This window comes from Janibacter indicus, assembly GCF_900176385.1.
GTDB classification, from domain to species: domain Bacteria; phylum Actinomycetota; class Actinomycetes; order Actinomycetales; family Dermatophilaceae; genus Janibacter; species Janibacter indicus.
Window position 1 is genome coordinate 1 of the sequence record NZ_FWXN01000014.1, and the last position, 57054, is coordinate 57054.

The window sequence follows — 57054 nt, forward strand, 5'->3', positions numbered from 1 at the left end:
CGACTTCCTCCACACCTACAATCACGACCGCGGCCACACCGCACTCAAAGGCGCCTCACCCGCACACCGCGTACCCAACCTGGCGGGTCAGTACAACTAGCCGTCGTTCGCCTGTAGAAAGGTCAAGGGCTTCGGAGTCGACGTCGGACTGTGCGTCCTCGTCGAGTTCGGGGTGCTCAGAGGCAATCACTTCGTCAGGCACGGCATTTTTCCTCTTGATCTCCGTCGACGGGGGTTTGGCGATTCTAGGGTAGAGACTCCGCAGATTCACGCTCCGTGGCTAGGACGGATTCAGCCCTCACACCCCCACCCGCTACACTTGACGAAGCAGCCGTTCAGTTCTGCAGCGAGCTGCTTCCCCTTTTGCAACGATGCCATCGCGCCGCGAGCGTCCCCTGCACAGCAGCAGGCATGACCCGCGCCGGGCAGAACCGAAGCATCATGACTCCGTCTGGAGCACCCTTTTTCGTGACGACCACGACCTTCGCTGACCTCGGCGTGCCCACCTCCCTGACCTCCGTCCTGGAGCAGCAGGGCATCACCACCCCGACCCCGATCCAGGCGGCGACGCTGCCGGACTCCCTCGCCGGCCGTGACGTGCTCGGCCGCGGGCGCACGGGCTCGGGCAAGACCTACGCCTTCCTCCTGCCGCTCGTCGCCCGCCTCGTCGAGTCGGGCACGCGCCGCCAGGCCAAGCGACCCCGCGCGCTGATCCTCGCCCCGACTCGCGAGCTCGCCACCCAGATCGAGGACTCCCTCACCCCGCTCGCGCAGGCCGTCGGCCTGCGCAGCCGCACCGTCTTCGGCGGCGTCGGCCAGAACCCCCAGGTCAAGGCCATCGCCGCCGGCGTCGACGTCGTCGTCGCCTGCCCGGGCCGCCTCGAGGACCTCATGGGCCAGGGGCACGTCGACCTGTCGGCCATCGAGGTGACGATCCTCGACGAAGCCGACCACATGGCCGACCTCGGCTTCCTCCCCGGCGTCAAGCGGATCCTCGACAAGACCCCGCGCGGCAGCCAGCGGATGCTCTTCTCCGCGACCCTCGACGGCGCGATCAACCAGATCGTCAAGCGCTACCTCGAGCAGCCCGTGACCCACGAGGCCGACTCGGCCCAGTCGCCGGTCGCCAAGATGACCCACCACGTCCTGCACATCAACAGCAGCGACCACCTGCCGGTCCTCACCGACCTCGTCGCGGCCCCTGGCCGCAAGGTCGTCTTCACCCGCACCAAGCACCGCGCCAAGAAGATGGCCCGCCAGCTCAACGCCGCTGGCGTGCCCGCGGTCGAGCTGCACGGCAACCTCAGCCAGAATGCGCGCACCCGGACCATGGAGGCCTTCCACTCCGGCACCGCGCAGACCCTCGTCGCCACCGACATCGCCGCCCGCGGCATCCACGTCGACGACGTCTCGCTCGTCATCCACGCCGACCCGCCGGTCGAGCACAAGGCCTACCTCCACCGCTCCGGTCGCACCGCGCGCGCCGGCGCCGAGGGCACGGTCGTCACGCTCATGACCGACGAGCAGGTCCGCGACGTCCGCGACCTCACCCGCAAGGCCGGCATCAAGCCGACGACGACCCGCGTGGGCGTCGGCCACGAGCTGCTCACCGAGCTCGCCCCCGGCGAGCGCACCTACCCCGGTCCCTTCGTCGTCGAGGCTCCTGCCCAGCAGGGCAACGGCCGGGCGAAGGGAGGCAACCGCGGCGGTGGTCGAGGTGGCCAGGGTCAGGGCGGCCGCAGCTCCCAGGGCCGCGGCGGCTCGGGCGGTCAGGGCTCCGCGCGCGGTGAGCGTGGCGGTGCCGGGCGCTCCCGCAACGGTGGCGGTCAGGGCGGCTCCGGCCGCGGCCGTAACGGCGGCGGCCAGGGCGGTCAGTCCCGAGGCGGCAGCCAGGGCAGCGGCGGCGGTCAGCGTCGCGGCGGCCAGGGCGGCAACCGCCAGGGCGCCTCGCGCGGCGGCAGCGTCGTCGCCTTCTCCTCGAGCAGCACCGGTCGCAGCGGCCGCCGCTGATCCACCCCCACTGAATGAAATACGACCCGCGCGTCTGGACGCGCGGGTCGTATTTCATCCGCCGAGGGGGCCGACAGAGGGGGCAGCTCGTCGCCGGGCTGCTCGCCGAACCACCCCGGCCTAGCCGAAGACCGCGACCGTCTGCCGGCTGATCGCGACGAGCCGCCCGTCCGGGTGCCACACCCGAGCATCGGTGTGCGCGTAGCCGCCCTCGGCGGTGTCCGTGCGCACCGAGTAGGCCCAGTGCGTGTCGGGCTCGGCCGTGACGTCGTCGACGATCTCGAGGGTCCATGTCATGCTGCTGCCCGGCTTGAGCTCCGAGAGCATCTGCACCACGGCCGGCGGCCAGCAGTCGACGAGCGTGACGAAGTGCCGGATGTCGAAGGTCGGCGGCGCCTGCCGGAAGCGCATCCACCCGTCCATGTGCGAGGTCGAGGCCCCGGAGTAGGGGAAGCCGCCGTCGGCCAGCCGCATCTCGAGGTGCTGGAAGAAGTCGGGGGTCATCCCGGCGATGTAGGGGAAGGGCTCGATCGTCTCCGGGGCCGCCAGCTGCGGCGCCTCGGCGGTCGCAGCCACGCTGATCGCCGACTCGCGCGGCGCGCCGAAGGCCCCGAGCGCGACCGCCACCGGCGCGCCCTCCTGTCGCAGGGTCGCGAGGACCTGGGTGGCGCTCTTGCCCGAGCGCAGCACGTCGACCTCGGCCTGCGCAGCACCGGGCGCCACCGGCGCGACGAAGTTGACCGTCAGGCTCCGCAGCGACGCCGCCTCGGGCACGCGGGGCAGCATCGCCGAGACGAGCAGCCCGCCGACGAGCCCGCCGAAGGTGGCCCGGCCCTGGCCCCAGCCCTCTTCGACGTGGACGTCACCAGTCGCGGCCTGGTCGAGCATCTCCTGCAGATCCATGTCGTCAGCATATTTCGGCCCGGAGAAGGCCGCGGTCACCCCTCGGCGCGCAGCATCTCCCGGTAGCCCTCGCGATAGGTCGGGTAGCGCAGCTCGACCCCCGCGGCCCGCAGGCGCGCGTTGCGCATCCGCCGTCCCGTCGGCGTCTGCACGCCGGTCGGCGCCGGTCGCGCGATGCCCAGCTCGTCGGCGACGAAGCCCCGCACGTCGCCCGCAGACGCCGGCTCGTCATCCGTGCCCACGTAGAGCTCGGCCGGCATCTCGGGCATCGTCAGCAGGTGGGTGATCGCGGTGGCGGCGTCCTCGCGGTGGATCCGGTTGGTCCAGCGCCCGGGGTCGTGGTTTTCCCCGTCGCGCACCCGCTGGACGAGTCGCCCGCCCGGCCGGCCGTAGAGCCCGCTCAGCCGCAGCACCGTGCCGTGGGGCAGTGCCTCGTGGAAGAGCGCCTCCGACTCCAGCAGGATCCGCGGCCGATCCGACTGCGGCGCAACGTCGGTGGTCTCGTCGAGATCGCCCTCGAGCCCCTCGTAGACGCTCGTCGACGACACGAGCACCGCCCGCCGGGGAGTGCCCGCGCGCAGCACCGCCTCGAGCCCGTGCCGCACCGCGTCGACATAGGTCGTGCGGTAGCCGCCGGGGTCGCGCCGGTCCGGGGTCATCGTGATGACGAGCAGGTCGGCGGGCAGGTCGGGCACGGGCCCGGCCGCCAGGTCCGCGGACACCCCCCGGATGTGCGGCGGCAGGGCCGTGACCGTGCGACGCACCCCGGTGACGTCCACCCCCTTCGCATGGAGGGCGGTGCCGACCCGGGTGCCGAGGTCACCGCACCCCAGCAGCACGGCGCGAAGGGGGGAGCTGTCCGGTCGGTCCGTGGTCACGGCACGATCCTCCCACCCCTAGGGTGAGCCCATGACGCGACTCGAGCCGCTCGACCTGTGGGAGCAGGCATCCCAGGATCTCCTCGCCGTCCTGCGGGACCTCGGCGACGACGACTGGGAGCGCCCGGCGCTGCCGGGCTGGACCGTCCAGGACGTCCTCGCCCACCTCGCGCACCTCGAGTCCGAGGCGGCCGGCCTGCCCCAGCCCGACGGGGGTGCGATCGACGTCGAGTCCAGAGCCAACCAGCCGATGCCGACCGACCTCACGCACATCGGGGTCGAGGCGCGCCGGGGGCGTTCTGCCGCAGCGCTGCTCGACGAGTTCGAGACGGCGTGCGCCCGCCGCCGCGAGGTCTTCGCGGGGCTCGACCTCTCCGACCCTTCGCAGCCGGCTCCCGGCATCGTCGGTGCACTCGGCTGGGACCTGGCGACCCTGCTGCGCAACCGCCCCATCGACCTGTGGGTCCACGAGCAGGACATCCGCTCCGCCACCGGTCGCCCCCTGACGACCACCGGTGTCGGGGCCGCGCACGTCGCCGGCCTCATGACGAAGATCTTCCCGATGAGCCTGCGCCGGCTACCGGCCGGCACCGCGGTCGTCGCCGACATCTCCGGGCCGCAGGGCCGGGTGCTCGCCGCCCGGGTGGGCGACGACGGGAGGGCTGCCCCCTTCGACCCGAGCGAAGGGAGTGACGTCACCCTCGAGATGGACGACGTCACGTGGCTGCGGCTCACCGGCGGTCGGGTCGACCCGGCGGACGCCGACGTCACGGTCGCCGGCGACGAGGGGACGGCGGCCGTCGTCCTCGGCCGGCTCAACGTCACCCCATGATCCGCCACGGCCCCTGAGGAGCGAGGCCGCCCGCGGCCGAGCGTCTCGAAGGGTCGTGACCTCCCCCGGATCGCGAGGCGTAGCGTGAGCCTCATGGAGTACCGATACCTCGGCAACAGCGGTCTGAAGATCAGCGAGATCGCCTACGGCAACTGGCTCACCCACGGCTCGCAGGTCGAGGCCGACGCCGCGACCGCCTGCGTGCGGGCGGCGCTCGACCACGGCATCTCGACCTTCGACACCGCCGACGTCTACGCCAACACCGCGGCGGAGACGGTCCTCGGCGAAGCCCTCAAGGGGCAGCGGCGCGAGTCGCTCGAGATCCTCACCAAGGTCTACTGGCCCACCGGCCCCGGCGGGCACAACGACTCCGGCCTGTCCGCCAAGCACATCCGTGAGTCGATCGACGGGTCGCTGCGCCGCCTGCAGACCGACTACGTCGACCTCTACCAGGCGCACCGCTTCGACACCGAGACGCCGCTCGAGGAGACGATGCAGGCCTTCGCCGACGTCGTCCGCTCGGGCAAGGCGCTCTACATCGGCGTCAGCGAGTGGACCGCCGAGCAGATCCGCGAGGGGCACCGGCTCGCGAGCGAGCTCGGCATCCGGCTCATCTCCAGCCAGCCGCAGTACTCGATGATCTGGCGGATCATCGAGGACGAGGTCGTCCCCACCTGCGAGGAGCTGGGCCTGTCACAGATCGTCTGGAGCCCCGTGGCCCAGGGGATCCTCACCGGCAAGTACCAGCCGGGTCAGCCTCTGCCCGAAGGGAGCCGCGCCGCCCACGAGGAGGTCGGCGGCTCGATCTCCGGGCGGGTCGGCAACGACGCCCTGCTCACCGCGGTCCAAGGGCTGCGGCCGATCGCCGACGAGGTGGGCCTGTCGATGGCCCAGCTCGCCGTCGCGTGGGTGCTGCAGAACCGCAACGTCGCCGCGGCCATCATCGGTGCGTCCCGCCCGGAGCAGGTGGAGGAAAACGTCGCCGCGTCCGGCGTGACGCTCGAGCCGCAGGTCCTGGCGCAGATCGATGCCGTCCTCGGCGAGCACGTCGAGCGCGACGCCGGCCTGACCGAGGCCAACGCGCCCAAGCGTCGCCCGAGCTGACCGCGGGGGCGGCCGGGCTCACCCCTGCCCGGCCGCCCACTCCCGCACCCGCGCCGCCGACTCCTCGTCGGACAGGTCCTCGACGCGGGTCATGACGGCCCAGCGCAGCCCGTGCGGGTCGCGGATCGAGGCGAAGCGGTCGCCGGAGACGAAGTCGGCGAGCGACTCCCGGATCGTCGCGCCCGCGGCCTGCGCCTCGGCGACCACGGCGTCGACGTCGGGCACGTAGAGCGCGATCGAGGAGCAGACGACGTCGTCCTCGTGGGGTGCGACGAGACCGAAGTCCGGCATCGGGTCGGAGATCTGCAGCCGGCCCCGCCCGAAGTCGAGCGTCGCGTGCGCGACGAGCGTCCCTCCCTTCCCGTCCGGCATCTGCGTCACGTCGACCGTGCGCGCGCCGAAGACCCGCTCGTACCACGCGATCGCGCCCTGCGCGTCCTGCACGGTGTGGAAGGGGGTCAGGCTGGTGAACCCGTGCGGCACGCCGTGGTCGGTGTGCTGGCCGGTCGCTGCGGTGGTGGTGTCCATGGGCACGACGCTAGGCAGCCCGAGGGCGGGACGCTTGAAGATCTGCGCCAACCTCGTGGGTGCCCCTACGCTCGGCCCGTGAGCGAGGCGATCCCGCGCAAGGGCCAGCTGCGTCCGGACGCCCGGGCGCCGGTCTCCCGGATCCTCCCGACGGCGGAGGGAGAGCCCCTCGCGCGGTGGTTCTGGGTGCCGGAGTGGGACCTGCCGGAGGGGACGGTGCACGAGGCGCTGACGCTGCCCTTCCCTGCGTGCCAGCTCGTCGTCGAGGCCGATGCGGTGCGGGTGTACGGCCCGGTCTCCCGGGCCTGGCGGCGCGACCTCACCGGGCGCGGCTGGGCCGTGGGCGCCCTGCTGCGTCCAGGGGCGGCCCATGCGGTCGTCGGCGACGTGGGCACGCTGCGGGACCGCGACACCGAGACGAAGGGGGCGACCCGCCTCCACGCGGACGTCACCCGGGTCATGGACGGCCCGGGCGACGCGGACGAACGGCACACCGCCGCAGCGCGGCTGCTCGAGGTCTGGCTCGCCACGCAGGTGGGGGCGGCGGTGGCCGCGGATCCCGACGCGGTCCCGGCCCGGCGTCTCGTCGAGCTGGCCGACAGCGACCCCTCCCTGCTGCGGGTCGACGACCTCGCCGCGCGACTGGGTGCGTCCGTGCGCACCCTGCAGCGATTGGCGAGCACGCACGTCGGGATGAGCCCGGGGGAGATCATCCGTCGCCGCCGGCTGCAGGAGGCGGCCGAGCGCGTCCGTGAGGAGCCGGGAGCCGACCTGTCGACGATCGCCGCGGACCTCGGCTACGCCGACCACGCCCACCTCACACGCGAGTTCGGCAGGATGCTCGGCTTCACCCCGACCGGGTACCGCGCCGGGGGCACTGAGTCACACTGACTCAGTGTCCGGACCGCTGGGTCGCGGCACAGCCCGGCCCTGGAATGGCCAGTCGAAGAAGGAGCGCGACATCCAGGTCGCGGATCTTCTTCGACTCGCGGAGGGGGTGAGGTCCTCGTCATCATCGGGGCCTGTCCACGGAGGGCCGACGCGACTACCGTTGGTGCATGGAGCCCCTCTCGATCCTGCGCTCGCCACCCGTCGTCGGGCTGGCCTCGCTCGCGGCGCAACGCCTGCTGAGCCGGGGGTCGTCCACGTCACCTGCCACGTCGCTCCTCGGAGCGGCGGTCGCGGTGGCCGGCCTGGGGGTCGCCGCCGCCGGCATCCGCGAGATCCGCGCCGCGGGCACGACCCTCGACCCGACCCGCCCGGCCGACGCGAGCAAGGTCGTGCGCCAGGGCATCTATCGCTACTCCCGCAACCCGATCTACCTCGGTGACGCCCTGCTGCTCGCCGGCTACGCGATCCACCGCCGCGACCTGCTCGCCATCCTGCCGGTGGCCGGGTTCGTCGGGGTCATCGACACCTTCCAGGTCTCGGCCGAGGAGGAGGCGCTGCGCGACCGATTCGGCTCGACCTACGGCGACTACGTGGCGAGCGTGCGGCGCTGGTTGTGACCCGCGCGGGACCGGCCCGCGCCCGTGCAGGACCGCGCCCAGGCCGGCTCACGCCAGTTGCTCACGCCAGCTGCTGCCCGGAGGTCGCACGGGTGACCCGGTCGTGCAGGTCGACGAGCACGGACGCGTCTCCGTCCGGGGCGGGGCCGGTCACCGACAGCAGCTCGCACACGGCACGGCGGGCGCACGCCCGCTCGTAGTCCCTGAGCCACCTCTCCGCGGTCCGCTCGGCGCCACCGAGGTACGGCCAGCCCACGTGGATCCTCGGCATGCCGACCCGGTGGGGCTTCGGCGTCAGCCGGGCCCGGGAGGTCTGGTGCAGTCCGCACAGCCGCACGTAGAGGTCGTCCGAGCCGAGGTCGACGAGGGTCGCCAGGTCGGGAGGCCCGCTCGCCAGGCCGGTGATGATGACCCGCAGGCTGGCTGCGGTCCGATAGGTGCGCACCCCGAGGTCGGGGTGCCCCGTCGCCCACCGGGCGATGCGCTCGAGCGCGGGCCCGGGGTCGGGCTGCACGGTGCGAAACAGCTTGCGCTGCGGAGCCGGCAGGTCGACGTCGGCCACGAGCAGCACATCGGTGTTGAGCACCTCGACGCCCATCCGGTTGCGCGTCACGGCCCCGATCAGTGCACCGTCGGCGCCGCGCACCTTGTGGAGGACCTCCTCGCGCAGGGGCGTGCGGGGGTAGTAGTCAAGGCCGGCCCGCCCGCGGGTCAGCTGGTCGACGGCCGCGGCGAGCCGGTGCTGCGCGCGCATGGCCGCGTCGGCGGCCGACTCCGCCGACCACCCCCAGATGCGCAGGGGGAAGCGCCGCCCCTCGTGCTCGACCTCGGCGCTCGCGAACTGCCAGTGCTGGGGGAGGGGTCGCATGCGCCCGAGTCTGCCGGAGGTCAGTCCGACTGGTCGGCCAAGCCGGCCCGGCCGAGCCACGGGCCGGTGAGCTCGGCGACCGACTGGGTGAGCGCCTTTTGCAGCAGCGGGCCGAAGGTCACCCGGCGCACCCCCGCGTCGCGCAGCTCCTGCAGGGACCCCGAGGGGGCGCCGTCGACGGGGTGGGCGGTGACGTTGAGCGGCAGCGAGGTCGCCTCCATGAGGGTGGCGAGGGTGGCCGCGTCGGGGATCTTCACCGGGTAGACGCAGCGGGCCCCGGCCTCCTCGCACGCCCGGATGCGGGTGATCGCCTCGGCGACCGGGTCGGGGAAACGGTCGGTGCTGTGGAGCAGCGCGTCGGTGCGTGCATTGATGACGAGCTCGACGCCGGCATCGTCGGCGGCCTGGCGCAGCGCCCCGATGTAGTCGGCGTGCTCCGCGACCTCGCGCACCCGGCCCTGTGAGTGCACGGTGTCCTCGACGTTGATGCCCACCGCGCCCGCGTCGAGGACGCGCTCGACGAGCTGGGCGGCCGGGGTGTCGTAGCCGGACTCGACGTCCGCACTCACCGGCACGCGCACGGCCGAGCAGATCCGACGGATGCCGTCGAGCGCGTCGTCCAGGGTCATCCCCTCGCCGTCCTGCTGACCGCGGGAGTCGGCGAGCGGGTGGCTGCCGATCGTCACCGCGGGGAAGCCTGCGTCGACGACCGCACGCGCGGACCACACGTCCCAGACGGTGGGCAGCACGAGGGTCTCGTCGGTGTGGTGCAGGCGGAGGAGGTCGCTGGCCAGGCTCTTGAGATCGCTCATGGCTCCACCCTCCCAACTGGCGAAGGGGGGCGACAAGGCCTCAGCCGATCAGGCCGGCGTCCCGGGCGAGCGAGACGGCCTCGCCGCGCGTCGCGGCGCCCAGCTTGGCGAGGATGTTGGAGACGTGGACGCTCGCGGTCTTGCGGGAGATGAAGAGCTCGGCGGCGATCTGGCCATTGGTCCGGCCGCGCTCGAGCAGGGCGAGCACCTCGCTCTCGCGCGGGGTGAGCGGCGTGGTGCGGGGGGAGTCGGCGCGCGGGGAGTCGACGCTCGCGGTGTGCGGGGAGTCGGCGCCGGCCGCGCGGGCCGCAGGGGCGTCGAGGACCGCCAGGGCCTCGAGCACCGGCCGGGCACCCAGGCGGGTCGCCAGGGCGCGACTGGCCGCCGTGGCGACGCGGGCCTCGTCCGCTCGACCCGCGGCGGTCAGGGCCTGAGCCAGGCGCAGCAGCGACCGGGCGTGCTCGGGCACCTGGGGCAGGTCGGCGAAGGCGGCCACGGAGCGTTGCCACGCGTCGACGACCTCGTCGGAGGAGGCGGTGGCGTCGAGCCGCAGCAGCTCCGCCTCGAGCCGCCGGGCCCAGGCCCTGCTCTCGGGGCCGACCGGCTCACGTTCGCCGCCCGCAGATGCCGGGTCGCTCCCTTCGTCCACGGGCGCCACCGCGGGGACCGCGCCGATGCCGTCGGGTCCCGGAGGGATGCGCAGGTCCGGGACGATCTCGCCGACCTGCCCGGCGAGCCGGTGCGTCGTCTGCCGCAGGGCGGTGAGCAGGTTCTCGGGCACGCGGCCGTCGGCGGCGAGGTCGGCGCTCTGGCCGGCGAGGAGGGCGGTGATGCGCACGATGGCCTGGGTCCGTGGACCCCAGGCGCGCTGGAGGGACTCCACCCCCGTCACGACCCACTCGAGCAACCGGGTGGCCTCACCGGCCCGGCCGAGGACGTCGATCATGCCGCCGAGGCAGCCGACGACGAGCAGCGCGTCGACGTCCCACCAGTCGCGGGTGCCGTCGAGCCGGTGCTCGAGGCCGCTTTCCCCGCGGGCGACGAGCAGCTCGACGAGCGCGCTCTCCATGAATCCGCGGGGAGGCTGGGGCAGGTCGTCCGGCGACGTGAGCAGCCGCTCGGCCTCGTCCCAGCGCCCCAGCTCGTAGGCGGCGCGGCCGGCCTGCAGCCGGCACTCCATCCCGTAGGGGCCCCAGGTCCGCTTCTCACGCTCGGCGACGGCGACCCCACGGGTGTAGTGCGCGTGGGCGGACTCCAGCCGGCCCGCGTTGCGGTCGAGGTTGCCCAGCCGCAGCAGGGTGGGCAGCAGCACGTCGGGTGCGCTCTCGTCGGCGGCCGCGGTCATGAGCCCCTGGTAGGCGAGGTCGGGGTCCGTGGCGGCGAGCAGCCGGGCCTGCTGCATGCGCACCCGGGAGACCACGCGCGACATCCCCAGGTGCTCGGCCCGGAGGAGCAGGTCGTCGGCGACCGCGCCGGCGTCGACGTGCCTGCTGTTGACGAGCACGTCGAGGTGGTCGAGGGCGACGGTGAGGCATTCCTCGTCGTACTCCTGCGGCAGCAGGGCCACCGCCTCGCTCGACATCGCGACCGGGTCGCTCGGCAGGTCGAGCGTCGTGTACTTGGCGGCGGCCCGTGCGAGCAGCCGGGCTCGCAGCACGGGCTGCTCGGCCGGGTCGAGGTCGCGGACGGCCTCCTCGAGCAGGTCGATGGCGCGCACCGAGTCACCGGCCCGGTCGGCCGCGCGAGAGGCGACGAGGGCGATCCGCCCGCGTCGCTCCGCGTCGTCGTCCAGCCAACCGAGGGCCGCCTCGTACAGCCGCTGGGCGTCTCGCGCCCCACCGACGCGCAGGGCCTCGTCGCCGGCGGCCACGGCCGCGGTCACGGCTGTCTCGGTGTCGCCGGTCGCGGCCGCGTGCCGGGCGAGGTCGACGGCCGAGCCGAGGTCGGGTCGGGCCTGCAGGGCCTCGATCCAGGCGCGGTGCCAGCGCCGACGCGCTCCTGGCAGCAGCTCCTCGGCCAGGGTCTCACCGAGCAGCGAGTGGCGAAATCGCAGCGCCCCGCCCGCCGTCTCGAGGATGTGGTGGTCGATGGCCGCGTGCAGCGCCGCGTCGAGGTCGTCGGGGTCCATGTCGACGACGGCGGCGAGCAGCTCGGGCTCGAGCGCTCCTCCCGCGAGGGACGCGGCCCGCACGACCGTCCGGGCCGCGTCGTCGAGGCGGTCGAGCCGCAGCCGGAGGAGGCGGGCCAGGTCGACGCTCGTCGTGTCCCCGCTCGCGACGAGCTCCTCGGCGAAGAAGGGGTTGCCCTCGGACCGGTCGACCACCTGCGACAGGTCGGTGCCCTCGGTGGCCGGTCCGAGGGAGCGCACCAGTCGACGCATCTGGGCGTCCGGGAGCGGGCCGAGGTCGATGCGTCCGACGAGCGGCAGCCGCGTCCACACGGTGAGTACCTCGTGGAGCGGGTGGCGGCGGTGGACGTCGTCGCTGCGGTAGGTGACGACGAGCGTGACGGGGGTGCTGAACCCCCTCGTGAGCAGCAGCGTCAGCAGGTCGCGTGAGCTGTGGTCGGCCCAGTGGACGTCCTCGACGACGACGAGGAGCGGGCGCTCGCGGGCCGCCTCGGTGAGCAGCGCGTGGACGGCGTGCGCGACCCGTCCGGGTTCCTCGCCGGTCACCGCGCCCTCGCCCGGGCGCAGCGCGTGCAGGGCGGGGTGGGTCGCCAGGGTGCTGCGGACGATGTCCGGGACGAGCTCGTCGAGGCCGGCGACGACCTCGACGAAGGGGAGCCAGGCGAGCGTCGACCCGCCGACCCCGACGCAGTGCCCGACGACGACCCGGTGGTCGGCGGTGGTCGCCTGCTGCCCGATCTCGGCGACGAGCCGAGACTTGCCGATACCGGCGTCCCCGCTCACGAGCACGCCGGCCAACCCCGTGTCCGGGTCTGTGGTGAGCCCCGCGGCCGCGCGCAGCCGGGCGAGCTCGGCGTCTCTCCCGACGAGGGCGTGCGGGCGCGGGGCGAGGGGCATGCCGCCGATCATCCCAGTGGCGGTCCCCGAGTGCGGACTCACTGGTCCACGGTGCTCGCGCGGGCGTCTCCGTGGCGGTGGTGCAGGTGGGTCACCCGGTGCCACAGCCCCGGGAGGTGGTGGCGTCCGGTCCGCGGGCGCGCGACGGTGGTGACGTGGTCCCGCTCGAAGCGGTAGGCGACCTCGGCGGCGACGAAGGTCGGGTCGGTGGCCATGTTCATCAGGTGCTCCTTCTCTCGGTGGTGAGGTCCACCCTTCGCCCCTGAGGTAGGCCCCGACATCGGTCAGGTGCCCTATCCGGTGCCTCAGATCCGCCGGTCCCCGTGCGTCGACACGAGCGGAGCGGGTAGTCAGCCGGCGAAGACCGCCCCGAGAGCACAAGGAGCGCACGATGAGCGAGACCGAGATCGAGACCGTCGCCAAGATCATGCGGGAGACGAGGATCGCCGTCCTCACCCACGTCGAGGACGGACGCCTGGTGTCGGTGCCGATGGGCACCCAGGACCTCGACGACCCGGGCACCATCCACTTCATCACTGAGGCCGACACCGACAAGGTGCGGGCGATCGCGGCCCACCCCGAGGTCAACATCGCGTATGCCACGGACGACGGCTGGGTGAGCGTCAGCGGCACGGCCCGTCGCAACGACGACCGGGAGTTGCTCGGGCGGCTGTGGGACGCGTCGGCCGGTGCCTTCATGGAGGGCGGCCCTGATGACCCGAACAGCACCCTGATCACGGTCACGGCCGACACCGCGCGCTACTGGACCTCGCCCGGCACCGTGGCGACGGTCGTCCAGATGGCCAAGGGACTCGTCAGCGACGGGCGGCCCGACCTCGGCGACACCGGCACCGTCAGCCTCTGAGCGACGCCGCGTCCCCGGCGTGTCGCGCCGCCCCCACGCGGGGCCACGACGCGCGCTCGTCGGGGGATGCGTGTAGCGTCGAACCCGTCCGAAGCTCCACTTCCCCGGTGCCCGACGGTGGTCGTCAACCTCCGTCGCATGGAGGACAGCATGACCACGACCTCTCCCCGACCAGACCTCGCCGCATTGACCGAGCGGTTCCTCGCCGTCAGGGCACGGACCGACCGGCTCACCCGGGACCTCGGTCCCGAGGACCAGACGCCGCAGTCGATGACCGAGGCCAGCCCGGTGAAGTGGCACCGGGCCCACACCACGTGGTTCTTCGAGGAGTTCGTCCTCGGTGCCGACCCTGCCTACCGACCGCGCGACCCCGCCTTCCGCTATCTCTTCAACAGCTACTACGAGGCCGTGGGGGAGCGTCACCCCCGCGCCGCGCGCGGACACGTGACCCGTCCGGGCGTCGCCGAGGTCGCGGCCTACCGCCAGGACGTCGAGGAGCAGCTCGTCGCCCGGCTCGAGGACGGGACCCTCGACGAGGCGCTGCTCGACCTCGTCGAGCTCGGCTGCCACCACGAGGAGCAGCACCAGGAGCTGCTCCTCATGGACGTCAAGCACCTCCTCTCGGGCAATGTCCTCCAGCCGGTCTACGTTGAGCGGGCGCCCGACCCCGACCCCGCGGCCGACCCGGTCCCGCAGCGCTGGACGCACGTGCCCGGTGGGGTCACGCACATCGGAGACGACGGCAGCGGCTTCGCCTTCGACAACGAGCGCCCGCGTCACCGGGTGTGGCTCGACGACGTCGAGGTCGGCACCCGCCAGGTGACCAACGCCGAGTGGGTCCGGTTCATCGACGACGGCGGCTACGCCCGCCCCGACCTGTGGCTCTCCGACGGGTGGGCGACCCTGCAGGCCACGGGGTGGGACGCGCCCGGCTACTGGCGCCGGGACGACGACCACGGCTGGACGACCTTCACCCTGTCGGGACGCCGTCCGGTGGTGGCCGCCGAGCCGGTGTGCCACATCTCCTTCTTCGAGGCCGATGCCTTCGCCCGGTGGGCGGGCCACCGCCTGCCCACCGAGCAGGAGTGGGAGGCCCGCGCCGTGAGCGGTCACCAGACGCACGGCGGTCTGCTCGACCCCGAGCGCTGCCACCCCGGGCCGGCGGCCGAGGTCACCTTCGGCGACGTCTGGGAGTGGACGGCGAGCGCGTACCTGCCGTACCCGGGATTCGAGACGGCCCCGGGCGCCGTGGGCGAGTACAACGGCAAGTTCATGAACGACCAGCACGTCCTGCGGGGCGCGTCGGCCATCACCCCGCCCCATCACTCTCGAGTGACCTACCGCAACTTCTTCCCCGCCGGTGCCCGCTGGGCCTTCTCCGGTCTGAGGCTCGCCCGATGAGCGCTGCCGAGCTTGAGGTGTCCAACCGCACCGAGCTGGAGGCGGACCTGCGGGCCGGCCTCTGGTCCGACCCCGCGACGCTCCCACCGCGCTGGTTCTACGACGAGCGGGGCAGCCGCCTCTTCGACGAGATCACCGCTCTGCCCGAGTACTACCCGACCCGCGCGGAGCACGAGATCCTCGCCCGGCGCAGCCACGAGATCGTCCGACTCACGGGAGCGCGGAGCCTGCATGAGCTGGGCGCGGGCACGGCGACCAAGACGCGCGAGCTGCTCGACGCTCTGACCGCCGGTGGCCGCAGCGCGCTGTACGTGCCGCTCGACATCAGCGAGGAGGTGCTGCTCGAGGCCGCGGACCAGTTGCGGGTGGACTACCCGGGTCTGACCGTCGAGCCGGCCGTCGCCGACTTCCATCGGCTGCCGACTCTCACCGGCGAGCCCGGCGGGCGGCTGCTGGCCTTCCTTGGCGGGACCATCGGCAACTTCGAGGAGGAAGCGCGGGCGGACTTCCTGCGGATGGTCCACGCCGCCCTCGACCCGGGGGACCATGTGCTCCTCGGCGCCGACCTCGTCAAGGACCGTACGCGTCTCGTCGCGGCCTATGACGACGAGGCCGGGATCACCGCACTGTTCAACCTCAACCTCATCGACGTCATCACCCGCACCACCCCCGTCAGTGGCCTGGACCGCGCCGACTTCGTCCACGAGGCCGCTTGGGACGAGGAGTCCTCACGGATCGAGATGCGGCTGCGGGCGGTGCGGGACATCACCGCCGACTTCAGCGGTATCGGACGGACCTGGCGGCTGGCTGCGGGGGAGCACCTGCGTACGGAGATCTCCCGCAAGTTCGATCTCGACGCCCTGCGCGACGAGCTCGTCGGACACGGGTTCGACCCGGTTGCGGCCTGGACGGACGGGGCCGGGGACTTCTCGCTCACCCTGGCGCGCGTCGACGCGTGAGTACTGTGGTGCTCGATCGATTCCGAGGGCGGATCCTGGGCGCCGGGAGCACCAGCGGTCTGCGCCTGGTCATCGGGGACTGGACGTGCTCGCCGCTCGGGGCCTTCACCGACGTCATGGTGGCGACGGCCCAGGGGCGTCGGATCCTGCTCGCCCCGGACGAGGCGGTGGCGCAGTACGTGTCCGCGACCTACACCTTCGACGAGGTCCGTCTCTGTCCGGTGACGCTGGTCGACGCACCGGACGGCTGGCGCCTCGCCGCGGGGCCGCTGAGCTGCCAGATCGGGATCGGCCACCGCACCTGGCTTGGCTGGCTCCTGCGACCCGTGCCGGAACGCGTGGGGCGCAGCCGAGCGTTCGCGCGTCTGTGCGACCCGGTCGCCCGTCGCCTGCTCCCGGGTGTGCGCACCGTCGGCAGCGCCGGCGGCGGCCGACGCGAGTACTACGGTGCCCACGACCAGCACCGCCTCACGTCACTGGGCGGCACGTGGCACGGGGCCGACCTCGGCGCCCTCGCGCCGGTGTCCCCAGCGCCGCGCTTCGGGTTCAGCTCCACCCCGGCGGCGCCGAGCCTGACCCGGGTGACGACCACTGTCGCGCGCCCGACGGTGGGCTGAGCCCTGGCGGCATCGGGTGACCACCCGATGAGGCGAAGATCTTCGGGTACGACTCAGGTCGCCGCGTCGTAGCGGGCGAGGGCCTCGAGGCGCTCCTGCGCGTGGTCGACGATCCGCTGTGGGTATCCGTGCGCGTACCCGTCGTCGTGCTTCCACGGTTCGTGCGCGGCCGCCCCGTCGAGGTGCGCGAGTTCCGGCACCCACCGACGTACGTAGGTCCCGTCGGGGTCGAATCGCCTGCCCTGCGTCACGGGGTTGAAGACCCGGAAGTACGGCGACGCGTCCGTCCCCGTGCCCGCGACCCACTGCCAGCCGTGATTGTTGGACGCGAGGTCCCCGTCGACGAGGTGCTCGAGGAAGTGTCGCGCGCCGACGGGCCACCACACGTGCAGGTCCTTGGTGAGGAAGCTCGCCGTGGCCATCCGCACCCGGTTGTGCATCCATCCCTCGCCGAGCAGCTGGCGCATGCCGGCATCGACGATCGGGTAACCGGTGCGCCCCTCGCGCCACGCCTCGATGGCGTCTTGCGGTTCGTCGTAGCGAAGGGGGAGTGGCCGCAGGTCCTGCCACGCGGAGTCCGGGTTGGCCCAGAGCACGTCGGCGTAGAACTCCCGCCAGGCGAGCTCCGTGCGGTAGGTCTGCGCCCCGTCGCCGCGCTCGCCGCGCAGGTCGTGGAGGAGCTGGCGGGGGTGGACGACCCCGAGGTGCAGGTCGGCGGACATGCGCGAGGTCCCCTCGACCGCCGGGAGGTCGCGATCGTGGTCGTAGTCGGCCAGCGCCTCGTCGCGGAAGCGCACCCAGCGCCGCCGGGCGGCGTCCTCGCCCGCGGTCGGAAGGTCGATCGGGCACTCACGCGCTGCCTTGTCGAGCATCGCCTCGACCCGGCCGTCGGTGTCGGCCTCGATCCACTCGACCCCACGCGGCGCACTCGTCGGCTCGTCCCAGCCGTGCTCGCGCCACGCGGTGGCGAAGGGGGTGAAGACCTTGAAGGGGGTGCCTCCCTTCGTCCGCACCGTGCCGGGGTCGACGGCAAAGGGCGAGCCGGTGGCCACACCCTCGACGCCGATCTCGCGCAGCGCGGCGACGACACGACGATCGCGCTCGACGCCGCCGGGCTCGTTCTCCCGGCTGACGTGGACCGAGGTGGCCCCGACCTCGCGGGCGACGCGCGGCACGACCTCGGCCGGGTCGCCGAGGCGGATGACGAGACGACCGTCGAGCGACGCGTCGAGCGCCCGCAGAGTGGCGGCCAACCACGCGGTCTTCGCGCGGCCGGCCGGCCCCCACATCGTCGGGTCGATGACGAAGAGTGGGAGCACAGCTCCCCGGGAGGCGGCTTCCCGCAGGGCGGGGTGGTCGCGCAGACGCAGGTCCCGGCGAAACCACATGATCGCGGTGCCCATCACAGGCGGAGAAGCATCTTGCCCGTGTTGGCACCGTCGAGCAGGTCCATGAAGGCCTGCGGGGCGGCGTCGAGGCCGTCGCGGAAGGTCTCGTCGGCGACCAGTCGACCTTCGGTGAGCCACTGGGGCGCCCGGGAGTGGTACTCGGCGACGAGTTCGGGGTACTGACCGACGACGAAGCCGCGCAGGGTCAGCCCCTTGCCGATGGCGAGGGTCAGGTTGCGGGGTGCAGCGGGCGGCTCGGTCGAGTTGTACTGCGAGATCGCCCCGCACATCGCGACCCGACCGAAGGTCGACAGCGCGCCGATCGCGGCCTCGAGGTGCTCGCCGCCGACGTTGTCGAAGTAGACGTCGATGCCGTCGGGCGCGACCGAGGCCAGCCCCTCGGCGACGGGACCGTCGCGGTAGCTGAAGGCCGCGTCGTAGCCCAGCTCGACCACGCGGGCGACCTTGTCGGCGGAGCCGGCGGAGCCGACGACCCGGCCGGCGCCCAGCGCCTTGGCGATCTGGCCAGCGGCCTGGCCGACGGCGCCGGCCGCGCCGGAGACGAAGACGGTGTCTCCCTCGCGCATGCCGGCCACGGCGGTCAGCCCGACGTAGGCCGTCAGGCCGGTGAGGCCGAGGACGCCGAGATAGGTCGAGGCGGGCGCGGCGTCGGTGTCGACGACCCGCACGGACTTCGCCGGGAGCACCGCGTGCTCGCGCCAGCCGAGGCCGTGCAGCACGTGCTGGCCCACGGCGACGTCGTCGGAGCGGGAGGCGATGACTGCGCCGACCGCGCCGCCGTCGAGCGGGGCGTCGATCTCGAAGGGGGCGACGTAGGACTTCACGTCGTTCATCCGACCGCGCATGTAGGGGTCGACCGACATGACGACATTGCGCACGAGCACCTGGCCGTCGGCGAGCTGCGGCAACTCAACGGTCTCGAGGCGGAAGTTGTCGGCCGTCGGCGCGCCCTGCGGGCGCGAGGCGAGGACGATCTGGCGGGTGGTCGTGGGGATCTGGGTCATCGGCGATCAGTCCCGCGTGACCGTGACGGTGACGTCGATGTTGCCGCGCGTCGCGTTGGAGTAGGGGCAGACCTCGTGGGCCTGGTCGGCGAGCCGCTGGGCTGCCTCGGCGTCGAGGTGGGGCAGGGTGACCTCGAGCTCGACGGCCAGCTGGTAGCCGCCGCCCTCCTTGGGGCCGATGTGCACGCGCGAGCCGACGGCGGAGTCGGCGACGTCGACCTTGCCGGCGCGGGCCACGGCCTGCAGCGCCGAGTGGAAGCACGCGGCGTACCCGACGGCGAAGAGCTGCTCGGGGTTGGTCCCCTCGCCCGAACCGCCCATCTCCTGGGGGATCGCAAGGTCGAGGTCGAGGCGGCCGTCGCTGGTCCGGCCGTGCCCGTCGCGGCCGGCGCCAGTAGCGAGGGCCTCTGCGGTGTAGAGGGTCTTCATCGTCATGCTCCTTGGGTGGGGGTGGTGTCGCCGACCGACGCGCAGAACCTCTGGGCCAGGTGACGCAGGGTCGCCAGCTCCTCGGGCTCCATGTCGACGGCGTCGTACAGGCGGCGCTGGATCGCCGCGACCTGCGACTCGAGCTCCCGGCCGGCATCGGTCAGGTGGATCGTCACGCGGCGGGCGTCCTCCCCTTCGCGGCGGCGCTCGACGAGCCCGCTCGCCGACAGTCGCTTGAGCAGGGGGGAGAGGGTCCCGCTGTCGAGGTGCAGCGCCTCGCCGAGCTCGGTCACGGCCTGGCCGTCGCGCTCCCAGAGCGCGAGGAGGGTGACGTACTGGGTGTACGTCAGCCCGATGTCGGCGAGGGCATCGCGGTAGGCCGCGGTCGCCGAGCGCGCCGCCGAGTAGAGGGCGAAGCAGAGCTGCTGGTCGAGGTGGTGGTCCGTCTGCACCCGATAAGCATTGCACGCAATTTAGTTGTGCGCAATGCAAATGCCCGACGGCATGTCGCACTGCAGTTCACCCGGACGAAGGGGGAGGACCCCCGGCGTTGCGGGGGAGGAGCTCGAAGCCACGCGCGAACTGCAGCGCGACACGCTTCGGCGGGTCAGCGCGGGCAGCTCGGGCAGGGCAGCACGGGCAGGTCAGGCAGGCCCCTCGGCGGTGATCTCGACGACCGGCTCGCCGTCGGTCGGCGGCATCCCGGGGTCGACGGCCTCGGTCGGCGGGGTGGCGAAGTCGTCCTCGGTGGCGGGCCGACGGTCGGTGCCGGGGAAGCGGCGCAGGTCGAGCGTCACCGGGTAGTCGGTGACCGCCGGTCCGAAGCCGCTCCTCGGGTCGGCCATGGCCGACAGGTCGACCGGGCCGGGCGTGTGCCCCGCCGTGACGAAGCGCGCGGCGCGGCGGGACTCGGCCGACGCGGCGTTGACCGGGAAGCTGTCGTAGGCGACGCCGCCCGGGTGCGTCACGTGGTGGGTGAAGCCGCCGAGGGAGCGGCCGGTCCACCGGTCGATGAGGTCGAAGACGAGCGGACCGTGGACCCCGATCGTCGGGTGCAGGGCCGAAGGGGGAGCCCACGCCCGGTAGCGGACGCCACCGACGAAGGCGCCGGAGCTCCCCTTCGCGCCGACAGGCCCGCCCCAGCCCTGCTCGGCGACGGGGACCATGGGCACCGGCACGCCGTTGCACGTGACGACGTGCCGCCCCTCGACGAGGCCGACGGCGCGGACCTGGACCTTTTCGACCGAGGAGTCGACGTAGCGGGCGGTGCCGAACTGGCTGACCTCCTCGCCGAGCACGTGCCACGGCTCGATGGCCGAGCGCAGCTCGAGCTCGACCCCGCCGACCGTCGTGTCGCCCAGCCGCGGGAAGCGGAACTCGAGGAAGGCGTCGAACCACGCCGGGTCGATCCGACCCGCACCGACGCGCTCGAGGTAGTCGTTGAGGTCGTCGAGGACGTCGCGCAGGTCGGCGGCCACGAAGGCGGGCAGCAGGTAGCGGTCGTGGAGGCGGGTGCCCCAGTGGACGAGCGGGCCGGTGTAGGGCTCGGCCCAGAAGCGCGCGACGAGCGCGCGCACGAGCAGCGCCTGCAGCAGCGCCATCCGCGGGTGCGGCGGCATCTCGAAGCCGCGCATCTCGAGCAGGCCGAGGCGGCCTCGCTCCGACCCCGGGGCGAAGAGCTTGTCGATGCAGAACTCCGACCGGTGCGTGTTGCCGGTGATGTCGGTGAGCAGGTGCCGCAGCAGCCGGTCCGCGAGCCACGGGCGGGTGTCCCGCTTGGGCCGGTGGTCGTCGTCGAGCGGGTCGGTGATCGCGGAGGCGTCGTGTTCCATCGCGATGACGTGGTCGAGCTGGGCGAAGGCGATCTCGAGCTCGTAGAGCGTGTCGGCGCGCCCTTCGTCGACGCGCGGGGCCTGCGACGTCGGCCCGATGAAGCGTCCGGAGAAGAGGTAGCTCAACGCCGGGTGGTGCTGCCAGTAGGTGATGAGCGAGCGCAGCAGGTCGGGCCGGCGCAGCATCGGGCTGTCGGCGGCGGTGGGGCCGCCGAGGGTCAGGTGGTTGCCGCCGCCGGTGCCGGTGTGCGAGCCGTCGAGGTCGAACTTCTCCGTCGACAGGTGGATCTGCCGGGCGTGCTCGTAGAGGCTCTCGGTCTGCTCGACGAGCTCGCCCCACGACGCCGTCGGCGCGACGTTGACCTCGATGACCCCGGGGTCGGGCGTCACCGACATCGTGCGGACGCGCTCGTCGCCGGGCAGGGGATAGCCCTCGAGGACCACCGGGTGGCCGGTCGCCGCGGCCGCCCCCTCGACGGCGGCGATGAGCTCGAGGGCGTCCTCGAACCGCTCGACCGGCGGCAGGAAGACGAAGAGGTGCCCGTCGCGGTGCTCGACGACGAGCGCCGTGCGCGGCGACTCCTCGATGGGCAGCACCCGGGCCGGTGCGACATCGCCGGCCGGCAGCGTCGCCGGGTCGAGGGCAGGCAGGGCTCCGCGCGGGTCGAAGGGGGATCGCTCGGGCTGGTCGGGGCCTCCCGTCCAGGCGATCGAGGACAACGGCAGCCGCAGACCGGCGGGCGAGTCCCCGGGCACGAGGGCGAGGAAGCCGCGGCGGGTGCGCCACGTCGTCGTCGCCCAGCCCTCGCCGTCGGGGGCGGGGAAGACCGGCAGCACCCAGGCGGCCGGGGTGTCGAGGTCGACCTGCTCGTCGACCCGCGCGACGACGGCCGCTCGGTGCTCGGCGTCGGAGGCGTCCTCGCTGTCGGGGGCGACGTCGCCCGCGGAGGGGCCGTCGCCGTGGGGCAGTCGGGCCTCGGTGACGACCTGCTGCAAGGGGTCCTCGACGGCGGCGACGAGCTGCTCGGGCGGGATGCCCAGGCGTCGGGCGATGCCGAGCGCGAGGTCGCGGGCCGCGCTCGCCGCCTCCGGCGAGCCGGATTCGGCGCGTGGCTCTCCCCAGGGGTCGTCGAGCAGCTCCTGGGCGCGCCACAGCGGCTCGCCGTCGGTGCGCTCGCTCAAGCCGATCTGCCAGCGCGGGAGCGGCTCGCCCGGGTACCACTTGCCTTGGCCGTGGTGTCGCAGGGTGCCGGGGCCCGAGAGGCGCCGGGCGAGCGCCATGGCGAGCTCGCGCTTCTCCTCCCCGTCGGCCGCGGTGTGCCACTGGGGGTCCTTGGTGCCGCCGGCGGCGACGAAGGTGGGCTCCCCGCCCATCGTCAGGCGCACGTCGCCCTCGACGAGCAGCCGGTCGACGGCCTCGCCGAGCTCGGTGATCCGACCCCACTGCTCCTCGCTCACGGGCTTGGTGACCCGCGGGTCCTCGGCAAACCGGGTCACCGTGTTGCTGAAGTCGAAGGTCACCTGCGTCGGGGCGGTCGCGCCGCTGATCGGCGCGGCGGACGCGGGGTGCGGGGTGCACGACAGGGGGATGTGCCCCTCACCGCACAGCAGGCCGGAGGTTGCGTCCAGACCGATCCAGCCGGCGCCGGGGACGTAGACCTCGGCCCAGGCGTGCAGGTCGGTGAAGTCCTCGGCCGGTCCGTTGAGGCTGTCGTCGCCGACGGCGCTCAGGTCGGAGGTCAGCTGCACGAGGTAGCCGGAGACGAAGCGCGCGGCCAGCCCGAGCTGGCGCAGCGCCGACACGAGCAGCCAGGCGCTGTCACGGCACGAGCCGATGCCGCGTTCGAGGGTGTGCTGCGGCGTCTGCACGCCGGCCTCGAGCCGCACCGTGTAGTCGACGCTCTCGCGGACCGCACGGTTGAGCCCGACGATGAAGTCGACGACGGGTGTGCCGGCCCCGACGGCCGCGTCGCGCGGCCCGGTGAGGATCGTCGGCAGCACCCGCTCGAGCCAGGCGGCGACCTCGGGGGCCGGGCCGCTCCCTTCGCCGGCGTCGTCGACGGGAGCGAGGTAGGGCGCCAGGTCGGCCCGCACCTGGTCCGGGTAGGCGAAGGGGAAGGTCGCCGCCCAGTCCTCGACGAAGAAGTCGAAGGGGTTGATGACCGTCATGTCCGCCGTGAGGTCGACGGTGATCTCGAGCCGGGAGACCTTGTCGGGGAAGACCACCCGGGCCAGCCAGTTGCCGAAGGGGTCCTGCTGCCAGTTGAGGAAGTGCTCGGCCGGCTCGATGCGCAGCGCATAGCTCGGGATCGGTGTGCGGGAGTGGGGCGCCGGCCGCAGGCGGATCGTGTGCGGGTAGACGTGCACGGGCTCGGCGAACTCGTAGGACGTGCGGTGCTCGAGGGCCACTCGGATGGTCACGCGACCACTCTAGGCACCCACCGGCTGCCGTGACAGGGCGTGACCGGGCCGGCTCGCCCCGGACCGGCTACTGCTCCAGGTCCGACAGCACCGACCGTGCGGCCCGCTCGGTCACCCCGGTGTCGGGGGTGCCGTTGTAGGCGCCGTTGGCGACGCTCACGGTGTTGTGCCCGATCTTGACGACGATGAAGTCCATCGTGATCGTCTCGAGGGTCTGCTGGATCTTCAGCCGGAAGGCGACGGTGCGGTCGCCGAGCGTCGGGAAGGTGAGCGGCTCCACCTCGTAGGTGCTCGTGGTGCCGGTGTCGGCCTGCCGGAAGTGGAAGCTCGGGCAGTCGGCGACGAGCTCGCCCGCCTCGTCGAAGAGCCGCGAGGGATAGGGGTCGTCGAAGGAGTAGACCCACATGCCGAGGTGATGGCGCTCGCTGCCCGGAGGCGGCGGGTTGTCGGCGCGGGCGAAGTTGGCCTGCACCCGGGCGCGCTCGGTGCGCTGCACCTCGTCCCACCCCGGGCCCTTCTGCAGCAGCGGCGCGCAGGAGCTCGGGGTGACGTCGCCCGCCTGTGCCTCGCTGACGGTCGGGTGCGTGTCGTCGACCCACCCCTGCCCGACGTCACCGGCCGAAGGGAGGGCCGCGCGCAGACCCCCTTCGTCCATGGGGCGGCCGGGGCCGGTGACCGTGCCGACGTCGTCGCCGGACCCGCTCGAGGGGTCGGCGGAGGACGTCGCCGTCGTGCTGCTGCCCGTCGGCGATCCGGTGTCGTCACCCCCGGAGCCCGGGATCAGGGAGCAGGCGGCGAGGGCGACGGCGCACCCGCCGCCGACCAGGGCCGCCCGCAGTGACCTCACAGCGACTCGAGGTTGTCGACCGTCGTCTTGAGCAGGGTCTCGACCGCAGCCGAGTGGTACTTCGACGCCGGACCGGCGCTGTGCACGACGTGGACGCGGTTGTGACCCAACGACGCGGTCGCGACCTGCACGACGCCGCCCTGGAAGGTGTCGCCCTCGGTGGTGTTCTCCACCCGCACGCCGTAGGTGCGGTCACCGACCGGCGCGAGCGAGACCGGGCTGAGCTTCCAGTCGCTCGGGCCGTACTTGTCGATGATCTGGAAGGTGTCGCACTGACCCAGCGCCTCGCCCGCCTTGTCGAAGAGCGTCGAGGGCACCTCCTCGTCGTAGGTGGTGATCTCCACGCTGAGCACCCCGAGGCCGCCGGGGCCCACGTAGTCCTTCTTGGCCGAGCCGGTGGAGTGCTCCTTGAGCTCGTCGGCGACCTTGCCGCTCAGCCGCACGTCCTCGCACACGGCCGGGTAGGTCGTCGACTCCGGGTCCGGCGGCTCGGACTCGGTGGCGGTGTCGACGGTGAACCCCTCGGGGGTCTGCTCGTCGGTCGGCAGCGCCGAGCGCAGCTGCTCCTCGCCCAGCTGGGTCCGCCCGACCTGCTGGCTCGTCGACGGGTCGTCGGAGCCGCCGATCGAGGGGATGCACCCGGCGACGAGGGCCAGCGCGGCGGTGCCGCCGGCCGCGCGTGCGATCGCCCGGGTCACCGCTCGCCGGGTCACTTCAGGTCCTCGAGCGCGTCGGTGACGAACGCGCCCAGCCGCTCCTCGTTGTTGGCGCGGAAGCCGGTGACCATCCGGGCGCTGATGAGGTTGTGGCCGCTGCGCACCCAGATGTAGTCGACGGCGATGTCGGTCTCCTCGTTGCCGATCCGCACGCCGATGGTCTGGTCACCGACGACGGGGCTGCCGATGTGCTGCGCGGTCTGCTCGACGTCGTTGGCGTCGGGGTCGACGGCGGAGGTGAACGTGGTGCACTCGGCCAGCGATGCCCCGGCCTCGTCGAAGAAGCGCTTGGGGTAGGGCTCGTCGAAGGTCCAGATGGCCACCGACAGCTGCGGCGTGGGCGTGCCGCCGTTCTTCTGCGCGTAGCGCACGCCCTCGCCCTCGCTGCCGTGCTTCTCCTCCCACTCCCGGATCTCCGGGGTGTCGAGGTAGGCGGCGAGGCACGCCTCGGGGTCGGTGGTGCGCTTGCTCTTGAGCGCCGCGTCGAAGCCGTCGGGGTGCTTGACGAAGCCTGCCGGCGCCTCCTCGAGGGTCGGCAGCGCCGCCTTGAGCTTCTTGGCCGTGAGCTCCTGCTGCTCGGGGGCGTCGGCGGCCTCGGCCTCCGGCGTGTTGGTCACGGTCACGGTCGTGGGCTCGGTCGGCTCCACCGGTGCGTCGTCACCGCAGGCGGAGAGGGCGAGGGCACCCGTGACGGCCAGCGTGGCGAAGGGGGCGAGGCGTCCGGTCATGAGGTGGCCTTCTTGAGGTCGTCGAGCACGCCCTGCGCGTGCTTCTCGAGGGTGTCGGAGCTGTCCGGCCCGGAGCCGGACACCAGTCGCACGTTGATCAGGTTGTGACCGCTGCGAACCCACAGGTCGTCGATGGTCAGGTTGATGTCGGTGCTGCTGCGTCGGACGGCGAAGGAGCGGTCGCCGATCGTGGGGTTGGCGATGTGGTGGGTGCGCCACTCGGTGCCGTTGTCCTCGTAGCTGGCGCACTGGGCCATCGCGGCGCCGGCGTCGTCGAGGAAGCGGGTCGGGTAGGGCCGGTCGTGGGTCCACACGGACACGACGAGGCTCGGTGTCGGGTTGCCACCGCCGCGGTGCTCGTGCCGCACACCCGAGCCCTCGGTGCGGTGCTTGGTGGTCCAGGAGCGGACCTCCGGGGTGCCGAAGGTGGCCGCGAGGCAGGCCGGCGGATCGGTGTCGCTCGAGCCGTCGGCCGCGACGTCCACGTCCTTGCGGGCCAGCTCGAAGCCCTCGGGAGCCTCGCCGTCGGCGGGCAGGGCCGCGATGATCTGCTTGCGGGTCAGCTCCTGCTGCTCCGGGGCGTCGAGAGTCTCCGGCTCGGGCGTGCTCGTCACCGTCACGGTCGACGTCGGGGAGGACTCGCTGGTCGGCGAGGACGAGGTGGGGCGGTCGGTGGGCGCGGGGTCCGGCCCCCCGCAGGCTCCCAGAGCCACGGAGGCCGCCGCGGCGAGCATGCCGAAGGGGGCCGCCCGGGTGATCACGACGTGGCCTTCTCGAGGTCGTCGAGGATGCCTTGGGCGTAGTCCTGCATGAGCTTGCCGTCGTAGTCCTTGTCGTAGCCCAGGGTCATCACGGTGATGAGGTTGTGGCCGCTGCGCACGTACATGCGGTCGACGTAGAAGTCGTGGTCGCGGCTGGTGATGCGCACGGCGAGGGTCTGGTCCCCGATCTGGGGCGTGGAGACGGCCTTGGCCGAGTAGCTGCTGTCGGGTCCGGCGTTGTTGCTCTCGGTGTAGTCGTCGCACGAGGCGATCGCCGCGCCGGCGTCGTCGAAGATGCTGTGGGGGTAGGGCTCGTCGTGGGACTGGACGTAGGTCGCGATGATGCCGCCACCGTTGACCTTCTCGCGGCTGAAGCGCGCCTTCTCGTTGACCTTGCGGTGCTCGTCGCGAAACTTCTTCGCATCCGACCCGGCGAGCTCGACGTCGGCGCACTCCGCCGGGTCGTAGGTCGGCTCGTAGGTGCTGGCCGGCGAGATGTCGACGAGCCAGTCCTTGCTGGGCATGTCGGCGCGGGTCGGCAGCGCCTTGCGGGCGGTGGCCTTGTCGATCTGCTGCTGCTCGGGCCGGTCGAGGGCCTCGGCCTCGGCGTCCTTGGTGACGGTGATGGTGCCCGGGTCGCTCGCCTCGTCGGGAGGGGTCGAGCCCTGGTCGCCGCAGGCGGAGACCGCGAGCAGGGTCGTCAGACTGAGGGCGGCCAGGCATCGGCGGGTCGTCGCATCCATCGTCGCCAAGCATCCCACGGCCGCCGCCGCACGTGCCCGGCTGCGGCCCAGCCCGTATCGTCGTGCCGAAACCTCAGGAGGGGAACCAGTGGAGCAGATCTCCCGACGCACCGTGCTCACCGCGATGGGCGCGCTCGGCACCATGACCGTCGCCGGCTGCGCCGACGACGAGCCCAGCCAGCTCGACCCGTCGTCGACGCACGTCGTCGAGGGCGACGGCGGGTCCGGCTCGTCCGCGAGCGGTTCGTCGTCCGCAGGCTCCGAGGGCTCGGGCGATGCGTCGTCGGAGGGTGGCATGCGGCAGGTGCAGCTCGACTCTCCCGACGCGATGCGCGGCCGCTGGGCGGCCTACACGGCCGTGGTGCTCGCCGCGAGCGACAACTCCGAGTCCTCCCGCGCCGAGGACGGCGACTGGATCTTCCAGCACGAGCTCGGTCCCTGGGCGATGCTCGTGCGCTTCAAGGACGGCAAGGCGCTGCTCGCCGGTCACGCCAATGCCGACATCGTGCGCGACCTCACCCAGGAGAAGAAGATCCGCAGGGCCCTCGTCGCCGGTGCCCCGAAGTGGTGGGGGGCGCTCGACACGGCGCTGCCGGACACCGCCCGGATCGGGTTCGTCCTCGGCTGGGACGGCAAGACCTGGCAGGGCCTGGCCCCGTCGGTGAGCAACTTCGACGCCCTGCCCTTCTACCCCAAGTCGCAGCAGGCCTGCGGCGAGCAGCTCGTCATGTGGGGCAGCAAGGCCGAGGGCAGCTACACCGGCTCGGCCAAGGCGGCGGCCGATGCCGCCATGCGCGCCGGCACCCAGCTGACCGCGGCCCAGCTGAAGAAGCTGGGCCCGGGCATCCAGTCCGCCCGGGTCAAGGGTGCGCTGACCGCCGCGAAGGCCTACGAGGGCAAGGGCAAGCACTGACCCCGAGGGTCAGCCGCGCGCCTGCCAGGTGCACACGCAGGCGAGGTTGCCGTCGGCGTCCGACAGCACCCACCACGCGGGGGCGAACTCGTCGGTGACCAGCTCGCCGCCGGCGGCGACGCAGGCGTCGACCCGCGCCTGCGCTTCGTCGTGCGGGACGTAGACGTCGAGGTGCACCCGGCCGCGGCCCGACCGCTCCTCGCTGTCCTGGAACCAGATCTCGGGCAGCTGACCGTCGGGCGAAGGGAGGCTGTCGGGGTCCCCCTTCGCCGGCTCGTGACCGGTGAGGGCCATCCAGAAGGGACGGATCCGGTCGGCGTCGGCGGTGTCGATCCCGATGGTCATCGAGGCGCCCACCTCGGGCTGGGCGCTCGCACCCAGGTCGTCGGCGATCCGGCTGATCTCGCCGGCCAGCGCGATGTCGCGGGGCGAGAGGCCGCCCACGTCGTGGCTGACCAGATGCAACCCGACCCAGCCCCACCGCAGGTCGATGTCGGGGTGGTGGTCGGCCTCCTCGGCCGCCGTGGCGATCGCATTGACCAGCGCGAGCGACTCCTCGAAGCCCTGCGTGCGCAGGCGGGTGCGCAGCATGCCGTCGACCTCTCGCCACCCCTGGGGGATCTGGTCGGCGACCTGCTCGCTGGTCAGGGTCTGCTGGGCGTCGTCGCTCATGTGACCCACGTTAGGCCCTTGAGGTGTTCACCGCGGGCCCGCGCGTCGATAGCCTCGCGAGCATGACCGGTGCCGCCTTCTTCGATCTCGACCGCACCCTGCTGCCCAAGGCCTCGGGTCCGGCGCTGTCCGCTGCCATGCGCGAGACGGGGGTGGTCTCGGCGCGCATGCCGGGGGAGGCCCTGCTCTTCGGCTACTTCAACCTCCTCGGCGAGTCGCTCGGCTCGATCGCGCTGGCCCGCCAGGCGGTGCTCGTGGCGCGGGGCAAGACCCGCGACGCCTTCGACGCGGCCGCCGAGCTCGCCGCCGACGTCCTCGAGCCGATGGTCGGCCCCTTCGCCCGGATGCTCATCGACGAGCACCACGCCGCCGGCCGCCCGGTCGTGCTCGCGACGACGACGCCCGAGCACCTCGTGCGGCCCCTCGCCGCGCGGCTGGGCATCGACCACGTCATCGCCACCCGCTACGAGGTCGGCGACGACGGGTGCTTCACCGGTCGCAACGGCGGGCACTTCGTGTGGTCGATGGGCAAGGTCGCGGCCGTGCGCGAGTGGGCCGAGGCCGAGGGCGTCGACCTCGACGCGTCCTTCGCCTACTCGGACTCGATCTACGACGCCCCGCTGCTGCGGGCCGTCGGCAACCCCGGTGCGGTCAACCCCGACCCGCGGCTGCAGGCGCTCGCCGTCGCCGCCCGCTGGCCGGTGCTCCACTTCGACACCTCGCCCGGGGTGCTGAAGCTGCCGGTCATCGGCATGGAGCTGCAGCGGGCGATCGCCCTGCTCGCCCGGCCCGAGGTCTTCCCCTACGCGAAGTTCACCGTGGGGGGCGTCGACAACATCCCGACCGACGGGCCGGCCATCCTCGTCGGCAACCACCGGTCCTACTTCGACCTCGTCGCCATGGCCGTCGCCTTCCGCCGCACCCCGCGCTCGGCGCGTTTCCTCGGCAAGAAGGAGCTCTTCGACGTGCCGGGCCTGGGGTCGATCTTCCGCGCCGGTGGCGGCATCAGCGTCGACCGTCGGGCCGAGGACCCCGACAGTCCAGACGCCTTCGCGGCGGCGGTGCGGGCCATCCACGGCGGCGAGCTCGTCGCGATGATGCCGGAGGGCACGATCCCGCGCGGCATCCACTTCTTCGAGCCGGGCATGCGCGGCTTCCCGGGGGCCGCCCGCCTGGCCCACCTCACCAAGGTGCCGGTCATCCCCTTCGCCATCACCGGGACGGAGAAGGTCTGGCCCCGCAGCGCGAAGATCCCGCGGGTGACCAACCTCCTGGGCCGGCCCGAGGTCACGGTGACCTTCGGCGAGCCGGTGGACCTGAAGTACCGGTCGGTGCCGCGCGACATGGAGCGGATCTTCGACGCGATCACCGAGATGCTGCCCGACGAGGTCCGTGAGCCGGCCCGGCCGACCCTCGCCGAGCTGGCCCTGACCTATCCCGACGGCGTCGTGCCGGCGGAGGACCGCTGGTTCGCGCTCGACGGGGACGAGCAGGTCTGACGCCGGCTCAGTCGCCGGCCGCCCCGATCTCGTCCATGGCCGCCTGCGCCTCGGTGACGATGCGGCGCATCGCCTCCTCGGCGCGGTCGGGGCTGCCCTCGGCGATGGCGGCGGCCACCTCGACGTGCCAGTCGATGGCCCCCTGCTCGGGGATCTCCGGCATGAGGTCGTGCTCGGTGCGGCCGGTGAGGGCCTCGGCGACGAAGGGGGCGAAGCCCGCGAGCAGCGCATTGCCCGAGGCCTCGAGGAGAGCGCGGTGGAAGTCGATGTCGTGCTGCAGGTAGGTGAGCAGGGCGCCCTTCGGCCCGGTTTCGGCCATGCCGGCCGCCGCCTCCTGGAGCCGGCGGGCCCGCTCGGGGGTGGCGCGCTCGGCCGCGAGCCGTGCGGCCTGCGGCTCGACGCCGCGGCGCAGCTCGCTCACCTCGCGCAGCTGTGCCAGGCGCTGGGGGCCCTCGAGGCGCCAGTGGATGATCACCGGGCTGAGCGCCTCCCACGAGGACTCCGGCTGGATCGTCACGCCCACGCGGCGGCGTGAGCTGGCGACGCCGATCGACTCGAGGACCTTGACCACCTCGCGGACCACGGTCCGCGAGACGCCGTATCGCGCCTCGATCTGCTCCATGGAGAACACGTCACCCGCGGCCAGGCGCCCGGTCGTCAGGTCGGACCCGATGCGCGTGAGGACGCTGTGGTGCAGGCCCCCGCCCTGCGCACTCGTCATGCGCCGGATTGTCTCAGACCCCATGGCGCACCTCCAAAGAAAAGGATGACGATTGCTTGCACAATAAGCATACTTTTGGGATCGTATCCGGCGGGCGACCGCCCGACACCACCCACCGGAGGACAACGATGTTTCTCGTCGAGGACGCCGTGCCAGAGCCCGCCTTCGGCTCCGGGCCCCTGCTCGCCATCGCCGCGGCCGCCGTCGCGCTGCTGCTTCTGCTGATCATCCGCTTCAAGGTCCACGCCTTCGTGGCCCTCGTGCTCGTCAGCTTCCTCACCGCCCTCGCGACGAAGATCGCCCCCGCCGACGTCGTCACGGTCATGACCGACGGCTTCGGCGCGACGCTCGCGTCGGTGGCGCTGCTCGTCGGTCTCGGAGCCATGATCGGCCGTCTGCTCGAGGTGACCGGTGGCGCCCAGGTCCTCGCGGACACCCTCATCGCGCGCTTCGGCGAGGACCGGGCTCCCTTCGCCCTCGGCATCGCCTCGTTGCTCTTCGGCTTCCCGATCTTCTTCGACGCCGGCCTGGTCGTCATGCTGCCGATCATCTTCAGCGTCGCCCGCCGCTTCGGCGGCTCGGTCCTGCGCTACGCCTTCCCGGCGGCCGGTGCCTTCGCCGTCATGCACGCCTTCGTCCCGCCGCACCCCGGCCCGGTCGCCGCGGCCGACCTCGTGAGCGCCGACATCGGCCTGCTGCTGATCTTCGGCCTGCTCATCGGGCTGCCGACCTGGTACCTCGCGTCCTACCTCTACGGCCTGTGGGCCGGCAGCCGCTACATGGTCGACGTGCCCGACCTGCTGTCCGGTGGCCCCGTCCCGGAGACGAAGGGGGACGAGCATCGCCTGCCGTCCTTCGGCCTGGTCCTCGCGGTGCTCCTGCTGCCGATGGTGCTGATCTTCGTCGACACCGGCCTCAACACGCTGGCCACGCAGGGCACCGTCGACGGTGACGCGGTGTGGGTCAACGCCCTGCGGATCTTCGGCAAGACCCCGATCGCGCTGCTCATCACCACGCTCTTCGCCATGGTCGCGCTCGGCTGGCGCCGCCGGACCAAGGCCGACGTCGAGACGCTCATGAACGACGCGCTCGCCCCGGTCTGCGCGATCATCCTCATCACCGGTGCCGGTGGCATGTTCGGTGGGGTGCTGCGCGCCAGCGGCATCGGTCAGGCGCTCGCCGACACCCTCGAGTCGACCGGGCTGCCGGTCATCGTGGCCGCCTTCGTCGTCTCTGCGGCGCTGCGCGTCGCCCAGGGCAGCGCCACCGTCGCCCTGACCACGGCCGCCGGCCTCATGGCGCCGACGATCGAGGCGTCGTCGGGCCTGAGCTCGATCGACCTCGTGCTCGTCGTCATCGCCATCGCCGGTGGCGCCACCGTCCTGTCGCACGTCAACGACTCCGGCTTCTGGCTCGTCGGGCGCTTCCTCGGCATGGACGAGAAGACCACGCTCAAGACGTGGACGGTCATGGAGACCCTCATCGGTGGCATCGGCTTCCTCTTCGCCTTCGCGCTGAGCCTGGTGCTGTGACATGAGTGTCCACGTCGTCGCGATGGGCGTCTCCGGCAGCGGCAAGAGCACCGTCGCGGAGGGTGTCGTCGAGCGCACCGGATGGGTCTTCGCCGAGGCCGACGCCTTCCACCCGCAGGCCAACATCGACAAGATGTCGCAGGGCATCCCGCTGACCGACGAGGACCGGTGGCCCTGGTTGCACGACCTCGCGGCGTGGATGGCCGAGCACGCCGCACGCGGCGAGGACACGGTCATCACCTGCTCGGCGCTCAAGCGGACCTACCGCGACGCGCTGCGCGCCGACGTCGCTGCCCTCGGGGCAGGGCACCGGGTGCTCTTCGCCCATCTCGACGGGTCGGCCGCGGTCATCGCCGAGCGGCTCGAAGGGCGGCAGGGTCACTTCATGCCCGCCTCGCTCCTGCAGTCGCAGATCGACACCCTCGAGGACCTCGAGCCCGACGAGGACGGGGTCGTGCTCGACCTCACCGCAGCACCCGAGGTGCTCGTCGACCGGGTCATGGCGAGCGTGGCGCCGGGGCGCTGACCCCCTTTCGTCGCCGCTCGACAAGAGAAACACCCCCTTCGCAAGGGTTTCAAACCCTTGCGAAGGGGGTGTTTCTCGGGTCACCCGGAAATCGAGGTACGGGTGGGGTGGGCCCCGGTCGAGGCCTCGCTCAGGTGCTCGCGACCCGCACGATGAGCGCCTGCTGGTCGACGGTCACCCGCAGGCGGGAGGCCTCGCCGATGACGTCACCGTCGACCTGCACGGGGTGCGGCTCGTCGACGCTGGCGGTGTAGGTCGAGCCAGAGGTGCGGATCAGCTCGGTGCCATCCTTCTCGGAGCGGCCGAGGACGCGCACGGCGACCGAGCCCCAGCCGATGATCGTCTTGGGGGCGACGACGACGCCGTCGAGTCGCCCGTCGTCGATGCGGGCGCTCGGGATCAGCTGGATCCCTCCGGTGAGGGTGCCGCAGTTGCCGAAGAGGATCGTGCGCGCCCGGACCGGCTCTTGGGCCTGCCCGTCGATGGTCCACCGCACGCGGAAGCGCTTGATGAAGATGCTGCGGAAGCCGGTGACGAAGTAGGCCGTCCAGCCCACGCGCGCCTTGAGCTCCTCGCTCGTGTTGCCCATGATCGCCGCGTCGAAGCCCATGCCCGCCATGACGAGGAAGGGGTGGCGCTCGACCGGGGGTCCCTCGACCGGCTCCTCGGCCTGGCCGGCGTCGTCGGTGGTGACCTCCTCGGCGGGGTCCAGCTCGAGCCAGGCGACGTCGATCGCCTTGTTGCGGCCGCTGCAGGCCACCCGGAGCGCCTCGGTGAGGTCGGCGCCGAAGGGGATGTCCAGGTTGCGGGCGAGCAGGTTGCCGGTGCCGCGGGGGAGCAGGCCCATCGGCGTGCGGGTGCCGGCGAGGGCGACCGCGACCGCGCGGATCGTGCCGTCGCCGCCGAGCGGGCAGACGACGTCGACGCCCGCCTCGACCGCCTCACGGGCCTGACCGGTGCCGGGGTCGTCGATCGTCGTCTCGATGAAGAGCGGCTCGTCCCAGCCCAGCTCGCGGCTGGCGGCGGTCAGCTCGGCGCGGGTCGCCGGGACGCTGTCGAACTTCGTCGGGTTGATGATGATGGCCGCACGACGAGGGGCGGGCTTGCTCCCTTCGTCCTTGCGGAAGCGGTGACGCTCCGGCCGGGACGCGGCGTGCCGAGCCCCCGCGGCACCCGGTCCACGCAGGACGAGGGCGACGACGACGACGACGAGCACGAGGCAGAGGGCGATCGCGATCGCCAGCATGGTCCAGTCAGGCACGGCCGTGACGCTACCCCAGCGGTGGCCCGCCGGCGCCCTTCCACGGGCCCGGGCGGCGGGGGTGCCCGGTCATCGCGGATATCCTGCGTGTCGTGATCGACCTCAAGTTCCTGCGCGACCAGCCCGAAGCCGTCCGAGCCAGCCAGCGTGCCCGCGGTGAGGACGAGTCCCTCGTCGACGCGGTCCTCGCGGCCGACGCGCGCCGCCGCGAGACCATCGGTGCCTTCGAGTCCGCCCGGGCGGAGCAGAAGGCGGCGAGCAAGGAGCTCGGTCCGGTCATGGGTCGGCTCAACAAGGCCAAGAAGCAAGGTGACGACGCCGCGCTCGTGGCCGAGCTCGAGGTCGAGGCCGCCGCGCTGCGCGACAAGGGTGCCGCGATGTCGGCCCGCGTCAAGGAGCTCGAGGCCGCCGCCGACGAGGCGAAGGGAGAGCTCGACGCCTCGATCCGTCGGATCGGCAATGTCATCCAGGAGGGCGTCCCGGCCGGCGGCGAGGACGACTTCGACCTGATCGAGGAGGTCGGGACCCCGCGCGACTTCGCCGCCGAGGGCTTCGAGCCCAAGGACCACCTCGAGCTCGGCGAGCTGCTCGGCGCCATCGACATGGAGCGCGGGGCCAAGGTGAGCGGCAGCCGCTTCTACTACCTGCGCGGCGCCGGCGCCCGGCTCGAGATCGCCCTCATGGCCCTCGCCCAGCAGGTCGCCGCCGAGGAGGGCTTCACCCCGCTCGTCGTCCCGACGCTCGTGCGCCCTGAGACGATGGCCGGCACCGGCTACCTCGACGCCCACGACGACGTCTACCACCTGCCCGCCGACGAGCTGTACCTCACCGGCACGTCCGAGGTCGCGCTCGCCGGCTACCACGCCGACGAGATCCTCGACCTGTCGCAGGGTCCGATCCGCTACGTGTCGACGTCGACCTGCTACCGGCGCGAGGCGGGCAGCTACGGCAAGGACACCCGAGGCATCTTCCGCGTCCACCAGTTCCAGAAGACCGAGATGTTCGTCTTCTGCCGCCCCGAGGACGCCCAGGCCCAGCACGAGGAGCTGCTGCGGATCGAGCGGCGGATCCTCGAGGCCCTCGAGCTGCCCTACCGGGTCATCGACGTCGCCGCCGGTGACCTCGGCGGGCCGGCGAGCCGCAAGTACGACTGCGAGGCGTGGGTGCCCACGCAGGGCAAGTACCGCGAGCTGACGTCGACGAGCAACTGCACGACCTTCCAGGCGCGGCGCCTGAACATCCGTGAGCGCAACGCCGAGGGCGGCGGCACCCGCACGGTCGCCACGCTCAACGGCACCGCCATCACGAGCACCCGCCCCATCGTGGCCATCCTCGAGAACCACCAGCAGGCCGACGGCTCGGTCCGCGTCCCCGCGGCGCTGCAGCCCTTTCTCGGTGCCGAGGTCATCCGACCGCGCTGACCGTGACCACCGCGTTCTCCCCGACGAAGGGGGCCCGACCCACGGCGTTCAGGTCGGCGGGCTACGTTGGACTCGTCCCCCCGACGACGGAGGAGCACGAGTGATCCAGCCTGCTCGGCACGAGGCCCCGGGCGCTGCGGCCCCGGTGGGCCGCGCCCGGCTCGCCGCGTCGATCACCGCCCGGGTGCTCGACGGTCAGGCTGTCGCGCTCCACGGCCCGCGGGGCATGGGCCGCACCACCGTCCTCGACCTCGTCGCCGCAGGGCTCCCGCACGCGATCAGCGTCCGGGTGCAGCGTCTGGGCACCCCCGGGCACGGGGCCGCGCTCATCGCGTCCGCCTTCCCGGCCGAGACGCTCGACGAGCTGCCCGAGCGGATGCGCGCCGGACTGCTCGACCCGCGGTCCGTGACCGTCGGTGACCCGGCGGTCTTCCTCGGGGACGCCCTGACGGAGCTGCTGACGACCGAGGCGGGGCGGGCCCCCTTCGTCCTTGTGGTCGATGACGCCCAGCACCTCGACCCGCTGACGCTCGCCGCCCTGCGCACTGCGGCGTCGCGCTCGCTCGGCCCCGGCGCGCTGGGCATCCTCTTGGGGGTCGGTCCGCCGGAGGTCTCCTCGGAGACCGGCTTCGTCCCGGGGCTGGTCGCCGCGCGCGAGCTGCAGCTGCTCCACCTCGACCTCCAGCCGCTGGCGGGGGCCGACACCGTCGAGATGCTCACCACGGCTGGCGTGCCGACCGACACCGCGCTGTGGGCGCACCGCGAGTCCGGCGGCAACCCTGGCCTGGCCCATGACGTCGCCGCGGCCGTCGATGCCAGGTCGCCCGCCGACGCGACCCGGGCGGTCCGCTCGCTCGTGCGGCAACGCGCCCTGGCACTCTCGCCGCCCGTGCGCGCCACGCTGCGCCGGGTCGCGGCGATGCACCAGCCGACGACCGCGGTCCTCACCCGTCTCGGCGGCGCCGACGCCGTCGACAGCATCCGCACGGCACGGGCCCTCGCGCTCCTGGTGAGCGAGGACGACTACGTCCGGCTCACCCCGACAGCGCTCGGCGACGTGCTGCTCGAGTCGATCGACAGCGACGAGCTCGTGCAGCTGCACACCGAGCTCGCTGCCGCCGCCGACACCGAGGCCCTGGCCCGCTACCACCGCGCCCTCGCCGGAGACCCGTCGACGACGCCGGCCGACCTGGCCGCCTCGGCCGCGGAGACCGCGGCGCGGGGCGAGCACGACCTCGCTGCCCAGCTCTACCTCCTCGCGGCCGACGCGGGCACCGACGAATGGGCCGAGTGGATCACCTGCTGCCTCGAAAATGCCGTCATCGGCAAGGAGACCCGGGTGCTGCACCGAGCCGTCCAGGGCGCGGCGCGGCTCACCGACCCGGGGCACCGGGTCCGGGCCGATCTCGCGCTCGTCGAGCTCGGCGACGTCTCGCCCGACGAGGTGCTCGTCACCGCGCTGCAGGCGGCCCGGGAGCACCCTGACCTCCAGGCGCGGGTCCTGCTGCAGCGCGCCCGCCTGCTCCTGGGGACGCACGAGCTGCGCACGGCGCTCGAGCTGGCCCGCCGGTCCGTCGAGCTCGCCGAGCGGGCCGGGCGGCCCGACATCGAGGTCGACGCCCTCACCGTCGCCGCGTCGGTGACCCGCACCCTCGGCGAGGGCGGGTCGCGTGAGCTCATCGACTCGGCCGCCGCGCTGGCCGGGACGCCGCGACCGGGTCACGTCCACACGTCCGCCCGCTACATCGCCGGGCGCTTCGCGCTCCACGACGACGACCTGCGTCGGGCTCGGGCGGAGTTCGTCGACATGCTCGCCTCCGTCGGGCCGGACGCCGGCTACGACACCGTCCACGTCCTGCGCAGCCTCGTCGAGATCGTCTCCAGGCAGGGGCGTGGGCGGGAGGCGCTCGAGCTCGCCGGGCGGGCCACCCGAGCGGCCACGCACTTCGACACCCCCGTCGCGACGACGTGGTACATCGAGGCGATCGCGGAGTGCGCCGGGGGGTCCTTCGAGCGAGCCGCCGTCGTCAGCGCCCGCGGGGTGGCGCTCGCGCGCGAGCAGGAGGACGAGCGCTACCTGCGTCGGCACCTGGCCCATCTCGGTCTGGCCCGATTGCACCTCGACGAGCTCGACGAGGCGGTCGAGGCCTTCCGTGAGCTGCGCGCCATCGACGCGGCGAGCGGGATCCGGGACGTGACCTCCCTGCGCTGGCACACCGACGCCGTGACCGCCTTGGCCCTCGTCGGCGAGGCCGACGAGGCGGCGGAGCTGCTCGCCGGGGTGCGCGCCGAGATCGCCGCCGGCCGCGGGGCACCGGGAGTCGTCGTCGCTGCCGACCGGGCCGAGGCGGAGATTGCCGCCGCTCGGGGTGACCTCGACCGCGCGCGTGAGCTCGTCACCCGCTCGGCGACGGTCGCGGGGGAGCGTCGGCTGCCGATCGAGCAGGCGCGCTCGCTGGTGACACTCGCCCACGTCGAGCGCCGCGCCCGCCGGAGCGGGCGCAGCCGAGAGGCCGCCGGCCGGGCGCGCGAGGTGCTGCGCCCGCTGCACGCCGAGCCGTGGACCGCATGGGTGCTGGCGCGCTTCCCCGAGGGAGCCGCGCTGCACACGCTCGAGCCCGAGGAGCCCGATGCCGGCGACCCCCAGGCCCTCCTGGCCTCGCTCACCCTCACCGAGCAGCAGGTGGCCGGGCTCGTCGCCGACGGCGCGAGCAACCGCGAGATCGCCCAGCGGCTGCACCTGAGCGTCAAGACGGTCGAGGGCACCCTGACGCGGGTCTACCGCAAGTCGGGCCTGCGCTCGCGCACCCAGCTCGCCGCGCTCGTCCTCGGCCACGGCCCTCGCTGACCACCCACACGTCCGGGCGAGGGGGTCGAGGTATCCGCGACCGTCTATCTGGTCGGTGGTACCTCGATCCGGGTGGCGGACCTGGGCTCGGCTCCCTCAGTCGGTCGTGCGGGCGTTGAAGGCCCGCAGGGCCAGTGGCGCGATGACGAGCGTGATGCCCACCGACCAGATGATCGTCGCCAGCTCGGGGTGGTGCAGCGGCCACGGGGCGTCGGCGCGCAACGGCTGACCCGCGACGCCCCAGTTGTCACGCATCGCCTGACTGAGGGCTGAGATGGGGTTCCACTCGGCGACGGTGCGCAGCCAGCTCGGCATGACGTCGGTCCGCGCGAAGGCATTGGACAGGAAGGTGATCGGGAAGATCGTCGTGAACATCAGGCCGTTGACCGCTTCGACCGAGCGCATCGCCGACCCGACGAGGATCCCGATCCAGATCATCGCGAAGCCGAAGAGCAGGAGCAGCCCGTAGCCGATGAGGGCGTTGACCACGCCGTCGTGCAGCCGCCACCCGATGAAGAGCCCGGTGACCGACATGACGGCGACGCCGATGCTCGAGTGGATGAGCGCGGCGATGCTGCGCGAGATGAGGATCGACGAGCGGCGGATGGGCAGCGACCGCAGCCGGTCGACCATGCCCTTGCCGATGTCGGTGTTGAGCCCGATGGCGACGATGAAGGCGCTGAAGGCGATGGTCTGCGCCATGATCCCGGGCAGCAGCCACGGCTTGTAGTCGACCCCGGGGATCTGGATCGAGCCCCCGAAGACATAGGCGAAGAGCAGCACGAACATCACCGGCTGGATCGTCACGTCGGTGAGCATCTCGGGCTGGCGCTTGATGTGGGTGAGGTTGCGGCGCACGAGGGTGGTGATCTGCCGGACCCGACCGGCGCCGACCGGTGTCGGGCTCGCGTGCGGGACGGCGATGGAGCTGGTGTCGCTCTGGGCGGTCATGCCGGTGCCTCCTGGTTGGTGGACTCCTCGGCGGCATGGCCGGTGAGGGAGAGGAAGACGTCGTCGAGGCTCGGACGCTGCATGCCTAGGTCGTCGACGTCGATGTCGGCGCCGTCGAGGGCGCCGGCGATGCGGGTGAGGTCGGCGACCCCGGCACCGGGGGCGGTCAGCCGACGGGCGTCGGCGTCGACGTGGACCTCGCCGACGGCCTCGCGGACGAGCTCGGCGGCGCGGGCCACCTCGTCGTGGCGCGAGACGGTGACGACGAGGCTCGTGGCACCGGACTGGTCCTTGAGCTCGAGCGGGGTGCCCTGGGCGATGATCCGCCCGTGGTCGATGACGCAGATGCGGTCGGCGAGCTGGTCGGCCTCGTCGAGGTACTGGGTCGTGAGCAGCAGCGTGGTGCCGTCACGCACGAGGTCACGCAGCACCTCCCACAGCTCGACCCGGCTGCGCGGGTCGAGGCCGGTCGTCGGCTCGTCGAGGAAGAGCACGGACGGGTGGGCGATGAGGCTCACGGCGAGGTCGATCCGCCGGCGCATGCCGCCGGAGTAGTCCTTGACCACCTTGTTGCCCGCCTCGGTGAGCGAAAATCGCTCGAGCAGGTCGTCGGCCCGGCGGCGGACCTCGCGGCCGGGCAGGCCGTAGAGGTCGCCGATCAGCCGCAGATTTTCCCTCCCCGTCAGCAGGTCGTCGACGGTCGCAGACTGCGCGGTCAGGCCCATGCTCGCGCGCACCGCCTCGGGCTCGGCGACGACGTCGTGCCCGGCGACCCGCGCGGTGCCCCGCGTCGGGGTGGCGAGCGTGGTCATCATGCGCACGGTCGTCGTCTTGCCGGCGCCGTTGGGCCCCAGGAGGCCGAAGACAGTGCCTTGGGGGACTTTGAAGCTCACGTCGTCGACGGCCACGAAGTCACCGAAGGTCTTCACCAGGCCGGAGGCCTCGATCACGGGTGCGGTCATGTCGGTCCACGCTAGGGGGTGGCACCGACAGCGGACAACGGATTTCCCTTCGAGGCTCGGCCGCGGACGGCCTCGCACCTCAGGGACCGGGGGTGGCTACTCCAAGGTCTCGACGTCGATGTGGTCGTCGGGGTCGTGGCTGCGGCGCACCGAGCGCCGCCACATCCACGCGACGACCCCGAGGGCGGCGAGGACGATGAGGACGTAGACGACCTTGCTGATCGGGTCCATGTACTGCTCGACGAGGTGGTAGCGGTCGCCGAGCTGGAAGCCGATCCACACGAAGAGGGAGTTCCAGATGAGCGAGCCGGCGGTCGTGTAGCCGAGGAACTTCGCCACCGGCATGCGGTCGATGCCGGCGGGGATCGAGATGATGCTGCGGATCCCGGGGACGAAGCGGCCGAGGAAGACGGCCTTGGGCCCGTGCTTGGTGAACCACGCGTCGGCCTTGTCGATGTCGGCGACGTCGACGAGCGGCATCCGGTGCGCGATGACCTTGAGCCGGTCGATCCCGAGCGCCGCGCCGATGCCGTAGAGCAGCAGCGCGCCGGTGACCGAGCCGAGCGTCGCCCAGAGCACCGCCTCGACGATCGAGTAGCGGCCCTGCGCGGCGGTGAAGCCGGCGAGCGGCAGGATCACCTCGCTGGGGATCGGCGGGAAGACGTTCTCGAGGAAGATGCCCAGCGCGATGCCGGGGCCCCCGATCCGGTCCATGAGGTCGAGGACCCACTCGACGATGGTGTTCATGCGGCCCTTCCGCGGCGGTGACGTCTACGGTGGGGGCCCGTGAGCACCCCGGATGATCATGCCAAGGCTAGGGGCGGACCCTCCGCGTCGCCTGTGAGCCACGGCGTCGGTCCGTGGGTGGGCGAGTGGCCCGACGACCCGCACCTCGACCCCGAGCTGCTCCGCGACGGCGACCGGCGCAATGTCGAGGACCGTTACCGCTACTGGTCCCACGAGGCGATCACCGCGGACCTGGCGACCCGGCGGCACGCCTTCCACGTCGCCATCGAGAACTGGGAGCACGACTTCAACATCGGCTCGGTCGTGCGCACGGCCAATGCCATGGGGGCCGCCGCCTTCCACATCGTCGGCAAGAGGCGGTGGAACCGGCGTGGCGCGATGGTCACCGACCGCTACCAGGTGGAGCACCACCATCCGTCCGTCGAGGACTTCACGCAGTGGGCGGCGACGGCGGGCGAAGGGGGGACCCCCCTTCGCATCATCGGCATCGACAACGTGCCGGGCTCGGTCCCGATCGAGACCCACGACCTGCCCCGCGACTGCGTCCTCGTCCTCGGCCAGGAGGGCCCGGGGATCTCGCCGGAGATGCTCGCGGCGTGCGAGGTCGTGCTCGAGATCAGCCAGTTCGGCTCGACCCGCTCGATCAACGCCGGCGCGGCTGCGGCGATCGCGATGCACGCCTGGGTGCGGCGGCACACCTTCGGCCAGGTGCCGTAGTCCGATGTCAAGACGATTCACTCTTGGGCGCCAGACTCCAGCACAGTCATCGCCGAAGATGCCCACATGACATGCCGCACAATCGCGGCAACTCCTACGCCAGCCTTGCGAACTACCTTGACCGCCTACGCGTCGCCACCATTGTTAAGCCGCGATCTGTTGCCCTCAATTTCGCAAGCTAAACGTCGAAGCTGGACAGGGTGCCACCTGTGCGACAGGCTGCGGCTGAGTGCCAAGAGGTCGGGGCGGTCATGATCCGTGAATTGTTGTATCGACATCTGCATTATCGACTTTGCGCATCACGGTCTCCCCTGCACCCAAACGTTGTTGGGCGTGAAGGTTGCGGTTCTTGCGCAAAGCCTCCTTCACTTGGTTTAGGAACATTTTCCTTTGGACGTTATTGGTCGTCGATACCTGAGCGAGCTTTCGCACTGCAACGAATTCTTCGACATCCCGCTGATCATCCGGACTGAGTGGCTGGACGTAGTACGCGGCCGTAGCGAACGGCACCATGACGGCGTCTATAGCACGACGGAGCTGGTGGTGCTCGTGAACCTTTAAGAATTGCGCAGCCCACCCGTCCCCAAGGTCCAGCGACAGGATCGCGCCCAGAATGCTTGCTCCAGCATCGGACAGGAAATCATCGTCGTCGAACAACCAGCTCAACGTGCGGGCAAGCTTGCGGCTGGCCAGGGAGGAGTTGATCGCCGTGACGCCGACCAGCACCGGCGCCGACCGCTCCATCCCCATAACAAACTTCTCGAGTCGTTCCCCTGTGGCCCCCGCCTCGGCTGCGGTGGAGCGCGCCAAGCTGGACACGAACTCCTGAAATTCTGGATCGGTTTCCAATAGGGTGACAACCTTTCCCCACACCGATAGTGTGCGTGCCAACACCTCTCGCTTGAGACCTAGGTCAGTGACCGATTCACTGTCGCGCAACACGGTCGAAACGAGGCTAAGGGCCGTCATGATCTGGTATAGCGGAGGTGCGTCTTCAATGCGGTCCGCTGGGAACGGCTCGCGTTCGTCGTCGCTGATCGTGTCCAAGGGATCAAATTGGGCGTCGGATCTCGCGCGCGAGAGACTGTGCGCCAAGGCATCTCCAAGATCAAGGCTGTTCAACAATTCCTCAACCGTGGAAGCGTCGAGCACCTTGTCCGCCTCGGGGCGGTTGCCGAAGAAGTGCCCTGACTCTGCGGGACCCGCAGCGCTGGACGCACTGATCAGGATGTCGGAAACCTTTCGCAGAGCCTCAACGTCATCGCGGGTTAGCCCGGCATAATGGCGAACAATCTCTGCGTAGTGGAGTGCGCTGTTAAAGACCAGGTTCCGCAAGTCTTGGTCGTCCCGAGCTCGAACCGCGGCAAACAGATGCACATAACTGGAGTGAGCGAAACCTACTTGACCGTTGCTGTTCTTGAGAATGCGCCGATGGATCAGGTCATTCAGCGCATCGAGGGAATCCTCATTCCAGTCGACACTGTCGAAGAAGTCGTCGAAGAGCTTCGCCACCTCGCCGTGGGCCAAGGCAGCGGTGTCGCGGCGCACAAACTCGCCTGCGAGCACGCCAAGGAGGAGACGACGATCAAGGTAATCGAGCGATAGTCTCGAGTCTTGGTGCGGATCAGCGGCGCCGAGCATGAGGGTGATATAAGCATCGAGGAGGGCGGTCTCGGAGCTGATGGCGCTGAAGGTGTGTCCGCGCATAAGTGCGATGAGCAACATGCAAATTGTGTACGGTGTCCGAGGCAGGTGCTCCTGTCCGAGGATCCTGACGGCCCGGTCCGTTAGTTCCCTCGCACGCGCAGGGGCGACCTTATTGGCCAGCGTCAGAATGTCGGCGGAGTTCATCCGTCCCACGTATCGTTGAGTGACCCCGTTAAGCGCGGGTGAGAGTGACTTCATCAGCTCGTGTTCGGCGCCCTGTCGGGTGCCGATCACGAGATAAGCTATGTGATTCTCGCCGAGTTCCGCAATGACTCGGTCAAGTGTCCGACCCTTCAGATCCTGCACTACGTTATCCAATGCCAGCGCGATATCTGGAATGTCGCCGTTGTCGGGGATCTGATAGCCGGCTTGACGGAGTTGTTGAATGACCCGTTTGCGCAGGGGATTCTTGCCTGCATTTAAAGTCCGAAAGTCCACGTAGACCGGGGCCACCAATTGGCCTTGCTCGCGAACCTCGTGGATCAGCCAGCGCAGAGCGGTCGTCAGCCCGCTGTGTTCCTCAGCCGCAAGCAAGATTCGTCGCCCTGTCCTGGTCTCGTCAGCGAGGTTGCAACGGGAGATCCGTTCGTCGACCCCCATCTCCTGTGAGTTGGCGTACGCCTGCTGCGTGACCGGCAGCAGCACCGGAGGCATGAGCAGGTCACTCAGGTTGGCGTTCTCGACGTCGTCGACCAACTCGGCCAACAGCACCTCAGAACGGGCTTGATCGGCGACTATCCCGGCTGCACTATGGGTTAGTTCCACCTCTACGGCTGTTAGAGCCTTACCGCTAACGTCCTCCGGAGGGGCTGCAAGCGACTCCAGGAAGGGGGCGAGATCGACGTAGTTGTCGCCGTATGAAATCAAGCGCACATTGGTCGGAAGGCCCGAAGGCTCCTGACCCTCGCGATGTAGGAAGAAGTGAGTTACGGAACTGTCCGGTACCAAGTCTTTGAGTGAACCCAGAAGTCCTCCAATGTTCGGGTCGGTAGTCCCGTCCCCGCATCCCACGAATATCAGGGACTTGGTGGCACCGACTGCGCGCTGCAACATCTGGACACCTTGACGTTCAAGGAGCGTGCCGTAACTCTGTCCTCCAAAGATAACTGTGTCGGCCCGGTGCCAGATCCCGTGCAGGTGGGCAACTTCCTCGGCCCGACCGGCGCCAATCTCCTGCAGCTCGCGGGTGTCCCGCCAAGTGACACCCCGCCGGCGAAGTTGCTTTTCGATAAGGTCATCGTAGTTTGTTGTCAGGATGGGGAGACCGCATGCTCCGAGTGCGTCGATCTGACGACCGTCGGACACAGACAGCGTCGAGAACTCAGCCTTGAGCCAATCTGCGAAGCAGCCATCTCCAAGAGAGTTGAGTCCATCTTGGACCATTCCTGCTGAAGAGATCAGCATGTTCGTGTCGCTCATGTCCAGGCCCACCTGGAGGGTTCGATTAACGGCGTCGGCCCAGTCGTCACTCTTGGTTGGGTCGAGGTCCACAACGCGCCTGATTCCATGTTTAATCAGTTCTGTCCAAGTGAGACTAGAGTTGCTGCTGGCGTAGATTGCTACGCCGGCGCCCACCACGAAGGCGGCGCGTCCGCCTTGAACCAGGCTGCGCATCTCGTCTTGGCGGGACATCGGAAACCTCCTAGTGAAGCGATCGTCGCCCGTAGGGCCCATCATGTAGCGCAGCACGAGGCATTGGCGTTCACCGGTGACTTGCAGTCCAGCTCTCGAATATTGTGGTGAAACGCGCCAGTATGCGTCACTTCAGCACCATAGGTACCAGCAGCGGGACAGCTAGGCAACTGCACCAGTTGGATCGTCTGCCGAGATCGAGTGGCCGTGACCATGCGGGTCTGGACACCTCACAGATGACTGTGGGGTCGAGGTCAGCAGCCGCCGCTCTCCATGTGGCGATCTGGTGTGTAGTTGGTCTGGCTGCGGACGCCATGCGCGGAGCCGCAGATGCTCGAGTTTGCCGAAATCGGTGGGACCGAGGTCGTTCACTTCGGCCTGCCGACACGGTCTGGACTAGCCGCGGGCCGGAACTGACGTTCGCGTCACCGTGAGTTGGGCGCCCGGATGGGGACTGGCGGACATGATCGCCGCCTGCACGCCGGCGGGGATGACCATCGAAGATGGACCTGGCCAAGCGCATGGAGCGAACAAGGTGCCGCAGTCCACTCCCTTCGCCAAATAGGCCGTGCCGCGCTCGCGCACGAAGTCCTCGAAGCCCTCGTCCACCAGGCACCCCCTTCGTCCCGAACAGCAAAGATCCCACCTCCGTGCATCTCATGACGCACGAAGGTGGGATGCGGGTGGAACCGCTGTCGGCTCAGCCCTGACGGGCGAGGTCGATGTCGCCGCGTCCGTCGGCGAGCTCGTGCTCCATCCGCTCGAACTCCGCCTGGATCTCCGGGTCAGTCGACGGCTTGACCAGGGAGACGACGATCGCGACGAGCAGGTTGAGCGCGAAGCCCGGGACGATCTCGTACATCCGGTCGCTCAGGCTGTCGATGTTGCCCCAGACGAAGACGGTGACGGCGCCGACGACCATGCCGGCGATCGCGCCGCTCGCGGTGAGGCGACGCCAGTAGAGCGACAGCAGGACGATCGGGCCGAAGGCGGCGCCGAAGCCGGCCCACGCGAAGGCGACGAGCTCGAGGATCGCCGAGTCGGGGTCGAGCGCGAGGACCAGGCCGACGAGCGCGACGACGAGGACGCCGACGCGGCCGTAGACGAGCAGCGCCTTGTCCGAGGCCTTGCGGCCGGTGAGGTTGACGAGGTCCTCGACGAGCGCGGAGGAGCACACGACGAGCTGGCTCGACATCGTCGACATGATCGCCGCGAGCACGGCCGCGAGGACGAAGCCGGCGACGAGCGGGTGGAAGAAGATCTGCGACAGGAGCAGGAAGACCGTCTCGGGGTCGTCGATCTGCTTGGCCGGGTCGGGGCCGTTGAAGTACGCGATGCCGATGAGGGCGGTCGTGATCGCGCCGACCGCGGTGATGATCATCCACGTCGTGCTGACGATGCGGCCGTAGTGCGCGTCGGCGGAGGAGCGCAGCGCCATGAAGCGCACGATGATGTGCGGCTGGCCGAAGTAGCCCAGACCCCACGCGGCCGTGGAGAAGATGCTCAGGGCGAGCAGGGCGGCTCCGTCGCTGCCGGCGAAGAGGTTGAAGACGTCGGGGTTGACCGCCTGTGCGCCGTCGACGATCTCGCCGGGGGAGGCCATCGTGAAGACGGCGACGACCGGCACGGCGACGAGGGCGGCAAACATCAGCAGGCCCTGGGCGACATCGGTGAGCGTCGCCCCGAGGAAGCCGCCGAAGAGCGTGTAGACGAGGGTGATCGCCGCGACGAGCAGCACGCCGTGCAGGTACTCCCAGCCGAAGGAGCTCTCGAAGAACTTACCGGCGGCGACCATGCCGGAGGAGACGTAGAAGGTGAAGAAGGCGAGGATGACGACCGCGGCGACGACGCGCAGGACGTTGGTCCGGTCGCGCAGTCGACGGCCGAAGTAGCTCGGGATCGTGATCGAGTCGCCGGCGATCTCGGTGTAGGCCCGCAGGCGCGGGGCGACGAACTTCCAGTTGAGCCAGGCGCCGACCGTCAGGCCGATGGCGATCCAGGACTCGATGAGGCCGGAGGCGTAGATGGCGCCGGGCAGGCCCATGAGCAGCCAGCCGGACATGTCGGCGGCATTGGCGGACAGGGCCGCGACGGCCGGGTGCAGCCCGCGCTCGGCGAGCATGTAACCGTCGATGTTGCGGGTGCGCGTGTAGGCGTAGTAGCCGATCGCGAGCATCGCCGCGAAGTACACGCCGATGGCGATGAGCTGGTAGGTCGTCTCCGACACGGGAGTCCTCTCTGGAAGGTGTGGCCGGGCGACAGTACACCCGCACGTGGCCTGTATCACAGTGCGACCATGACCACATGACGTCTCCCTTCGCCCCCTCCTCCCGGTCCGCGGTCGCCCCCTTCGAGGTCATGGACGTCCTGGCCACCGTCGCCCGGATGCGTGCGGAGGGCCGTGAGGTCATCTCGCTCTGTGCCGGCGAGCCCAGCCAGGGTGCGCCCGGTCCGGTCCACGAGACCGCGGCGGCGATCCATGCCGAAGGGAGGGCCCTGGGGTACACGCCCGCGCTCGGCACTGCGGCACTGCGCGCGGCCATCGCCGGCCACTACCGGCGGTGGTACGGCTTCGACGTCGACCCGACCGAAGTGGCGGTGACGACGGGCAGCTCCGGCGGCTTCGTCCTGGCTTTCCTCGCGGCCTTCGACCACGGCGACCGGGTCGCGCTGGCGCGGCCCGGCTACCCGGCCTACCGCAACATCCTTGCCGGGCTGGGCTGCGAGGTCGTCGACATCGAGACCGGTCCGGCGGAGCGCTACCAGCCGACCGTCACCCAGCTCGAGGCGGCGCACGCGCAGGCCCCGCTGGCCGGGCTCGTCATCGCCTCGCCGGCCAACCCCACGGGCACGATGGTCGACCGTGGTGAGCTCACCGCGATCGCCGACTGGTGCAGCGCGCACGGCGTGCGGCTCGTGAGCGACGAGATCTACCACGGCGTCACCTACGGCACCGGCCCCGATGCGAAGGGGGTCTGCGCCCGGGAGGTCGACGAGCACGCGATCGTCGTCTCCTCCTTCAGCAAGTACTGGGGCATGACCGGGTGGCGTCTTGGCTGGCTCCTCGTGCCGCAGGACCTGCGGGCCGCGGTCGACGCGCTCGCGGGCAACATCGCGCTCTGCCCGCCGGCGGCGGCGCAGGAGGCGGCCGTGGGGGCCTTCTCCGAGGAGTCCTACCGGCAGTGCGAGGCGGCGCTCATCGACTTCGGCCGGGCACGCGAGGTGCTGCTCGAGCGGGTACCTGAGCTCGGTTGGGGCGCAGCGGCGCCCGCCGACGGTGCCTTCTACTACTGGGCCGACCTGGGGGAGCAGCTGGCCGGCTTCGCCGATGCGCGCGAGTACGCGTCGGCGCTGCTCGAGGCGACCGGGGTCGCGGTGACGCCCGGCGGGGACTTCGACCCAGTCGAGGGGTCGCACTGCGTGCGCCTGTCGCTCGCGGCTGGTCCCGAGGCCATCGCCGAGGCGCTCGAGCGGATCATCGCCTGGCAGGACTCCCGACGCTCCACGGGCGCCCGCGGATGAGCCTGCTCGCGCCCTGAGGACCCGTCCGCGATCAGCTCGGCGGGGCGACGTCGCCCTCATTGGTCAGGCCCATCCAGGTGGTGCACCCGACGTCCATGACGAAGGGGATGTCCTTGCGCTCCGTGCCGTCGACCTCGCCCTGGGCGGTGCCCTCGACGCGGACGGCCTCCTGCGAGTAGGTGATCGTCATGTCGTCCTCGTTGCCGTCGAGGTCCCCGAAGCGGTCGCCGATGAGGTCCTCCTGGGAGCCGTTGTTCACCCGGAAGCCGGTGAGTGTCGCCTCGTCGCCGTCGAGGTCGAAGTCGGCGCCCACGATGGTGCCGTCGATCTCGCCCGACTCCTCGATCTCGTCCAGGCTCGGCAGGTCGAGCAGGTCGATCGCGCCCTTGGTGCCGTCCTCGCTGCGCTGGCAGGCGGGCTTCCAGGGGGCCTCGATCGTCGTGCCGTCCACGACGATCGTGTTGGAGCCGGTCGCGCTGCTCGAGGACGAGGACGAGGGCGCAGCCTCGCTGCTCGAGGGCGCAGCCTCGCTGCTCGAGGGCGCAGCCTCGCTGCTCGAGGGCGACTCCTGCCCGGACGAGTCGGAGCCGCAGGCGGCGGTCAGGAGGACGGCGGCGGTGGCGGCAGCGGCCGCGAGGTGGCGTCGGCTACGGAAGTGCACGTGGTTCCCCTTCGTCGTGACGTGGCGAGGGGCGCGTCCCCCCGGTCGCGCGACCGAACCTAGCAAAGGGCGCATGGTCGGGTGAGGGGTGATCTGCGAGGATCGGCGGCAAGACCACCGATCACCGCGCCAGGAGGCTCCACGCCATGCCCATCGCCACTCCCGACGTCTATCGCGACATGCTTGACCGTGCGAAGGCAGGGTCCTTCGCCTACCCCGCGATCAACGTCACCTCCAGCCAGACGCTCAATGCCGCGATCCGCGGGTTCGCCGAGGCCGGCAGCGACGGCATCGTCCAGGTCTCCACCGGCGGCGCTGAGTACCTCTCCGGCCCGACGATCAAGGACATGGTGACCGGCTCGCTCGCGCTCGCCGCCTACGCGCAGGAGGTGGCGAAGAACTACGACGTCAACATCGCCCTGCACACCGACCACTGCCCCAAGGACAAGCTCGACGGCTTCGTCCGCCCGCTGCTCGCCGCGAGCAAGGAGCGTCGGGACGCCACTGGCCTGCCGATCTTCCAGTCGCACATGTGGGACGGCTCGGCCGTGCCGCTGGAGGAGAACCTGCAGATCGCGCAGGAGCTGCTCGAGCTCTCCGCCGCGGCCGACATCATCCTCGAGGTCGAGATCGGTGTCGTCGGCGGCGAGGAGGACGGCGTCGCCAACGAGATCAACGACCAGCTCTACACGACCCCCGAGGACGCGCTCGCGACCGTCGAGGCGCTCGGCCTCGGTGAGAAGGGCCGCTACATGACGGCCCTGACCTTCGGCAACGTCCACGGCGTCTACAAGCCGGGCAACGTCAAGCTGCGCCCCGAGATCCTCAAGCAGTGCCAGGACGCGATCGTCGCGAAGTACGGCACCGACGCCGGCGAGCGCCCCCTCGACCTCGTCTTCCACGGCGGCTCGGGCTCGACCGCCCAGGAGATCAGCGACGCCGTCGACTTCGGCGTCGTGAAGATGAACGTCGACACCGACACCCAGTACGCCTTCACCCGCCCGGTCGCCGGCTTCATGTTCGAGAACTACTCGGGCGTGCTGAAGATCGACGGCGAGGTCGGCAACAAGAAGAAGTACGACCCCCGCGCGTGGGGCAAGGAGGCGGAGGCGTCGATGGCCGCCCGCATCGTCGAGGCCTGCGAGAACCTCCGCTCGGCCGGGACGTCGGTGAAGGCCTGATGGTGGACAACCTGCTCGGCATCCCCGAGACGAAGCTGCCCGAGGACCCGGCGACCGCGCGCATCGAGGCCGGTGAGGACGCGGCCGCGGTGGCGGCGGACCTCCCTTCGTCCTCCCTGCCGTGGGCGGTGCTCGCCGAGACCGCCCTCGACGGTGGCCGCTCCATCGAGGGCTATGCCTACGCCCGCACCGGCTACCACCGCGGTCTCGACGCGCTGCGGCGCTCCGGGTGGAAGGGTCAGGGTCCGGTGCCGTGGGCGCACGTGCCCAACCGCGGTTTCCTGCGGGCGCTCGCCGCGCTCTCCCAGGCCGCCGGCGAGATCGGCGAGACCGAGGAGGAGCAGCGCTGCCGCACCTTCCTCGCCGACTCCTCGCTCGAGGCGGCCCGCGCACTGCTGGGCTGAGACGGCCAGAAGGGCGTCACGACCAGTGGTCGTGACGCCCTTCGTCGTCGGTCCGGTGTCCCGTGCCCGGAAGACAAGGCGGGGGGCGCCGCTCAGAAGTCCCCTGATTCCCAAGCGCGGCGCCCCCGCAGGGCCCATTGTGCCCCATGAACACCCGAAAGAACGGCACTGGACGGCCAGTGGCACTAACATGCCAATCATGGCCCGAAGCGATGACGTCGACGACGACCCGCTTCGTCGACTCGAGCAGTACCTGGCCGCCGACACGATCCGGGTCGAGGAGGCCCGCGACAAGCTCGTCGACATCGGCGATGCCCTGATGACGCTGCGGGCCCGCATGCACAACATCGACCTCGGTGACGACCCCGGTGTGCAGGTCCTCACCCAGGAGATGGCGGCGCCGATGATCGACCGGGTCGCCGGCCACGTCGATCGCACGGACAACGTCATCCTCACCACCGACACCGGTGCGGGGCAGCAGGAGGCCAACTCGCGGCACGAGCGGGACCGGGCCGTCGAGGGCCAGCTCCAGCGGGCCCTGATCCACCCGGAGGTCCTGCAGGGCGACCTGTCGCGAGCGGAGCTCGCGGCCAAGCGGCGCTCCGGGCAGCAGCAGCGGCTGTCCGACCTCGTGGCCACCGAATTCCTCGTGCTCGGCGACGAGGCGGTCGTGACCCTCGCCGAGTGGGGCGACCCGCACTCGCCCTACGTCTTCATCCGCAACCCCGCGCTGGTGCAGTGCTTCGCCGCGTGGTTCGAGCTCATGTGGTCGGTCTCCCCGGAGGTCGAGGTGCCCGAGACCGGTGCCGACGACGCGCTGATCCGCATGCTCGCCCTCGGGGCCAAGGACGAGATGATCGCGCGCACCCTGCACGTCGGGCTGCGTACCGTGCGCCGGCGCGTCGCCGCCCTGATGGACCAGTACGGCGTCGGCACCCGCTTCCAGCTCGGGGTCGCCCTCGAGCGCGACGGTCGGCTCGGGGTGGCGCGCCGGTAGGGTGTGGGGGTCAGCAGCCGCGGGGCCGCCCGCGGCTGATGTGTTGTCGAGACCCGCTGCCGTCACCGGGGTGGGCGAGGAGGACCGATGCCGGCGATCGTGCTGATCGGGGCCCAGTGGGGCGACGAGGGCAAGGGCAAGGCGACCGACCTGATGGGCAACGACGTCAACTACGTCGTGAAGTTCAACGGGGGCAACAACGCCGGTCACACCGTCGTCATCGAGGGGGAGAAGTACGCACTCCACCTGCTGCCGTCGGGCATCCTCACCCCGAGCGTCGTCCCCGTCATCGGCAACGGCGTCGTCATCGACCTCGAGGTCCTCTTCCAGGAGCTCGACGGGCTCGAGGCGCGTGGCGTCGACACCTCCAAGCTGCTCATCAGCGCCAACGCGCACCTCATCGCGCCCTACAACCGCACACTCGACAAGGTCACCGAGCGCTTCCTCGGCAAGCGCAAGATCGGCACGACCGGCCGTGGCATCGGACCGACCTACGCCGACAAGATGAACCGCATCGGCATCCGCGTGCAGGACATCTTCGACGAGGGGATCCTGCGCCAGAAGGTCGAGGCGGCCCTGGACTTCAAGAACCAGGTCATGGCCAAGATCTACAACACCCGGGCGGCCGACGCCGACGCCGTCGTCGCCGAGCTGCTCTCCTACGCCGACCGGCTGCGCCCGATGGTCGTCGACACCAGTCTCGAGCTGGAGCGGGCGCTCGACGCCGGCAAGAACGTCCTGCTCGAGGCCGGCCAGGCCACCCTGCTCGACGTCGACCACGGCACCTACCCCTTCGTCACCTCGTCCTCGGCGACTGCTGGTGGCGCCTGCACCGGCTCGGGCATCCCGCCGACCCGGGTCAGCCGGGTCATCGCGATCCTCAAGGCCTACTCCACGCGTGTCGGCGAGGGCCCCTTCCCGACCGAGCTCTTCGACGACGACGGAGAGTTCCTGCGCAAGACCGGCCACGAGTACGGCACGACGACCGGTCGCCCGCGCCGCACCGGTTGGCTCGACGCCGTCGTCGGCCGCTACGCGACCCGGATCAACGGCGTCACCGACTTCGTCATCACCAAGCTCGACGTCCTCACCGGCCTGGAGCGGGTCCCGATCTGCGTCGCCTACGAGATCGACGGCGAGCGGGTGGAGGAGATGCCGGTCAACCAGTCGGACGTGCACCACGCGACGCCGATCTACGAGTACCTCGACGGCTGGTGGGAGGACATCACCCACTGCCGCACCTTCGAGGAGCTGCCGGCCAATGCCCAGGCCTACGTCCTGCGGGCCGAGGAGCTCATCGGTGCCCGGGTCTCGGCGATCGGCGTCGGCCCCGGCCGCGACGAGATCATCCAGCGGCACCCGCTCCTCGACGCCTGAGCGGCCCCGTCGCCGGCGAAAAGCCGTTGCCTTCACCCCCTTCGTGCTGGAGGGTGGAGTGACACGGGGTCGCAGCCGCGGTCCCGGCCGCCGACGAAGGGAGGTCCCATGAGCAAGCACGAGAGCGCTCCTGAGGACGTGAAGGCGAAGTTCCGGGAAGCGCTGGAGAAGAAGCAGTCGCACGGCGGGGCCAATGTCTCGCCCGATGGCTCGCACGGCAAGGTCGAGGACGCGCACCGCGCCGAGACCAGTGCGACCCAGCAGATGTTCCGCCGCAAGAGCGGCTGACCACTCGCTCCACACGGACGGCCTCGGGGCACCTGCCCCGGGGCCGTTCCGCATGTCCCGCCGTCCGATCCGTCCGGACGGGAGGTGCCTCAGTCCAGGGGCCGCAGCACCGTCATCCGGTGCGCCGCACGGGTGAGCACGACGTAGAGGACGCGGGCGCCACCGGGGGCCTCGCGCACGATCGCGTCGGGGTCGACGACGAGCGTCGCGTCCCACTCCAGACCCTTCGTCGACAGCGGGTCGATGACGACGACGCGCCCGTCGTGGCTGCCGTCGAGGGCGAGCATCGCCTCGGCGTGACGCTGCGGGGTGATGACCGCGATGGACCCGTCGACCTCGTCGGCGAGGCGCGTGAGCGCCTGTGCCGCAACGGTGCTGACGTCGGGGCGGGAGTCGTCGAGCGGGTCGCCGAAGGTGACGTCCTCGGGCCGCACCCCGGTCTGCCGCACCGCGTCGGGGATGTCGGCGTCGGGGACGACGGGCAGGATCACCTCGCGCGCGTAGTCGAAGATCTCCTGCGCGTTGCGGTAGTTGGTGGTCATGTGGAAGGCCTGTCGCGGCTGCGTGCCGTAGGCCTCGTCGCGAGCCTGCTCGGCCTCGGCGATGTCGGGCCAGGAGGCCTGGGCGACGTCGCCGACGACCGTCCACGAGGCGCGGCGGCCACGGCGGCCGATCATCCGCCACTGCATGGGGGAGAGGTCCTGGGCCTCGTCGACGAGGACGTGGGCGTAGTCGGTGGAGCGGCCGACGGTGCCGTGCAGCAGGCGCTCGCGGGCGGACGTCGGCGTGAGCGAGTGGTCGACCTCGGGGGCGCGGATCGCCGAGCCCATGGCCTGCAGCTCCTCGACGCCGTCGAGCTCCTCGATCTCGTAGAAGGAGCGCTCCTCGACCTCGGGCGCCTCGACCTGCCCGACCCGCACCGACAGCTCGTCGACGAGCGCGACGTCGGAGACGGTCCACGAGCCGAGCTCGAGGGTCTCGCGGGCTGCGTGGGCCAGGGCGGCGGCATCGCCTTGGCTGAGGACCGAGCGGCACACCTCGTAGGCGAGCTCGGTGTCCGCGAGCCACAGCAGGGCCTCGCGCGGGTCGACCTGCGGCCACCACGCGGCGACGAAGTCGTCGACGGCCAGGGACTCGTCGAAGGCGTCGAGGAACTCGTCGCGGTCGCCCTCGCGCACCTGCCGCCACGCGGACTCGGCGAGCAGCTCGCGCACGTGCTTGGTCGCCTGGTTGCGCGTGCGGTCGCGCAGCGCGCGGCGTCGGATGTCGGCCAGCTGGCCCTCGTCGAGGTGGACGGGCAGGCCGCCGACCATGACCCGCATGCTCGTGGGTGCGCCCGGCACGGCCCGCGCGGCGAGTCGCTTGAGCACGGTGCGCATCTGCAGCGATCCCTTGATCGCGGCGACCTCGGGGGACTCGTGGCGCACGGCGGTGATGACGTCGACGACGTCGCCGAGGGAGCGCAGGGTCACCGACTCCTCGCCGAGCGAAGGGAGGACCCGCTCGATGTAGGCGGTGTAGGCCGCGGAGGGCCCGATGACGAGGATGCCGCCGGACTCGTAGCGGCGCCGGTTGGCGTAGAGCAGGTAGGCCGCGCGGTGCAGGGCCACGACCGTCTTGCCGGTGCCCGGCCCGCCGCTGATCTCGGTGATGCCGCGGTCGTTGGCGCGGATCGCCTCGTCCTGGTGGGCCTGGATCGTCGCGACGATGTCGCGCATCTGCTGCCCGCGGCTGCGGGTCAGCGCAGCCAGGAGGGCGCCGTCGCCGACGACGACCATGTCGTCGGGCGCCTCGGGGACCATGAGGTCGTCCTCGACGCCGATGACCCGCTCACCGCGGCTGCGCAGCACGCGGCGGCGGATGACGCCCTGGTTGTCGCCCGGCGTCGCGCGGTAGAAGGGGGAGGCGGCCGGCGCCCGCCAGTCGATGACGAGCGGCTCGTAGTCGTCGTCACGCACGCCGAGGCGGCCGATGTAGCGCACCTCGCGGTCCGACTGGTCTGCTCCCTCCGGCGCGTGGTCGAGGTCGAGCCGGCCGAAGACGAGACCCTCGTACTGGTGCTCGAGCGTGGCCATGCGTCGGGCGGCGTTGAAGACGAGCGCGTCGCGCTCGAAGAGCCCGGACATCTCCTCGTCGCGCACATCGCCGGTGCGGTCGGTGCGGCCGCGCGACATCCCGTCCACGGCCACGAGATCGGCGCGCTTCCCGGCCTTGGCGAGCTCGGCGTGGACACGGTCCAGATGCTGCTGCTCGATGGCGATCTCGGCAGCGACGGCGTCGACGTGGGTGTCGGTCACAGGGCCTCGTGCTCCCCTTCGGCTGGGCGGAAGGACTGAGTCTAGTTGCTCCGTGCACGCGCCCGATGACACGGGTTGCCGGGCCTGTCGAGAGGACTTCTGGAGGAACTGGTCCGTTCCATCTTGATTTCACCCTCAACGAAGTGCCACTATCGGGGGGTCGGCTTCGGTCGACGGTCGCGCGGTCGGTGTCCCCCCTGATGTCTGGACCCGCGACCTTGGGGCGCAGCTCACGGCAGATACCCCCTGCCTGCCGAGAGCTGCGCCCCCCTCATGTCTCGAGGCCTGTGTGGCCAGTCGGCCGAAGGGGAGAGTCCGCGCCCGTCGGCGTCTCGTAGGCTCGCCCCCGTGAAGGTTCTCGTCATCGGCTCCGGCGCCCGCGAGCACGCCCTCGTCCGCGCCCTCACCCTCGACCCCACGGTCTCGGCCGTCATCGCCGCCCCCGGCAACCCCGGCACCGACACGTTGGCCCGCAACCTGCCGGTCGCCGCGGAGGACCCGCAGGCGGTCGTCGACCTGGCCCGTGGCCACGAGGTCGACCTCGTCGTCGTCGGCCCGGAGGCCCCGCTCGTCGCGGGCGTCGCCGACGCGGTGCGCGAGGCCGGCATCCGCTGCTTCGGCCCCGGCGCCGAGGCCGCGCGCCTCGAGGGCAGCAAGGCCTACGCCAAGGAGGTCATGGCCGCGGCGGAGGTGCCCACCGCCCTCGCGCACGTCTGCACGACCGAGGAGCAGCTGGCCGAGGCCCTCGATGCCTTCGGCGCTCCCTTCGTCGTCAAGGACGACGGACTGGCCGCCGGCAAGGGGGTCGTGGTGACCGAGGACCGCGAGGTCGCGATGGCGCACGGCCTGGCCTGCCTGGCGAAGGGGGACGACGGTCGCGTCGTCATCGAGGAGTTCCTCGACGGCCCCGAGGCGAGCCTCTTCTGCATCTGCGACGGCTCGACCGTCGTGCCCCTCGACCTCGCCCAGGACTTCAAGCGGGTCTTCGACGGCGACGAGGGCCCCAACACCGGCGGCA

The 57054-nt window shown here is 71.5% G+C and carries 50 protein-coding genes (1 of these 50 only partly in view); 23 read left to right on the forward strand and 27 right to left on the reverse strand.

The window, feature by feature from the left end:
• The first annotated feature begins 468 nt into the window (after positions 1 to 468).
• Positions 469 to 2010: a DEAD/DEAH box helicase gene (locus B9B60_RS15425; protein ID WP_234993900.1), complete on the forward strand. Its 1542-nt coding sequence runs from the start codon at positions 469 to 471 to the stop codon at positions 2008 to 2010.
• Between the two features lie 120 nt (positions 2011 to 2130).
• Here B9B60_RS15425 and B9B60_RS15430 read toward each other — a convergent pair whose 3' ends face one another.
• Together B9B60_RS15430 and B9B60_RS15435 are read right to left on the reverse strand one after the other, a co-directional pair.
• Positions 2131 to 2913: an acyl-CoA thioesterase gene (locus B9B60_RS15430; RefSeq protein WP_072623433.1), complete on the reverse strand. Its 783-nt coding sequence runs from the start codon at positions 2911 to 2913 to the stop codon at positions 2131 to 2133.
• A gap of 35 nt (positions 2914 to 2948) precedes the next feature.
• Complete coding sequence (locus B9B60_RS15435) at positions 2949 to 3791, reverse strand: Rossmann-fold NAD(P)-binding domain-containing protein (protein WP_143445622.1); 843 nt, start codon at positions 3789 to 3791, stop codon at positions 2949 to 2951.
• 31 nt (positions 3792 to 3822) lie between these two features.
• On the opposite strand from B9B60_RS15435, the gene B9B60_RS15440 reads away from it, so the two are divergent.
• Together B9B60_RS15440 and B9B60_RS15445 are read left to right on the forward strand one after the other, a co-directional pair.
• The gene (locus B9B60_RS15440; protein ID WP_084452814.1) at positions 3823 to 4623 is read left to right on the forward strand and encodes a maleylpyruvate isomerase family mycothiol-dependent enzyme; all 801 of its coding nucleotides are present in this window, start codon (positions 3823 to 3825) and stop codon (positions 4621 to 4623) included.
• A 93-nt stretch (positions 4624 to 4716) separates the two neighbouring features.
• Complete coding sequence (locus tag B9B60_RS15445) at positions 4717 to 5727, forward strand: aldo/keto reductase family protein (RefSeq protein ID WP_084452816.1); 1011 nt, start codon at positions 4717 to 4719, stop codon at positions 5725 to 5727.
• Positions 5728 to 5745: 18 nt separating this feature from the next.
• Here the strand turns inward: B9B60_RS15445 and B9B60_RS15450 are convergent, their stop codons facing one another.
• On the reverse strand, positions 5746 to 6255 hold the full coding sequence (locus B9B60_RS15450; protein ID WP_084452818.1) for a VOC family protein: 510 nt from the start codon (positions 6253 to 6255) through the stop codon (positions 5746 to 5748).
• Between the two features lie 78 nt (positions 6256 to 6333).
• Here B9B60_RS15450 and B9B60_RS15455 point away from each other — a divergent pair, with 78 nt between their 5' ends.
• Entirely contained in the window at positions 6334 to 7146 is an 813-nt protein-coding gene (locus B9B60_RS15455; RefSeq protein WP_094078802.1) for an AraC family transcriptional regulator, read from the forward strand.
• A 167-nt stretch (positions 7147 to 7313) separates the two neighbouring features.
• Positions 7314 to 7763, forward strand: coding sequence for a methyltransferase family protein (locus B9B60_RS15460; RefSeq protein ID WP_072623437.1), 450 nt, complete (start codon positions 7314 to 7316; stop codon positions 7761 to 7763).
• A 61-nt stretch (positions 7764 to 7824) separates the two neighbouring features.
• Here B9B60_RS15460 and B9B60_RS15465 read toward each other — a convergent pair whose 3' ends face one another.
• From B9B60_RS15465 to B9B60_RS17240, 4 genes are read right to left on the reverse strand one after another with little or no spacing between them, the layout of a single operon-like run.
• The gene (locus tag B9B60_RS15465; protein WP_084452819.1) at positions 7825 to 8631 is read right to left on the reverse strand and encodes a hypothetical protein; all 807 of its coding nucleotides are present in this window, start codon (positions 8629 to 8631) and stop codon (positions 7825 to 7827) included.
• A gap of 20 nt (positions 8632 to 8651) precedes the next feature.
• Entirely contained in the window at positions 8652 to 9443 is a 792-nt protein-coding gene (locus B9B60_RS15470) for an isocitrate lyase/PEP mutase family protein (RefSeq protein WP_084452821.1), read from the reverse strand.
• Positions 9444 to 9483: 40 nt separating this feature from the next.
• Positions 9484 to 12468, reverse strand: a complete 2985-nt coding sequence (locus tag B9B60_RS15475; protein ID WP_159451231.1) for a helix-turn-helix transcriptional regulator — start codon at positions 12466 to 12468, stop codon at positions 9484 to 9486.
• 38 nt (positions 12469 to 12506) lie between these two features.
• The gene (locus tag B9B60_RS17240; protein WP_159451232.1) at positions 12507 to 12689 is read right to left on the reverse strand and encodes a hypothetical protein; all 183 of its coding nucleotides are present in this window, start codon (positions 12687 to 12689) and stop codon (positions 12507 to 12509) included.
• Positions 12690 to 12859: 170 nt separating this feature from the next.
• On the opposite strand from B9B60_RS17240, the gene B9B60_RS15480 reads away from it, so the two are divergent.
• The 4 genes from B9B60_RS15480 (at position 12860) to B9B60_RS15495 (ending at position 16310) form a co-directional block, all read left to right on the forward strand.
• Positions 12860 to 13333: a pyridoxamine 5'-phosphate oxidase family protein gene (locus tag B9B60_RS15480; protein WP_084452924.1), complete on the forward strand. Its 474-nt coding sequence runs from the start codon at positions 12860 to 12862 to the stop codon at positions 13331 to 13333.
• A gap of 150 nt (positions 13334 to 13483) precedes the next feature.
• Positions 13484 to 14734, forward strand: a complete 1251-nt coding sequence (gene egtB, locus B9B60_RS15485) for an ergothioneine biosynthesis protein EgtB (protein WP_234993901.1) — start codon at positions 13484 to 13486, stop codon at positions 14732 to 14734.
• Positions 14731 to 15693 (forward strand): L-histidine N(alpha)-methyltransferase, encoded by a 963-nt coding sequence (gene egtD, locus B9B60_RS15490; protein ID WP_084452827.1) that lies wholly within the window; start codon positions 14731 to 14733, stop codon positions 15691 to 15693. The genes egtB and egtD overlap by 4 nt, the downstream gene beginning before the upstream one ends.
• Positions 15690 to 16310, forward strand: a complete 621-nt coding sequence (locus B9B60_RS15495) for a hypothetical protein (RefSeq protein WP_084452829.1) — start codon at positions 15690 to 15692, stop codon at positions 16308 to 16310. Before egtD ends, B9B60_RS15495 begins: the two co-directional genes overlap by 4 nt.
• Positions 16311 to 16363: 53 nt before the next feature.
• Here the strand turns inward: B9B60_RS15495 and B9B60_RS15500 are convergent, their stop codons facing one another.
• The 10 genes from B9B60_RS15500 to B9B60_RS15545 form a co-directional block, all read right to left on the reverse strand.
• Entirely contained in the window at positions 16364 to 17713 is a 1350-nt protein-coding gene (locus tag B9B60_RS15500) for a cryptochrome/photolyase family protein (protein ID WP_084452926.1), read from the reverse strand.
• Entirely contained in the window at positions 17713 to 18723 is a 1011-nt protein-coding gene (locus B9B60_RS15505; protein WP_084452831.1) for an NADP-dependent oxidoreductase, read from the reverse strand. The genes B9B60_RS15500 and B9B60_RS15505 overlap by 1 nt, the downstream gene beginning before the upstream one ends.
• Before the next feature lie 6 nt (positions 18724 to 18729).
• Positions 18730 to 19152 carry an organic hydroperoxide resistance protein gene (locus tag B9B60_RS15510; protein ID WP_084452833.1) on the reverse strand — a complete coding sequence of 141 codons (423 nt, stop codon included), beginning with the start codon at positions 19150 to 19152 and terminating at the stop codon, positions 18730 to 18732.
• 2 nt (positions 19153 to 19154) lie between these two features.
• Entirely contained in the window at positions 19155 to 19604 is a 450-nt protein-coding gene (locus B9B60_RS15515) for a MarR family winged helix-turn-helix transcriptional regulator (RefSeq protein WP_084452835.1), read from the reverse strand.
• Positions 19605 to 19796: 192 nt separating this feature from the next.
• On the reverse strand, positions 19797 to 23405 hold the full coding sequence (locus B9B60_RS15520; protein ID WP_084452837.1) for a transglutaminase family protein: 3609 nt from the start codon (positions 23403 to 23405) through the stop codon (positions 19797 to 19799).
• A gap of 67 nt (positions 23406 to 23472) precedes the next feature.
• Positions 23473 to 24252, reverse strand: a complete 780-nt coding sequence (locus tag B9B60_RS15525; RefSeq protein ID WP_084452839.1) for a hypothetical protein — start codon at positions 24250 to 24252, stop codon at positions 23473 to 23475.
• Entirely contained in the window at positions 24249 to 24965 is a 717-nt protein-coding gene (locus B9B60_RS15530) for a hypothetical protein (RefSeq protein WP_084452841.1), read from the reverse strand. The genes B9B60_RS15525 and B9B60_RS15530 overlap by 4 nt, the downstream gene beginning before the upstream one ends.
• On the reverse strand, positions 24962 to 25696 hold the full coding sequence (locus B9B60_RS15535; RefSeq protein ID WP_084452843.1) for a hypothetical protein: 735 nt from the start codon (positions 25694 to 25696) through the stop codon (positions 24962 to 24964). The genes B9B60_RS15530 and B9B60_RS15535 overlap by 4 nt, the downstream gene beginning before the upstream one ends.
• Entirely contained in the window at positions 25693 to 26457 is a 765-nt protein-coding gene (locus B9B60_RS15540) for a hypothetical protein (RefSeq protein ID WP_084452845.1), read from the reverse strand. Before B9B60_RS15540 ends, B9B60_RS15535 begins: the two co-directional genes overlap by 4 nt.
• The gene (locus tag B9B60_RS15545) at positions 26454 to 27200 is read right to left on the reverse strand and encodes a hypothetical protein (RefSeq protein ID WP_084452847.1); all 747 of its coding nucleotides are present in this window, start codon (positions 27198 to 27200) and stop codon (positions 26454 to 26456) included. The genes B9B60_RS15540 and B9B60_RS15545 overlap by 4 nt, the downstream gene beginning before the upstream one ends.
• A gap of 88 nt (positions 27201 to 27288) precedes the next feature.
• Here B9B60_RS15545 and B9B60_RS15550 point away from each other — a divergent pair, with 88 nt between their 5' ends.
• Positions 27289 to 28113 carry a hypothetical protein gene (locus B9B60_RS15550; protein WP_084452849.1) on the forward strand — a complete coding sequence of 275 codons (825 nt, stop codon included), beginning with the start codon at positions 27289 to 27291 and terminating at the stop codon, positions 28111 to 28113.
• A gap of 9 nt (positions 28114 to 28122) precedes the next feature.
• Here B9B60_RS15550 and B9B60_RS15555 read toward each other — a convergent pair whose 3' ends face one another.
• Positions 28123 to 28785 (reverse strand): VOC family protein, encoded by a 663-nt coding sequence (locus B9B60_RS15555; protein WP_084452851.1) that lies wholly within the window; start codon positions 28783 to 28785, stop codon positions 28123 to 28125.
• Positions 28786 to 28847: 62 nt separating this feature from the next.
• Here B9B60_RS15555 and B9B60_RS15560 point away from each other — a divergent pair, with 62 nt between their 5' ends.
• Positions 28848 to 30284 carry an HAD-IB family hydrolase gene (locus B9B60_RS15560; RefSeq protein ID WP_084452929.1) on the forward strand — a complete coding sequence of 479 codons (1437 nt, stop codon included), beginning with the start codon at positions 28848 to 28850 and terminating at the stop codon, positions 30282 to 30284.
• Positions 30285 to 30291: 7 nt separating this feature from the next.
• Here the strand turns inward: B9B60_RS15560 and B9B60_RS15565 are convergent, their stop codons facing one another.
• Positions 30292 to 31005 (reverse strand): FadR/GntR family transcriptional regulator, encoded by a 714-nt coding sequence (locus B9B60_RS15565; protein WP_084452853.1) that lies wholly within the window; start codon positions 31003 to 31005, stop codon positions 30292 to 30294.
• Between the two features lie 128 nt (positions 31006 to 31133).
• On the opposite strand from B9B60_RS15565, the gene B9B60_RS15570 reads away from it, so the two are divergent.
• Positions 31134 to 32537 (forward strand): GntP family permease, encoded by a 1404-nt coding sequence (locus B9B60_RS15570; protein ID WP_084452856.1) that lies wholly within the window; start codon positions 31134 to 31136, stop codon positions 32535 to 32537.
• Between the two features lies 1 nt (position 32538).
• Positions 32539 to 33063, forward strand: a complete 525-nt coding sequence (locus tag B9B60_RS15575; protein WP_084452858.1) for a gluconokinase — start codon at positions 32539 to 32541, stop codon at positions 33061 to 33063.
• Positions 33064 to 33193: 130 nt separating this feature from the next.
• On the opposite strand, the gene B9B60_RS15580 is transcribed toward B9B60_RS15575, so the two are convergent.
• On the reverse strand, positions 33194 to 34324 hold the full coding sequence (locus tag B9B60_RS15580; protein ID WP_234993902.1) for a diacylglycerol/lipid kinase family protein: 1131 nt from the start codon (positions 34322 to 34324) through the stop codon (positions 33194 to 33196).
• A 92-nt stretch (positions 34325 to 34416) separates the two neighbouring features.
• Here B9B60_RS15580 and serS point away from each other — a divergent pair, with 92 nt between their 5' ends.
• Positions 34417 to 35745: a serine--tRNA ligase gene (serS, locus tag B9B60_RS15585; protein ID WP_072623459.1), complete on the forward strand. Its 1329-nt coding sequence runs from the start codon at positions 34417 to 34419 to the stop codon at positions 35743 to 35745.
• A 100-nt stretch (positions 35746 to 35845) separates the two neighbouring features.
• The gene (locus B9B60_RS15590) at positions 35846 to 38593 is read left to right on the forward strand and encodes a helix-turn-helix transcriptional regulator (RefSeq protein ID WP_159451233.1); all 2748 of its coding nucleotides are present in this window, start codon (positions 35846 to 35848) and stop codon (positions 38591 to 38593) included.
• A 96-nt stretch (positions 38594 to 38689) separates the two neighbouring features.
• Here the strand turns inward: B9B60_RS15590 and B9B60_RS15595 are convergent, their stop codons facing one another.
• The 3 genes from B9B60_RS15595 to B9B60_RS15605 all read right to left on the reverse strand — a co-directional run bounded on the left by B9B60_RS15595 (position 38690) and on the right by B9B60_RS15605 (position 41253).
• Positions 38690 to 39544: an ABC transporter permease gene (locus tag B9B60_RS15595; RefSeq protein ID WP_072623461.1), complete on the reverse strand. Its 855-nt coding sequence runs from the start codon at positions 39542 to 39544 to the stop codon at positions 38690 to 38692.
• Entirely contained in the window at positions 39541 to 40506 is a 966-nt protein-coding gene (locus B9B60_RS15600; RefSeq protein ID WP_084452864.1) for an ATP-binding cassette domain-containing protein, read from the reverse strand. Before B9B60_RS15600 ends, B9B60_RS15595 begins: the two co-directional genes overlap by 4 nt.
• 96 nt (positions 40507 to 40602) lie before the next feature.
• Positions 40603 to 41253 carry a DedA family protein gene (locus B9B60_RS15605; protein ID WP_072623463.1) on the reverse strand — a complete coding sequence of 217 codons (651 nt, stop codon included), beginning with the start codon at positions 41251 to 41253 and terminating at the stop codon, positions 40603 to 40605.
• 93 nt (positions 41254 to 41346) lie between these two features.
• On the opposite strand from B9B60_RS15605, the gene B9B60_RS15610 reads away from it, so the two are divergent.
• On the forward strand, positions 41347 to 41970 hold the full coding sequence (locus B9B60_RS15610; RefSeq protein ID WP_200811251.1) for a TrmH family RNA methyltransferase: 624 nt from the start codon (positions 41347 to 41349) through the stop codon (positions 41968 to 41970).
• Between the two features lie 249 nt (positions 41971 to 42219).
• Here B9B60_RS15610 and B9B60_RS15615 read toward each other — a convergent pair whose 3' ends face one another.
• Positions 42220 to 45309 carry an SIR2 family NAD-dependent protein deacylase gene (locus tag B9B60_RS15615; protein ID WP_159451234.1) on the reverse strand — a complete coding sequence of 1030 codons (3090 nt, stop codon included), beginning with the start codon at positions 45307 to 45309 and terminating at the stop codon, positions 42220 to 42222.
• A 700-nt stretch (positions 45310 to 46009) separates the two neighbouring features.
• Complete coding sequence (putP, locus tag B9B60_RS15620) at positions 46010 to 47536, reverse strand: sodium/proline symporter PutP (protein ID WP_084452870.1); 1527 nt, start codon at positions 47534 to 47536, stop codon at positions 46010 to 46012.
• A 77-nt stretch (positions 47537 to 47613) separates the two neighbouring features.
• Here putP and B9B60_RS15625 point away from each other — a divergent pair, with 77 nt between their 5' ends.
• Complete coding sequence (locus B9B60_RS15625; RefSeq protein ID WP_084452871.1) at positions 47614 to 48831, forward strand: pyridoxal phosphate-dependent aminotransferase; 1218 nt, start codon at positions 47614 to 47616, stop codon at positions 48829 to 48831.
• 31 nt (positions 48832 to 48862) lie between these two features.
• Here B9B60_RS15625 and B9B60_RS15630 read toward each other — a convergent pair whose 3' ends face one another.
• Positions 48863 to 49492, reverse strand: a complete 630-nt coding sequence (locus tag B9B60_RS15630; protein WP_084452873.1) for a lipoprotein LpqH — start codon at positions 49490 to 49492, stop codon at positions 48863 to 48865.
• Between the two features lie 146 nt (positions 49493 to 49638).
• Here B9B60_RS15630 and fbaA point away from each other — a divergent pair, with 146 nt between their 5' ends.
• The 5 genes from fbaA (at position 49639) to B9B60_RS15655 (ending at position 53739) form a co-directional block, all read left to right on the forward strand.
• Positions 49639 to 50673: a class II fructose-bisphosphate aldolase gene (gene fbaA, locus B9B60_RS15635; protein WP_072623468.1), complete on the forward strand. Its 1035-nt coding sequence runs from the start codon at positions 49639 to 49641 to the stop codon at positions 50671 to 50673.
• Positions 50673 to 51077 (forward strand): DUF3151 domain-containing protein, encoded by a 405-nt coding sequence (locus B9B60_RS15640; protein WP_084452875.1) that lies wholly within the window; start codon positions 50673 to 50675, stop codon positions 51075 to 51077. The genes fbaA and B9B60_RS15640 overlap by 1 nt, the downstream gene beginning before the upstream one ends.
• 199 nt (positions 51078 to 51276) lie before the next feature.
• A complete protein-coding gene (locus B9B60_RS15645) occupies positions 51277 to 52074 on the forward strand; it encodes a helix-turn-helix transcriptional regulator (RefSeq protein ID WP_084452877.1) in 798 nt (265 codons plus the stop codon).
• An 87-nt stretch (positions 52075 to 52161) separates the two neighbouring features.
• The gene (locus B9B60_RS15650) at positions 52162 to 53451 is read left to right on the forward strand and encodes an adenylosuccinate synthase (protein ID WP_084452878.1); all 1290 of its coding nucleotides are present in this window, start codon (positions 52162 to 52164) and stop codon (positions 53449 to 53451) included.
• A gap of 108 nt (positions 53452 to 53559) precedes the next feature.
• Positions 53560 to 53739, forward strand: coding sequence for a DUF5302 domain-containing protein (locus B9B60_RS15655; protein ID WP_072623472.1), 180 nt, complete (start codon positions 53560 to 53562; stop codon positions 53737 to 53739).
• 89 nt (positions 53740 to 53828) lie between these two features.
• On the opposite strand, the gene B9B60_RS15660 is transcribed toward B9B60_RS15655, so the two are convergent.
• Positions 53829 to 56036 (reverse strand): HelD family protein, encoded by a 2208-nt coding sequence (locus B9B60_RS15660; protein ID WP_084452880.1) that lies wholly within the window; start codon positions 56034 to 56036, stop codon positions 53829 to 53831.
• 348 nt (positions 56037 to 56384) lie between these two features.
• Here B9B60_RS15660 and purD point away from each other — a divergent pair, with 348 nt between their 5' ends.
• Positions 56385 to 57054 carry the 5' portion of a phosphoribosylamine--glycine ligase gene (gene purD, locus B9B60_RS15665; RefSeq protein WP_084452883.1) on the forward strand. 614 nt of this gene lie beyond the right edge of the window, so 670 of the gene's 1284 nt are visible here — the first part of the coding sequence; it begins with the start codon at positions 56385 to 56387; its stop codon lies beyond the right edge, outside the window.

Excerpts from the sequence above, each read along its gene's own strand:
- B9B60_RS15500 (WP_084452926.1), bottom strand. The coding sequence starts at position 17,713 with ATGGGCACCGCGATCATGTGGTTTCGCCGGGACCTGCGTCTGCGCGAC.
- B9B60_RS15440 (WP_084452814.1), top strand. The coding sequence starts at position 3,823 with ATGACGCGACTCGAGCCGCTCGACCTGTGGGAGCAGGCATCCCAGGAT.
- B9B60_RS15655 (WP_072623472.1), top strand. The coding sequence starts at position 53,560 with ATGAGCAAGCACGAGAGCGCTCCTGAGGACGTGAAGGCGAAGTTCCGG.
- B9B60_RS15475 (WP_159451231.1), bottom strand. The coding sequence starts at position 12,468 with ATGCCCCTCGCCCCGCGCCCGCACGCCCTCGTCGGGAGAGACGCCGAG.
- B9B60_RS15535 (WP_084452843.1), bottom strand. The coding sequence starts at position 25,696 with ATGACCGGACGCCTCGCCCCCTTCGCCACGCTGGCCGTCACGGGTGCC.
- B9B60_RS15445 (WP_084452816.1), top strand. The coding sequence starts at position 4,717 with ATGGAGTACCGATACCTCGGCAACAGCGGTCTGAAGATCAGCGAGATC.
- B9B60_RS15560 (WP_084452929.1), top strand. The coding sequence starts at position 28,848 with ATGACCGGTGCCGCCTTCTTCGATCTCGACCGCACCCTGCTGCCCAAG.
- B9B60_RS15640 (WP_084452875.1), top strand. The coding sequence starts at position 50,673 with ATGGTGGACAACCTGCTCGGCATCCCCGAGACGAAGCTGCCCGAGGAC.
- B9B60_RS15650 (WP_084452878.1), top strand. The coding sequence starts at position 52,162 with ATGCCGGCGATCGTGCTGATCGGGGCCCAGTGGGGCGACGAGGGCAAG.
- B9B60_RS15545 (WP_084452847.1), bottom strand. The coding sequence starts at position 27,200 with ATGGATGCGACGACCCGCCGATGCCTGGCCGCCCTCAGTCTGACGACC.
- B9B60_RS17240 (WP_159451232.1), bottom strand. The coding sequence starts at position 12,689 with ATGAACATGGCCACCGACCCGACCTTCGTCGCCGCCGAGGTCGCCTAC.
- B9B60_RS15450 (WP_084452818.1), bottom strand. The coding sequence starts at position 6,255 with ATGGACACCACCACCGCAGCGACCGGCCAGCACACCGACCACGGCGTG.
- B9B60_RS15600 (WP_084452864.1), bottom strand. The coding sequence starts at position 40,506 with ATGACCGCACCCGTGATCGAGGCCTCCGGCCTGGTGAAGACCTTCGGT.
- B9B60_RS15430 (WP_072623433.1), bottom strand. The coding sequence starts at position 2,913 with ATGGATCTGCAGGAGATGCTCGACCAGGCCGCGACTGGTGACGTCCAC.
- B9B60_RS15595 (WP_072623461.1), bottom strand. The coding sequence starts at position 39,544 with ATGACCGCCCAGAGCGACACCAGCTCCATCGCCGTCCCGCACGCGAGC.
- B9B60_RS15570 (WP_084452856.1), top strand. The coding sequence starts at position 31,134 with ATGTTTCTCGTCGAGGACGCCGTGCCAGAGCCCGCCTTCGGCTCCGGG.
- B9B60_RS15555 (WP_084452851.1), bottom strand. The coding sequence starts at position 28,785 with ATGAGCGACGACGCCCAGCAGACCCTGACCAGCGAGCAGGTCGCCGAC.
- B9B60_RS15505 (WP_084452831.1), bottom strand. The coding sequence starts at position 18,723 with ATGACCCAGATCCCCACGACCACCCGCCAGATCGTCCTCGCCTCGCGC.
- B9B60_RS15565 (WP_084452853.1), bottom strand. The coding sequence starts at position 31,005 with ATGACGAGTGCGCAGGGCGGGGGCCTGCACCACAGCGTCCTCACGCGC.
- B9B60_RS15465 (WP_084452819.1), bottom strand. The coding sequence starts at position 8,631 with ATGCGACCCCTCCCCCAGCACTGGCAGTTCGCGAGCGCCGAGGTCGAG.
- B9B60_RS15645 (WP_084452877.1), top strand. The coding sequence starts at position 51,277 with ATGGCCCGAAGCGATGACGTCGACGACGACCCGCTTCGTCGACTCGAG.
- B9B60_RS15575 (WP_084452858.1), top strand. The coding sequence starts at position 32,539 with ATGAGTGTCCACGTCGTCGCGATGGGCGTCTCCGGCAGCGGCAAGAGC.
- fbaA (WP_072623468.1), top strand. The coding sequence starts at position 49,639 with ATGCCCATCGCCACTCCCGACGTCTATCGCGACATGCTTGACCGTGCG.
- egtD (WP_084452827.1), top strand. The coding sequence starts at position 14,731 with ATGAGCGCTGCCGAGCTTGAGGTGTCCAACCGCACCGAGCTGGAGGCG.
- B9B60_RS15470 (WP_084452821.1), bottom strand. The coding sequence starts at position 9,443 with ATGAGCGATCTCAAGAGCCTGGCCAGCGACCTCCTCCGCCTGCACCAC.
- B9B60_RS15460 (WP_072623437.1), top strand. The coding sequence starts at position 7,314 with ATGGAGCCCCTCTCGATCCTGCGCTCGCCACCCGTCGTCGGGCTGGCC.
- B9B60_RS15480 (WP_084452924.1), top strand. The coding sequence starts at position 12,860 with ATGAGCGAGACCGAGATCGAGACCGTCGCCAAGATCATGCGGGAGACG.
- egtB (WP_234993901.1), top strand. The coding sequence starts at position 13,484 with ATGACCACGACCTCTCCCCGACCAGACCTCGCCGCATTGACCGAGCGG.
- B9B60_RS15615 (WP_159451234.1), bottom strand. The coding sequence starts at position 45,309 with ATGTCCCGCCAAGACGAGATGCGCAGCCTGGTTCAAGGCGGACGCGCC.
- B9B60_RS15510 (WP_084452833.1), bottom strand. The coding sequence starts at position 19,152 with ATGAAGACCCTCTACACCGCAGAGGCCCTCGCTACTGGCGCCGGCCGC.
- B9B60_RS15625 (WP_084452871.1), top strand. The coding sequence starts at position 47,614 with ATGACGTCTCCCTTCGCCCCCTCCTCCCGGTCCGCGGTCGCCCCCTTC.
- B9B60_RS15605 (WP_072623463.1), bottom strand. The coding sequence starts at position 41,253 with ATGAACACCATCGTCGAGTGGGTCCTCGACCTCATGGACCGGATCGGG.